The 57,671-nt window shown below is 72.2% G+C and carries 42 protein-coding genes (2 of these 42 only partly in view); 19 read left to right on the top strand and 23 right to left on the bottom strand.

Features of this window, described 5'->3' with window-relative positions:
* The 6 genes from HT134_RS05255 to HT134_RS05230 all read right to left on the bottom strand — a co-directional run.
* Positions 1–447: the 5' end (the start) of a branched-chain amino acid ABC transporter permease gene (locus HT134_RS05255; RefSeq protein ID WP_175599067.1), read on the bottom strand. It extends 531 nt beyond the left edge of the window; only the first 447 of its 978 coding nucleotides appear in the window; its start codon is at positions 445–447; its stop codon lies off the left edge, out of view.
* Entirely contained in the window at positions 444–1,337 is an 894-nt protein-coding gene (locus HT134_RS05250) for a branched-chain amino acid ABC transporter permease (protein WP_175599066.1), read from the bottom strand. Before HT134_RS05250 ends, HT134_RS05255 begins: the two co-directional genes overlap by 4 nt.
* A complete protein-coding gene (locus HT134_RS05245; protein ID WP_175599065.1) occupies positions 1,334–2,476 on the bottom strand; it encodes a branched-chain amino acid ABC transporter substrate-binding protein in 1,143 nt (380 codons plus the stop codon). The genes HT134_RS05250 and HT134_RS05245 overlap by 4 nt, the downstream gene beginning before the upstream one ends.
* A 437-nt stretch (positions 2,477–2,913) precedes the next feature.
* Positions 2,914–4,413, bottom strand: coding sequence for a multicopper oxidase family protein (locus HT134_RS05240; protein WP_175599064.1), 1,500 nt, complete (start codon positions 4,411–4,413; stop codon positions 2,914–2,916).
* Positions 4,410–4,784 carry a hypothetical protein gene (locus HT134_RS05235; protein ID WP_246363543.1) on the bottom strand — a complete coding sequence of 125 codons (375 nt, stop codon included), beginning with the start codon at positions 4,782–4,784 and terminating at the stop codon, positions 4,410–4,412. Before HT134_RS05235 ends, HT134_RS05240 begins: the two co-directional genes overlap by 4 nt.
* Positions 4,785–4,852: 68 nt before the next feature.
* Positions 4,853–6,115 (bottom strand): amidohydrolase family protein, encoded by a 1,263-nt coding sequence (locus tag HT134_RS05230; protein WP_246363542.1) that lies wholly within the window; start codon positions 6,113–6,115, stop codon positions 4,853–4,855.
* A gap of 55 nt (positions 6,116–6,170) precedes the next feature.
* Between HT134_RS05230 and sigJ the strand changes: the two genes are divergently transcribed.
* Positions 6,171–7,085 (top strand): RNA polymerase sigma factor SigJ, encoded by a 915-nt coding sequence (gene sigJ, locus HT134_RS05225; protein ID WP_175599062.1) that lies wholly within the window; start codon positions 6,171–6,173, stop codon positions 7,083–7,085.
* Positions 7,086–7,516: 431 nt separating this feature from the next.
* Here the strand turns inward: sigJ and HT134_RS05220 are convergent, their stop codons facing one another.
* Positions 7,517–8,932, bottom strand: coding sequence for an MFS transporter (locus HT134_RS05220; protein ID WP_175599061.1), 1,416 nt, complete (start codon positions 8,930–8,932; stop codon positions 7,517–7,519).
* 195 nt (positions 8,933–9,127) lie between these two features.
* On the opposite strand from HT134_RS05220, the gene HT134_RS05215 reads away from it, so the two are divergent.
* Positions 9,128–9,409 carry a metal-sensitive transcriptional regulator gene (locus tag HT134_RS05215; RefSeq protein WP_175599060.1) on the top strand — a complete coding sequence of 94 codons (282 nt, stop codon included), beginning with the start codon at positions 9,128–9,130 and terminating at the stop codon, positions 9,407–9,409.
* Between the two features lie 23 nt (positions 9,410–9,432).
* On the opposite strand, the gene HT134_RS05210 is transcribed toward HT134_RS05215, so the two are convergent.
* Together HT134_RS05210 and HT134_RS05205 are read right to left on the bottom strand one after the other, a co-directional pair.
* Positions 9,433–11,820, bottom strand: a complete 2,388-nt coding sequence (locus HT134_RS05210) for a heavy metal translocating P-type ATPase (protein ID WP_175599059.1) — start codon at positions 11,818–11,820, stop codon at positions 9,433–9,435.
* A gap of 78 nt (positions 11,821–11,898) precedes the next feature.
* Positions 11,899–12,102, bottom strand: a complete 204-nt coding sequence (locus HT134_RS05205; RefSeq protein ID WP_175599058.1) for a putative antibiotic biosynthesis monooxygenase — start codon at positions 12,100–12,102, stop codon at positions 11,899–11,901.
* A gap of 108 nt (positions 12,103–12,210) precedes the next feature.
* Between HT134_RS05205 and HT134_RS05200 the strand changes: the two genes are divergently transcribed.
* Complete coding sequence (locus tag HT134_RS05200; RefSeq protein WP_175599057.1) at positions 12,211–13,110, top strand: LysR family transcriptional regulator; 900 nt, start codon at positions 12,211–12,213, stop codon at positions 13,108–13,110.
* A gap of 32 nt (positions 13,111–13,142) precedes the next feature.
* Here the strand turns inward: HT134_RS05200 and HT134_RS05195 are convergent, their stop codons facing one another.
* The 3 genes from HT134_RS05195 to HT134_RS05185 form a co-directional block, all read right to left on the bottom strand.
* Positions 13,143–14,333, bottom strand: coding sequence for a MalY/PatB family protein (locus HT134_RS05195; protein ID WP_246363541.1), 1,191 nt, complete (start codon positions 14,331–14,333; stop codon positions 13,143–13,145).
* A gap of 28 nt (positions 14,334–14,361) precedes the next feature.
* Positions 14,362–15,915 carry an MFS transporter gene (locus HT134_RS05190; RefSeq protein WP_312887980.1) on the bottom strand — a complete coding sequence of 518 codons (1,554 nt, stop codon included), beginning with the start codon at positions 15,913–15,915 and terminating at the stop codon, positions 14,362–14,364.
* A 163-nt stretch (positions 15,916–16,078) separates the two neighbouring features.
* Entirely contained in the window at positions 16,079–18,799 is a 2,721-nt protein-coding gene (locus HT134_RS05185) for a helix-turn-helix transcriptional regulator (protein WP_175599056.1), read from the bottom strand.
* A 505-nt stretch (positions 18,800–19,304) separates the two neighbouring features.
* Here HT134_RS05185 and HT134_RS05180 point away from each other — a divergent pair.
* The 3 genes from HT134_RS05180 to HT134_RS05170 all read left to right on the top strand — a co-directional run bounded on the left by HT134_RS05180 (position 19,305) and on the right by HT134_RS05170 (position 21,442).
* The gene (locus HT134_RS05180) at positions 19,305–19,676 is read left to right on the top strand and encodes a BlaI/MecI/CopY family transcriptional regulator (protein WP_175599055.1); all 372 of its coding nucleotides are present in this window, start codon (positions 19,305–19,307) and stop codon (positions 19,674–19,676) included.
* A complete protein-coding gene (locus HT134_RS05175) occupies positions 19,673–20,623 on the top strand; it encodes a M56 family metallopeptidase (protein ID WP_175599054.1) in 951 nt (316 codons plus the stop codon). The genes HT134_RS05180 and HT134_RS05175 overlap by 4 nt, the downstream gene beginning before the upstream one ends.
* A 420-nt stretch (positions 20,624–21,043) precedes the next feature.
* Complete coding sequence (locus HT134_RS05170) at positions 21,044–21,442, top strand: hypothetical protein (protein WP_175599053.1); 399 nt, start codon at positions 21,044–21,046, stop codon at positions 21,440–21,442.
* A 57-nt stretch (positions 21,443–21,499) separates the two neighbouring features.
* Here the strand turns inward: HT134_RS05170 and HT134_RS05165 are convergent, their stop codons facing one another.
* The gene (locus HT134_RS05165; RefSeq protein WP_175599052.1) at positions 21,500–21,733 is read right to left on the bottom strand and encodes a heavy-metal-associated domain-containing protein; all 234 of its coding nucleotides are present in this window, start codon (positions 21,731–21,733) and stop codon (positions 21,500–21,502) included.
* 176 nt (positions 21,734–21,909) lie between these two features.
* Here HT134_RS05165 and HT134_RS47540 point away from each other — a divergent pair, with 176 nt between their 5' ends.
* Positions 21,910–22,878 carry a helix-turn-helix transcriptional regulator gene (locus tag HT134_RS47540; RefSeq protein WP_175599051.1) on the top strand — a complete coding sequence of 323 codons (969 nt, stop codon included), beginning with the start codon at positions 21,910–21,912 and terminating at the stop codon, positions 22,876–22,878.
* Here the strand turns inward: HT134_RS47540 and HT134_RS47535 are convergent.
* Positions 22,875–25,940: an AfsR/SARP family transcriptional regulator gene (locus HT134_RS47535; RefSeq protein ID WP_175599050.1), complete on the bottom strand. Its 3,066-nt coding sequence runs from the start codon at positions 25,938–25,940 to the stop codon at positions 22,875–22,877. The genes HT134_RS47540 and HT134_RS47535 overlap by 4 nt on opposite strands.
* A 99-nt stretch (positions 25,941–26,039) precedes the next feature.
* Here HT134_RS47535 and HT134_RS05150 point away from each other — a divergent pair, with 99 nt between their 5' ends.
* Complete coding sequence (locus HT134_RS05150; protein ID WP_175599049.1) at positions 26,040–26,894, top strand: hypothetical protein; 855 nt, start codon at positions 26,040–26,042, stop codon at positions 26,892–26,894.
* 71 nt (positions 26,895–26,965) lie between these two features.
* Here HT134_RS05150 and HT134_RS05145 read toward each other — a convergent pair whose 3' ends face one another.
* The 3 genes from HT134_RS05145 to HT134_RS05135 are packed head-to-tail and all read right to left on the bottom strand — an operon-like array spanning position 26,966 to position 37,933.
* A complete protein-coding gene (locus HT134_RS05145) occupies positions 26,966–27,403 on the bottom strand; it encodes a hypothetical protein (RefSeq protein ID WP_175599048.1) in 438 nt (145 codons plus the stop codon).
* A complete protein-coding gene (locus HT134_RS47530) occupies positions 27,400–34,383 on the bottom strand; it encodes a polymorphic toxin-type HINT domain-containing protein (RefSeq protein WP_175599047.1) in 6,984 nt (2,327 codons plus the stop codon). Before HT134_RS47530 ends, HT134_RS05145 begins: the two co-directional genes overlap by 4 nt.
* A gap of 46 nt (positions 34,384–34,429) precedes the next feature.
* Positions 34,430–37,933, bottom strand: a complete 3,504-nt coding sequence (locus HT134_RS05135) for a LamG-like jellyroll fold domain-containing protein (RefSeq protein WP_175599046.1) — start codon at positions 37,931–37,933, stop codon at positions 34,430–34,432.
* A gap of 317 nt (positions 37,934–38,250) precedes the next feature.
* Here HT134_RS05135 and HT134_RS05130 point away from each other — a divergent pair, with 317 nt between their 5' ends.
* The 3 genes from HT134_RS05130 to HT134_RS05120 all read left to right on the top strand — a co-directional run bounded on the left by HT134_RS05130 (position 38,251) and on the right by HT134_RS05120 (position 40,994).
* Positions 38,251–39,513, top strand: a complete 1,263-nt coding sequence (locus tag HT134_RS05130) for a sensor histidine kinase (protein WP_217707185.1) — start codon at positions 38,251–38,253, stop codon at positions 39,511–39,513.
* Positions 39,510–40,202 carry a response regulator gene (locus tag HT134_RS05125; RefSeq protein ID WP_175599045.1) on the top strand — a complete coding sequence of 231 codons (693 nt, stop codon included), beginning with the start codon at positions 39,510–39,512 and terminating at the stop codon, positions 40,200–40,202. The genes HT134_RS05130 and HT134_RS05125 overlap by 4 nt, the downstream gene beginning before the upstream one ends.
* A gap of 144 nt (positions 40,203–40,346) precedes the next feature.
* Positions 40,347–40,994: a DNA alkylation repair protein gene (locus HT134_RS05120; protein ID WP_217707566.1), complete on the top strand. Its 648-nt coding sequence runs from the start codon at positions 40,347–40,349 to the stop codon at positions 40,992–40,994.
* A gap of 1 nt (position 40,995) precedes the next feature.
* Here HT134_RS05120 and HT134_RS05115 read toward each other — a convergent pair whose 3' ends face one another.
* On the bottom strand, positions 40,996–41,679 hold the full coding sequence (locus HT134_RS05115; RefSeq protein ID WP_175599043.1) for a CBS domain-containing protein: 684 nt from the start codon (positions 41,677–41,679) through the stop codon (positions 40,996–40,998).
* A 202-nt stretch (positions 41,680–41,881) separates the two neighbouring features.
* Here HT134_RS05115 and HT134_RS05110 point away from each other — a divergent pair, with 202 nt between their 5' ends.
* The gene (locus HT134_RS05110) at positions 41,882–44,323 is read left to right on the top strand and encodes a cation-translocating P-type ATPase (RefSeq protein ID WP_175599042.1); all 2,442 of its coding nucleotides are present in this window, start codon (positions 41,882–41,884) and stop codon (positions 44,321–44,323) included.
* Between the two features lie 57 nt (positions 44,324–44,380).
* On the opposite strand, the gene HT134_RS05105 is transcribed toward HT134_RS05110, so the two are convergent.
* From HT134_RS05105 to pflB, 3 genes are all read right to left on the bottom strand, one after another.
* Positions 44,381–44,539 (bottom strand): hypothetical protein, encoded by a 159-nt coding sequence (locus tag HT134_RS05105; protein ID WP_175599041.1) that lies wholly within the window; start codon positions 44,537–44,539, stop codon positions 44,381–44,383.
* 136 nt (positions 44,540–44,675) lie between these two features.
* On the bottom strand, positions 44,676–45,443 hold the full coding sequence (pflA, locus tag HT134_RS05100) for a pyruvate formate-lyase-activating protein (RefSeq protein ID WP_312887979.1): 768 nt from the start codon (positions 45,441–45,443) through the stop codon (positions 44,676–44,678).
* Positions 45,440–47,686, bottom strand: a complete 2,247-nt coding sequence (gene pflB, locus HT134_RS05095) for a formate C-acetyltransferase (protein ID WP_175599040.1) — start codon at positions 47,684–47,686, stop codon at positions 45,440–45,442. Before pflB ends, pflA begins: the two co-directional genes overlap by 4 nt.
* A 131-nt stretch (positions 47,687–47,817) precedes the next feature.
* Here pflB and HT134_RS05090 point away from each other — a divergent pair, with 131 nt between their 5' ends.
* Positions 47,818–48,330: a universal stress protein gene (locus HT134_RS05090; protein WP_175599039.1), complete on the top strand. Its 513-nt coding sequence runs from the start codon at positions 47,818–47,820 to the stop codon at positions 48,328–48,330.
* Between the two features lie 37 nt (positions 48,331–48,367).
* Here the strand turns inward: HT134_RS05090 and HT134_RS05085 are convergent, their stop codons facing one another.
* Positions 48,368–49,087 carry a CBS domain-containing protein gene (locus tag HT134_RS05085; protein ID WP_312887978.1) on the bottom strand — a complete coding sequence of 240 codons (720 nt, stop codon included), beginning with the start codon at positions 49,085–49,087 and terminating at the stop codon, positions 48,368–48,370.
* A 154-nt stretch (positions 49,088–49,241) separates the two neighbouring features.
* Here HT134_RS05085 and HT134_RS05080 point away from each other — a divergent pair, with 154 nt between their 5' ends.
* From HT134_RS05080 to HT134_RS44600, 3 genes are all read left to right on the top strand, one after another.
* Complete coding sequence (locus HT134_RS05080; RefSeq protein ID WP_175599038.1) at positions 49,242–51,539, top strand: phosphoketolase family protein; 2,298 nt, start codon at positions 49,242–49,244, stop codon at positions 51,537–51,539.
* Positions 51,540–51,614: 75 nt separating this feature from the next.
* Positions 51,615–51,830, top strand: a complete 216-nt coding sequence (locus tag HT134_RS05075) for a PLD nuclease N-terminal domain-containing protein (protein ID WP_175599037.1) — start codon at positions 51,615–51,617, stop codon at positions 51,828–51,830.
* Complete coding sequence (locus HT134_RS44600; protein WP_217707184.1) at positions 51,821–52,900, top strand: nitroreductase/quinone reductase family protein; 1,080 nt, start codon at positions 51,821–51,823, stop codon at positions 52,898–52,900. The genes HT134_RS05075 and HT134_RS44600 overlap by 10 nt, the downstream gene beginning before the upstream one ends.
* Here HT134_RS44600 and HT134_RS05065 read toward each other — a convergent pair.
* Positions 52,830–53,297 carry a pyridoxamine 5'-phosphate oxidase family protein gene (locus tag HT134_RS05065; RefSeq protein WP_175599036.1) on the bottom strand — a complete coding sequence of 156 codons (468 nt, stop codon included), beginning with the start codon at positions 53,295–53,297 and terminating at the stop codon, positions 52,830–52,832. The two genes, HT134_RS44600 and HT134_RS05065, sit on opposite strands and share 71 nt — an antisense overlap.
* A gap of 327 nt (positions 53,298–53,624) precedes the next feature.
* Between HT134_RS05065 and HT134_RS05060 the strand changes: the two genes are divergently transcribed.
* From HT134_RS05060 to HT134_RS05050, 3 genes are all read left to right on the top strand, one after another.
* Positions 53,625–54,152: a hypothetical protein gene (locus tag HT134_RS05060; RefSeq protein WP_175599035.1), complete on the top strand. Its 528-nt coding sequence runs from the start codon at positions 53,625–53,627 to the stop codon at positions 54,150–54,152.
* Positions 54,149–55,204, top strand: a complete 1,056-nt coding sequence (locus tag HT134_RS05055) for an Acg family FMN-binding oxidoreductase (RefSeq protein WP_217707183.1) — start codon at positions 54,149–54,151, stop codon at positions 55,202–55,204. Before HT134_RS05060 ends, HT134_RS05055 begins: the two co-directional genes overlap by 4 nt.
* A gap of 87 nt (positions 55,205–55,291) precedes the next feature.
* A protein-coding gene (locus HT134_RS05050) for a DUF8744 domain-containing protein (protein WP_246363540.1) crosses the window boundary here: on the top strand, positions 55,292–57,671 show its 5' portion. Its footprint extends 1,328 nt past the window's final position; the window shows 2,380 of its 3,708 coding nt (coding positions 1–2,380); the start codon lies at positions 55,292–55,294; the stop codon falls past the right edge of the window.

The raw sequence follows: 57,671 nt of genomic DNA, 5'->3' as shown, positions 1-57,671 counted from the left end.
GGCGGTGATGCGGATGATCTCGCCGAAGCCCAGCGTCACGATGGCCAGGTAGTCGCTGCGCAGCCGCAGTGTCGGCGCACCGATGATGATCCCGGCGATGACCGTGACCACGATGACGGCGGGCACGGTGACCAGCAGCGGCAGATCGAAGCGGGTCGCCAGGACGCCGCTGGTGTAGGCGCCGACCGCGAAGAAGGCCGCGTAGCCCAGGTCGAGCAGGCCGGTGTAGCCGACCACGATGTTCAGGCCCGAGGCGAGCATCGCGAAGATCGCCGCGCTGGTCATGATGGACAGTGCGTAGTTGCTGGCGTTCACGAACGGTGCGAGCAGCGCGATCAGCAGTCCCGCCAGGCCGGCCCAGCGGTTGTCGAACAGCTTGGACAGCCGGGTCCGAGGAGCTTTGGCGCCGAGCTTGCGAGGGGCTTCGGGGGCTTTGGTCTCGTTCACACCCGCTCCGTCACGCGCTCGCCGAGCAGACCCGTCGGTCTCACGGTCAGGAAGAGGATCAGCACGCCGAAGGCGAACACGTCCCGCCACTCGCCGCCGAGCCAGTAGGTGCCGAACGACTCCAGCAGGCCGAGCACAAGGCCGCCGAGCATGGTGCCGGAGATGTTGCCGATGCCGCCGATGACCGCCGCGGTGAAGGCCTTCAGCCCGATGAGGAAGCCCATCAGGAAGTCGATCTTCCCGTAGTAGGCGCCGGCCATCACGCCCGCGGCGCCGGCCAGCGCGGAGCCGATGAAGAAGGTCCTGGAGATGACGGCGTTGACGTCGATGCCCATCAGCGAGCTGGTGCGCGGGTCCAGGGCGATCGCGCGCATGGCCCTGCCCTCGCGGGTCCTGGTGACCAGGAGGTTGAGACCGACCATGAGGACGACGGCGACGCCGATGAGCACGAGCTGCTGCAGGGTGAACCAGGCGCCGAACACCTCGATCGCGGTGCCGCTGAGCCGTACGGGGTAGACCTGGGGGTCCGGGCCGGCGACGATGCGCATGCCGTACTCGATGGCGAAGGACGCGCCGACGGCCGTGATGAGCAGCGACAGGCGGGGCGCGCCGCGCAGCGGGCGGTAGGCCACCCGCTCCAGGACCACGCCCGCCAGGCCGGTGCTCACCATGGTCATCAGCAGGACGGCCAGCAGCACGGGCAGCGTCATCGCGGTGGCGACCCCGCCCAGCGCCGACAGAACGGCGAAGCCGCTGAAGGCGCCGAGCATGTAGAGATCGCCATGAGCGAAGTTGAGCAGCTTGATGATGCCGTAGACCATGCTGTAGCCCAGCGCCACCAGAGCGTAGAACGAGCCGACGAACAGGCCGTTCCAGACGAGCTGGGTCATGACAGGGCGTCCTGCAGGGCGAACTTGCCGTCCTTCCACACCAGGATCTGGAAGCCTCCGGCGGAAAGCGTGTGCTCGGGGGTGAACTTCAACGGGCCGGAGAACATCGCGAAGCCGTTGATCCCCTCCAGCGCCGAGATGACCTTGGCGCCGTCGGTGGAGCCCGCCTTGGTGATCGCCTCGGCCGCGAGCCGCACGGCATCGTAGGCCTGGTTGGAGTACGGGCCGGGAGCCGAGCCGAACTTCTTGGTGTAGGAGTCGATCCAGCCCTTGGCGTCGGGCAGCGTGTCGGGGATCGGCGTCATGGTGGCGAAGACGCCGTCGACCTCGGGCCCGGCGATCTCACCGAGCTTGGCGGAGACCGAGCCGTCGCCGACCATGATCGAGCCCTTGAACCCTGCCTGGCGCAGCTGCCTGATGATCAGGCCGCCCTCCTGGAAGTAGCCCGTCCAGTAGACGAAGTCGGGCTTCTTCTGCAGGACGTTGTGGATGTTGGCGCTGTAGTCGCTCTCCTTGGGGGTGACGGCCTCGGTGATGACGGCCTTGTCGCCCAGCATCGGCTGGGTGCGGACCGCGATGTCCTTGGAGTAGCTGGTGTTGTCGTGCATGAGCGCGACCCTGGTGGCGCCCTGCTTGGCGATCCACTTGCTGGCCGCCTCGGCCTGCTGGGTGCCGGTGCCGTTGATCAGGAAGACGTGCTTCAGCTTCTGGTCGACCAGTTCCTGCGAGTTGGCCGCAGGGATGATCATCGGAATGTTCGCCTTGCCGAACACCGGCAGCGTGGGCAGCGTGGCGCCGGAGCAGTATCCGCCGATGGACACCTCGACGCCCTCGGTGACCACCTTGTTCGCGGCCGCGACGGCCGTCTGGGCGTCGCAGGCGTCGTCAGCGGCCTTGAGCTGGAGCTGCCTGCCGAGGACGCCGCCCTTGGCGTTGATCTCGTCGATGGCCAGCTGGGCCGCGTTCGTCATGTAGGGGCCGATCGCGGCCTCGCTGCCTGACTGCGGGACGAGCATGCCAAGGCGGATGGGGCCCTTGGCCTCGTCCTGGGCGCCGCCCCCATTGCCAAGGAGACCCTGTCCACAACCCGCCAGCATCATCGCGGTCGCGGCCAGGGAGAGGATGTGCGTCTTACGCATGAAACTCTCCTCGAGTGGGTGATGTGTGATATTTCACATATGCCTTCGGGAGCAGGTCAAGGGTCGAGACCATACCGTTAACGTCCGATCTGTCCGATTCGTAAAGTTTTGGGAAAGTCCGCGACGCTCTTTTGGAGCTGTCCCAATCGAAGGCGGGGATGGTGGCGAGCCCAGGGATGGCGGTGGGATACGTCACACATGCCGGCGCTTGGACCGGTGTGGCTGTGCGGCATGACGCTGGTGAAATTGCACTTGATCGCGCCCGCGCACTCGGCTTGACGGGGTGCTGGGCGGGAGCGTCCGGATCGCCGCAGGCGTGGTCGGCCGGCCGGCCGAGGAAGTGGCAGGACCGCCTTCCCGGGGGAAGGCGGTCCGCGGGGTGCAACTACCGGATCAACTTCGCAAGAGTGGGTCCGGAGACACCCTCCATCACCCACTCAGTGATGTGACGGGTGTTCGCCAGGGAGGGGCGCCGGTGCGGCGGCCTGACCTGGGGCGAGGACGAGGAACTGGCCCATCATTCCCTCGTCCTCGTGGTACAGCATGTGGCAGTGGAACATGTAGGGCCGGTGGGGGTCGGCGTAGTCGGCGAAGCGCATGATGAGCCGCATCCGCGACCCCGGCGGGAGCAGGACGGTGTCCTTCCAGCCCGACAGTTCCGGAGGCGGCCTTCGGTCGTCGACCGCCAGGACCTGGAACTGCACGTCGTGCACGTGGAAGGTGTGCAGGGTGCCGTCGCCGCTGCGCACCTCCCAGATCTCGGTGGTGTCCTTGCCGACCTGCGCGTCGATCCGGCGGAGATCCATCTTCCTGCCGTTGATGTGGTGTTCGGCGAGTTCGAAGGTCCGGGTGCGGACGGCCGTGTGCGCCGGCAGCGGCGGTATGGTCGCCAGGCGGTCGGGCAGTTCGGGCGAGCTGGTCAGGTTCGGCGCCGCGCGCAGCTCCAGGACGTCGAAGCGGTCGTCGCCGCCGTCGCCTTGGACGAGGCCCGCCCCGCGGGCCGGGGAGGCGCTGCGCAGCACGATCCGCTCACCCGGTGTGAGGGTGACCACGATCTCGGCGCGTTCGCCGGGGGCGAGCTGGACGTGGTGGGTGACGTGCGGAGCGCTCAGCAGGCCCCCGTCGGAGGCGATCTGGGCGAACGAGCGTCCGTCGGCGAAGGAGAAGTTGTACACGCGTGCGTTGGAGCCGTTGAGCAGCCGCAGCCGGATCCTCGTCGTGGTGACCACCAGGTAGGGGTCGAGGACCCCGTTGACCAGCAGACGATCGCCGAGGAAGCCGGTGGTGCCGGACATCGGCTCGTCCGGATTCAGCTTTCCGCCGTCCAGTCGCCGGTCCTGCACGATGAGCGGGACGTCATCGATCCCGTACCGGTGCGGCAGACCGGGAACGGTGTCGTCGTCGATCAGGAACATGCCCGCCAGTCCTCGGTAGAGGTGCCGGGCGGTCCGTCCGTGGGGGTGCGGGTGGTACCACAGGGACGCGGCGGGCTGGTCGATCGTCCAGGTGGGGGACCAGGTGGCACCGGGTGCGATCGGTTGGTAGGGGCCGCCGTCCATCTCCGGCGGCAGGTGCATGCCGTGCCAGTGCAGGGTGGTCGTCTCGTCCACCCCGTTGGCGACGTTGACGAGCACGCGTTCACCGCGCCGTGCCCGCAGCGTGGGGCCGAGGTAGTCGCCGTTGACGCCCCAGGTGGGTGACGGACGGCCGGGCACGAACTCACGCCGTCCCGCCCGGATTCCCAGGTCGAACACCCGGCGCCCGGTGGGGTCCAGCCGCGACGGGGCGAGCGGTGGCGCCTGGAGCCGGTTGGTGAAGGCGACCCGGCCGACGGTGTCGACCCGGTCGCGTCCGGCGGCCACCAGCAGTCCTGTGGCCGGCACCGCCACGGCGGACGCCCCGAGCAGCCGCAGCACATGCCTCCGGGTGAGGTTCACGACACGGCTCCGGAGCCGACGGCGGGGCGCGCCGGTTTCGCGGATCTCACCTGCGTCAGCAACAGGACGCTCGCGGCGAACATCAGGACGCCGATGGGCACGTGCAGCTCTCGCACGTGGGCGTAGCCGAGGGCGGTCTGCACCAGGGCGAACACCAGCATGGGCAGACTTCTGAGGATGAACCGCGCGGATTCGCCGCCTGGCCGCCAGGCCAGGACGGCGGCCAGGAGGTTGAGCAGCACGGCGAGGATGACGACTCCAGCCAGGACGCCGTGCGCCGTCCGGCCGGCGGGCACCGAGGCCAGCAGCAGACCGGCCGTCACCGCCTGCGCGAGGAGGGCGGCCGATTGCAGAACTGTGGTGACGCGCATCAGCCGTAGTGGATCACGGGTGTGCCAGTCAAACATGAAGGTCACTCCAGGACGGGTACGGGAGGTGGTCAGCGGGACTGCCTGACGCCGCGCCGCCAGACCTCGGTGATGGCGGCGATGGTGGCGATGTCCTGTGTGGGATCACCTTCGACCAGAATCAGGTCGGCGCGGAGACCGGCGGCGATGCGGCCGCGGTCGGACAGGCCGAAGTGGTGTGCGGGAAGGCTGGTCGCCGCGGCGAGCGCTTCTTGCGGGCTGAGCCCGGCCTCGGTGAGGAGGCGCAGTTCCTGGTGCATGCCGGCGCCGTGGGCGGGTGCGAACGGAGTGGCGTCGGTTCCGGCGAGCAGCGGTGCGCCGGCGTGCCGCAGGGCGCGCACCGCGCCGGCGGCGTTGGCGGAGCTGCCGGGCCGAGCGCAGTCGGCGGTCTGGACGTGCTGGGCGGTGATCGCCTCGAAGTAGGCGAGCGTGGTGACCACGAAGACCCCCTGGGCGCGAACCCTTTCGGCCAGCAGCCGCGAGGCGGGGTCGTCCGGCGCCAGGTCGGTCCACACGTGGGCCAGGCCGTCCACGCCGGCATCGAGCGCGATCGCCGCTTCGGCGGCGGTGATCGCGTGGGCGATCACCTGCAGCCCCGCCTTGTGCGCGGCCGTGGTGAGGGCGGCGGCGATCTTCGGCGTCATCACGGGAAGGTCGGCGCCGTGCACCGCGCCGTCGTCGATGACGATCTTGAGGTAGTCGGCTCCTTCGGCCAGCCTGGCTGCCACGAAGGCCGGCGCCTGCGCCGGATCGGCGACGAAATCGATCGCCGTCGCGTCGAGGCCGTCCAGGACGGTGCCGGCCAGGGCCGCGAGGAGTTGCGTGGGGTGTCCGCCGGGCGCGGTGGCCAGGGTGCCCGCGCTGCGGAAGTCGGCGACGTCGTCGTTCTCGGCGGCCAGTCGCCGCTGCCGCGGCAGCGTCTGCGGAAGGCAGAACATGTCGAGCTCGGTGGTGACCCCGTACCGCAGGGCTTCGGCCAGGCTGCCGTCGAAGACGTGCGTGTGTGCGTCGATCAGCCCCGGAAGCAGCGTCCTGCCGGTCCCGTCGACCTCGACGTCGGCCTGAAGGCCGGCGCCGGCGTCGGCGCCGAACGAGGCGATCCGGTCGTCCTCCAGCACCACGTCGGCCGGCGCGATGGTGCGCTCGCCGTCGAACACGTTGGCGTTACGGATCAAAGTACGCATCGAACATCTCCTGTGGATCGTCATTTCGGACGCCACCAGAGAGGGATGCCGGCCGCCGAGTGTGACATCGCCGCGGCAGATCGTGTCCTGGATCACATGGGGGGCGTCCATGTCACACTCGCGGGGTCAGGGAACTCTTCGGTACGAGAGATGAAGAGGGGACACCATGACACCGGCTCCACAGCACCCGACCGACGAAGCCGTCACCGAGCAGTTCCTCGGCCATCGCGAACTCCTGTTCTCGGTGGTCTACAACATGCTCGGCAGCCTGGCCGACACCGAGGACGCGCTGCAGGAGGTCTGGCTGGCCTGGTCCGCCCGGCACCGGACGCCGGACGCCGCACCGGTCGAGAACCCCCGGGCCTACCTGGTGCGGATCGCCATGAATCAGGCGCTCGCCCGCCGCGCGGAAGTCGTCCGCCGGCAGGAGACCTACGTCGGCCCCTGGCTGCCCGAACCGCTGGTCACCCCTCAGGAGGACGTCGCCGACGCCGCCGAACGCGCCGAATCGCTGTCCATGGCGATGCTGGTGGTGCTGGAGACGCTGTCGCCGCTGGAACGGGCGGTGTTCTTGCTGCACGAGGTGTTCGGCTTCGGTCACCCGGAGACCGCCGACATCCTCGGCCGTTCCCCGGCGGCCGTCCGGCAGCTCGCCGCCCGCGCCCGCCGCCACGTCCAGGCCCGCCGCCCCCGGCATCGGGCCGCGCCCGACGTGCACTCCCAGGTCACCGAACGGTTCGCCGCGGCGGCCCTCGGCGGCGACCTGCGCGCCCTGCTGGAACTGCTCGCCCCCGACGTGACCCTGTGGACCGACGGCGGCGGCAAGGGTCCCGCCACCAGCCTGCGCCCCGTGCACGGCCGCGACCAGGTGGCCGCGCTGTTCATGTCGGTCGCCGCGACGCTGCCGGCCGGTGGGCTGCACATCCGCTACCGGCGCGTCGCCGGCGACCCGTGCGCGCTGGTCTTCTCCGGAGACAGCCCGATGGCCGTGGTCATCGTCGACCTCGCCCCGGACGGCGACCGGATCGCGAGCATCTACTCGATCACCAATCCCGACAAGCTTCCCAAAGCCCAGCGGTGACGTTGTCTCATGCGGCCTACCTGACGCGACGGCTGGACGATCGTTCCCGGGCGGTGGAGACAGGCGACGACCTGGCCGTGGTGGGCGAGGACCGACCCGGCGCCCCAGCCCCAGGGTCGTGGTGCACCGGTCACCGAGGGGCAGGGGCGACTCGACGTTCAGCGGCGTGCCCCCCGCTCCGCGGGAGTACCGGAGCCGGGGGCACGCCGCCTCAGCGATCGGCGCGGCGGGCAGCCGCGAGTGGTGCGGACGGGACGACCGGCGTGGGCCGGTCGGTGGAGTGCGTGACGCGGGTGGACGTGCTGCCGGTCAGCGCCGCCCGCACTCCGTGCCGCCCGCGGGAGCCAAGGGCCGGCCCTCGATGCGGGCTGCCAGGCTCTCCAGCGGCCGGCGGGCGTGGACATGAGGTCCTTCCTTTCACGCGCGGAGCGTCAGTCGCGGGAGGCGGCGACCTCGTCGGCGGGCGCGGGCGAGCGCAGGGTCGCCGCGGCCAGGAGCGCACCCACCAGGGCGACGCCGGCGGCTCCGACGAACGCGGCGGAGAAGCCGCTGGTCATGGCCGGGAGGTCGCCGAGCTGGGCGGCGCCGTTGGCGGCGGCCACGGCGGTCATCGCGGCCAGGCCGAGCGCGGAGCCGACCTGGTAGCTGGTGTTGACGATGCCGGAGGCCAGGCCGCCCTCCTGCGGCGGCGCGGAGGAGATGGCGGTGCCGAGGGAGGGGATGAAGGCGAGCGACATGCCGAGGGCGGCCACCAGGCTGGCGGGCAGCACGTCGGCGGCGAAGCTGCCGTCCGGGCTGATCAGTGACAGCCATCCCATGCCGGCGGCCAGCAGGGCCAGGCCGATGACGGTCGTGGTCTTGGGGCCGAACCGGTTGATGGCGCGAGGCGCCAGGACGATCATGCCGATCATGATGAGGACGGTCATCGGGAGCAGGGCGGCGCCGCTGGGGAAGGCGCTGTAGCCGAGGACCTGCTGCAGGTAGAGGTTGAGGAAGAACCACATCGGGATCCAGGCCCCGCCGAGCAGCAGCTGGGTGACGTTGGCGGCGGCGAGGTTCGGGGTGCGGAAGATGGACAGCCGCATCAGCGGCTCGCGGCGGCGGGCCTGGACGGTGACGAACGCGCCCAGCAGCACCACGGCGGCGGCGAGCACGAGCCAGGTCTGCGCGGAGCCCCAGCCGATCTCCGGCGCGCGGACGACGGCGTAGACGGCGGCGCCGAGGCCGAGGGTGACGGTGAGGGCGCCGGCGACGTCGACGGAGCCGCGCCGGGCCTGGGCGGCGGGCATGAGCGGGCCGGTGGCCAGCAGCGCGACCAGCGCGATGGGGATGTTGATGTAGAACACCCACGGCCAGCTCAGGTACTCGGTGATGACGCCGCCGAGGAACACCCCGGCCGTGCCGCCCGCCGGTGCGGCGGCACCGTACAACGCCAGGGCCTTGGTCAGTTCCTTGGGGTCGTGGCCGAACAGCATCATCAGCAAGGTGAGCGCGGAGGGAGCGATCAGGGCGGCGCCCACTCCTTGCACGGCGCGGCCGGTCAGCTCGACCCACACCTCGGGCGCGACGCCGGCGACGAGCGAGCCGACCAGCAGGATCAGCCAGCCCGCCCCGAACAGGCGACGGGCGCCGAACAGGTCGGACAGGCGGCCACCCAGCAGCAGCAGCCCACCGAAGGCGACGACGTAGGCGTTGAACACCCAGGACAGGCTCTCCTGGGTGAAGCCCAGGTCCTCCTGGATGCGGGGGAGGGCCACGCCGATGATCGACGTGTCCATGATGACGATGAACTGCGCGGCGGCGATCAGGGCGAGGGCGGTCCATCGCCTGGGGGATGGTGCGGACATGAGTACTCTCCACGATGAGCCCTACGGGGGTAGGGTATAGCCCAACTGGTTCCTCGATACCTATGAGGGGTATCGCGGTGACCGGTAATAAATACCACCCAGGGGTATATGTCAAGGCGGATGACGAGCGCCGTCGTCGCAATACGGTAGGGGGGTATAGTGTTTTCTGGGTGAGGAGCCCGAGGGAGGAACGACATGCCCGGACATGCCACCATCAAGCACGACAGCGCGGTGCGACTGCGCCGCGTCGAAGGCCAGATCCGCGGCCTTCAGCGCATGGTGGACGAGGACAAGTACTGCATCGACATCCTGACCCAGGTGTCGGCGGCCACCAGCGCGCTGCGGTCGTTCTCCCTGTCGCTGCTCGAAGAGCACCTGGCCCACTGCGTCGCTGAGGCGACGCTGAAGGGCGGCCCGGAGGCTCAGGCGAAGGTCAAGGAAGCCACCGACGCCATCGCCAGACTCGTCCGTTCCTGACCGCGCCGGACCGGCCCGATGTCTCAGCGGACGTGCGCGCCGGGCAGACGCAGTCGTTTGAGCGCCAAGGCGTTGACGGCGACGATGAGGCTGGAGCCGGACATCGACAGCGCGGCGATCTCCGGCCGGAGGACGAGCCCGAACGCCGGCTGGAACACTCCGGCGGCGACGGGCAGCGCGAGCGCGTTGTAGCCGATCGCCCAGCCGAGGTTCTGCCGCATCTTGCGCAGGGTGCCCCGGCCGATCCGGAGCGCCGTGGGGACGTCCAGCGGATCCGACCGCATCAGCACCACGTCGGCCGTCTCGATGGCCACGTCGGTGCCGGCCCCGATGGCGATGCCCAGATCGGCCCGGGCCAGAGCCGGCGCGTCGTTGACGCCGTCTCCCACCATGGCGACCTTGCGCCCGCCCCCCTGAAGCTCGGCCACCTTGGCCGCCTTGTCTCCCGGCAGCACCTCGGCGATCACGGTGTCGATGCCGAGCTGCCGGGCGATCCGTTCGGCGGTGGCGGCATTGTCCCCCGTGAGCATGACCACCTCGACGCCGAGCTCGTGCAGAGCGGCCACCGCCGCCGGTGAGGTTTCGCGGGCCGCGTCGGCGATGCCGACGACCCCGGCCGCCGTGCCGTCGACGGCGACCATGACGGCCGTACGGCCGCCCTCCGCCAGCTCCTGCCTCCTGCCCGCCAGCTTCCCGAGCGGCACACCCTCGCGCTCCATCAGCCGGCGGTTGCCGACCGCCACCTTCCGGCCGCCGACCTCCGCGACGGCGCCATGGCCCGGGACGTTCTCGAATCGCTCGGCTCTCCTCGGCTCCAGGCCCAGATCGCCGGCGTGCCGGACGATCGCCTCGGCCAGCGGATGCTCCGACTCCCGCTCCACGGCCGCGACCAGGCGCAGCAGCTCCTCCTGCGTCACGGTGTCGCCGACGACGACGTCGGTGACCTCCGGCTCGCCCTTGGTCAAGGTGCCGGTCTTGTCCATGACCACGACCTGGACGCGGGCGGAGGTCTCCAGCGCCATCGCGTTCTTGAACAGCACCCCGCGCCTGGCTCCGAGGCCGGTGCCGACCATGATCGCCGTGGGGGTCGCCAGGCCCAGCGCGTCCGGGCAGGTGATGACCACGACCGTGATGGCGAACAGGATCGCGACGCCGAACGGCTGACCGGCCGGCAGCAGCCAGACCGCGAACGTGAGAGCGCCCCCGGCCAAGGCGACCAGCACCAGCCAGAACGCCGCCCGATCGGCCAGCCGCTGTCCCGGCGCCTTGGAGTTCTGAGCCTGCTGGACCAGCTTGACGATCTGTGCCAGCGCGGTGTCCGCCCCGACCTTGGTGGCACGTACCCGCAGGGTGCCGTTGCGGTTGATGGTCGCGCCGACGACCGCCGAGCCGGCCTCCTTGTGCACCGGCAGGCTCTCACCGGTGACCATCGACTCGTCGACCTCGCTCTGGCCCTCCTCGACCGTTCCGTCGACCGGGATCTTCGCGCCGGGGCGTACCAGGAGCAGGTCGCCGACCGTCACCTCGGCCGTCGGCACCTCGACGGCCTGGCCGCCGCGCATGACGGTCGCCTTCGGGGGCGCCAGGTCGAGCAGGGCGCGGATGGCGTCGTTGGCGCCACCCCGTGCCCGCATCTCGAACCAGTGGCCGAGCAGCACGAAAGCGGCGAGCACGGTCGCGGCCTCGTAGAACACCTCGCCGCCCCCGGTGAGGGTCACGATGAGCGAGTACAGCCAGCCCGCGCCGACCGCGACGGCCACCAGCACCATCATGTCCAGGGTCCGTGCCCGAAGCGCCCGTACCGCTCCGTCGAAGAAGATCCAGCACGAGTAGAAGATCACGGGCAGGCTGAGCAGCAGCGCCCACACGTCTTGGCGAAGCCCGAACGGGACGGGCAGGTCCAGCCCGAACACCTCGGTGCCGATCGGCGACCACAGCACGATCGGGATGGAGAAGAGCGCGGCGACCAGGAAGCGGTTCCGCATGTCGGCCACCATGGAGGCCATCGACATGCCGGCATGCCCGCCGTGCCCCATCCGGTCGTGGGGGGAGGCCTCCTCTTCCGTGTGAGCCGGGTGACCGGCGTGCGGAGCCTCCGCCGGAGCCGTGCCCGGCGGGTCGGGCTCGGCCATCGGATCGCAGATGTGGGAGGGGACCGACTGCCCGGCGCAGTGATACCCGCACTCGATCACCCATGCGCGCAACTCGGCGAGAGAGGTCCGGCGCGGGTCGAAGCTCACCGTCGCCGTCTGGGCGACGGGGTTGGCCTCCACGCGCAGCACACCGGGGCGGCGGCCCAGCCGGGCGGCGACGACGTTCTGCTCGGAGGCCCACTGCAGCCCGCTGACGTCCAGGATCGCGGTGCTGCGTTCCTTTCCTCGGTCATGGTGCCCCCGGGTGTGGTCGCTCATGAACGGTCCCCCCACACGCCTGGCTCTAGCTGTCCCTACCCCTTGAGGGGGTGGATATCGAGGGGGGCGCGCGGCGGTTCAGCGCTTGGTCACCCGGCTGCGCACCCGCTGCAGCAGCGGCAGCAGCACGTAGACGACGATGGGCACCACCACGGTGGCGACGACCGGGGGGCGCAGGAGCGGCGGGACCGCCTCCAAGAGGCCGCTGAGGGCGAGCTGTACGACGGTGAGGGTCGGCAAGACTGCGACCCACACCATCAGGGCCTGGTGATGACGGGACATCGGCCGCCTCCCTGGACGGATCGGGACGGTTGGGTGTGGCTACACCCTGCCGTTCTCCGTCGCACAAGTCCAAGATATGGTTCCTCTGCCCTCTCATAAGGGAGCCTTATGGAACTGCGTCAGTTGCACTATCTGCTGGCCATCGTGGAAGAGGGCAGCTTCACCCGCGCCGCCGCTCGCGTCCACGTCGCCCAGCCCGCGATCAGCCAGCAGATCGCGCAACTCGAACGCGAGCTCGGAGAGCGGCTCTTCGACCGGTCCGGGCGCCGGATCCGGCTGACCCCGGCGGGGGAGGCCTTCCTTCCGCACGCCCGTGCGGCCGTCGATGCGGCAGCCTCTGGACGGGACGCGGTCACCGCGCTGCACGGCGTCCTGGCCGGGCAGCTCATGGTGGGGACCGTTTCTTCGCCGCCGTCGTCGCTGCTGGATCACCTCGCATGCTTCCGGCGCCGTCATCCCGGCGTCCGGCTCACCCTGCGCACCGGCGCTCCGGAGGAGCTGACGGCGCAGGTGGTGGCGGGCGCCTTGGACGCGGCCGTCATCGGTGTTCTCGGCACCCGCCTTCCCGCAGGACCGGCCGGACAGCGTCTGCCGGCCGGCCTGGCGACCCGCGACGTCGCCGAGGAGCCACTCGTGATCGTGGTCGCCCCCGGGCATCCGCTCGCCGCGCAGGCATCAATGAGCCTGTCCGACCTGCGTGGCGAGCCGATGGTCACCCTCACCTGGGGCACCGGGCTGCGCGCCGCACTCGAGGCCGCCTGTGCCGAGGAAGGCTTCCTCCCCGAGGTCAGGGCCGAGAGCGACGAGCTCACCGTGCTGGTCGATCTGGTCCGGCACGGTTTCGGAGTGGCCCTCATGCCCCGGTCGGCCGCAGAGCGGGCCCACCCGCACGTGGTCGCCGTCCCCCTGCGGCCGCCCGCCCCGAGCCGGCGACTGGCGCTGGTCTGGCGCCGCGATCGCCTCTCCCCGCAGGGCCGGGCCTTTGTCGACCTGGCCGGACACGACTAGGGCGATCCGGGTCGGCCGTCCGCCTTCCTCAGTCAGAGGTCACGTGAACGGGGATGGTCACCCACCCGATCGCGGGCGATGGCCATGCGGTGAACGGCCTCGGTGAGCCGGTCCGGCGCGGTGGCGAAGTTGAGGCGGACGAACCCCTGCCCGGGCGGCCCGAACCTGGTGCCGGACGACAGGCCGACCCTGCCGTGACGCAGGAAGATCTGAGCGGGGTCGGCGCCCCAGCCGAGCGCGCGGCAGTCGAGCCAGGCCACGTAGCCCGCCTGGGGCAGGTGATAAGCGATGCCGGGCAGGCGGTCGGCGAGCTGGGCGGCCAGGCTGCGGCGGTTCTCGTCCAGGCCGGCGATCACCTCCTGGAGCCAGGGGCGACCATGGGTGAAGGCCGCCTCGGAGGCGAGCACGCCGAACAGGCCGGCGCCCTCGCTGACCTCCTCGTGGATCGCCGCCACCTCGGCGCGGGCGTCCGGCCCGGGCACCGCGAGCGCGGCCTTGAGCCCGGCGATGTTCCAGGCCTTGGAGGCCGAGACGAGGGCGACGGAGCGGGCCGCGGCCGGGCTGTCCAGGGACGGGAACGGGACGTGCCGGTGGCCGGGGTAGGTGAGAGGGGCGAGGATCTCGTCCACGACGACCCGCACGTCGTGGCGGTCGGCCAGCGCGGCCACCTGCGCCAGCTCCTCGCGGGTGAGGACCAGGCCGGTGGGGTTGTGCGGGTTGCAGAGCAGGTACGCCCGCGCGCCGGCGGCGAAGTCGCGCTCCAGCCGGTCCAGGTCCAGGCGCGGCCCGTCCGGCCCGGCGGCCAGCGGGCTGGGGACCACCTGGCGGCCGATGCGCTCGATCCAGTAGAAGAACGGCGGGTATCCGGGGGTGTTGACGACCACGCGGTCGCCGGGCTCGGAGATGATCCGCAGGATCTCCACGATGCCGGACATGACGTCCGGGACCAGGCGCGCGGCGGACGGCTCGGGGTTCCAGCCGTAGTGTCGTGCGGCGAAGCCGGCGAAGGCCTCGGGGAGCCGGCCGGCGAGCGCGTAACCGGTGTCGCCGCGTCCGACGGCGGCGATCAGCGCCGAGGAGATGGGCTCGGCGAGCGGGGTGTCCATCTCGGCGATGCGCAGGGGCAGGACGTCCGGCGGGAACTCCCGCCACTTGACGCTGCGCCGCTGGAGGAGCTGCTCGGTGCTGCAGGCGGTGAGGACGGTGTTCGGGTCCGTGGTCAACAGGGGACTTCTTTCGCGAATGGATGCGTCACGACTGCTCGGCCTCGGCGGCGGGGCCGGTCGCGGGGATGTGGCGGAGCTTGGCGATCGCCAGGATCGCCGCGCCGGCTGCGATGGCCGCGGCGATCACGGCGGCGGTGTTGAGCCCGCTGGTGAAGGCGTCGCGGGCCGGGGTGAGCAGCGCCGTGGCGGCTTCGGCCGGCAGGCTCCGCGCGGCCGAGACCGCGCCGTCCAGGCTCTCGCGGCCGGCCGCGGAGGCCCCGGGCGGCAGGCCGGTCGGGATCGTGGTGGCGACCTGGGCGCGGTAGACGGCGGCGGCGATGCTGCCGATGATCGCGATGCCGAGCGAGATGCCCAGGTCGCTGCAGGTGGTGGCCAGCCCGGAGGCCGCCCCCGCCTTCTGCGGCGGCACGGAGGCGACCACCAGGTTCGTGGTCAGGGCCATGGACGGCGCGACAGCCGGATACAGCACGACGAAGCCCGCGACCAGCAGCGGAAGCCCGCCGGCGGCGTCGACCTGAGTGAGCGTCAGGTAGCCGATCACCTGCACGGCCAGCCCGGCCGCGATCAGGTGACCGGGACGGACACGCCGTACCAGAGCGGGGGAGAGGGTGGAGACGACCACCAGCAGCGCGGCCCCGGGCAGCACCCACAACCCGGCCCTGAGCGGGGAGAGCCCCTCGACGAGCTGCAGGTACTGGGTGAACAGCAGGTAGACGCCGCCGAGCGCGGTGGCCGCCAGCAGGAAGACGCCCAGCGCGCCGCCGACCGTGCGGTTGGCGAACAGCCGCACGTCCAGCAGCGGCTCGGGCAGGCGCAACTGCCGCAGCACGAACCACGCGCCGAACGCCAGCCCCGCCGCGATGCCGGCCAGCGCGGGCGGCAGCGAGTCGGGCCGGGCCAGCTCCTTGACGCCGTAGACGATCGGCAGCAGCGTCGCCAGCGACAGCAGCACGCTGAACAGGTCCAGGCGACCGGCGGCCGGGTTGCGGGGGTTGGGCAGCAGCAGCGGAGCTCCGATCACGACGACCGCCATGACGGGCACCGCGACGAGGAAGGCCGCGCGCCAGGAGAACGCCTCCAGCAGCGCGCCGCCGATCACCGGGCCGAGCCCGGTGCCGACGGCGATGCCGCCCGACCAGACGCCGACGGCGATGCCGCGCTGCCGCGGGTCGGCGAAGGTGGAGAAGATCAGTCCCAGGGTGGCGGGCATCTGGGTGGCCGCGGCGATACCCAGCAGCGCCCGCCAGACGATCATCAGGGCGGGGTCCGAGGTGTTGGCGGCGACGACCGACACGACGGCGAAGACGGCCGCGCCCGCGATCAGCAGCCGGCGGTGACCGATGCGGTCGCCCAGGGTGCCCATGGTGACCAGGAGCCCGGCCATGAGAAAGCCGTAGATGTCGATGATCCACAACGTCTGGGTGCTGCTCGGCTTCAGGTCCGCGGACATCTGGGGAATGGCCAGGAACAAGACGGTCAGCATCATGAACAACAACATGGCGGGCAGGACCAGCACGGCCAGCCCGAGCCAGGCTCTGGCGCCGGTGCGCGCCCCCGGGATTGTCTCTGCGGACGACACGGACGTCCTCCTTCAGCGGGTTCTGACAGTCCTGACGCGAGGACCATGACGTCGCCAACGGTAGGAAGGCGCCGGCGGTCGCCGAATCAGTGAAGTCGCCGGTCTCAGCCGGTCTCAGCCGATCGCAGTCGGTCTCAGTGGTCTCAGACGGTGTCAGGCGGTGTCAGGCCGGGCGCTCGGCGAGGACCAGCCGCATGAGCTCGGCCCGCGAGGTGATGTCGGTCTTCTGGAAGACCTTGCGCAGGTGGTAGTCCACCGTCCGCGGGCTGAGGAACAGCTGGGCGGCGATCTCCCGGTTGGTCAACCCTTCGCCGACGGCCAGCGCGATGCGCAGCTCCTGCGCGGTGAGCGTGCTCAACGCTCCCGCTTCGGGGGTGCGTACCGACTCCCCTGTCGCGCGTAGCTCGCTCAGCGCACGGCCGGCCCAGGCGAGCGCGCCGATCCGGCGGAAGGTCTCCACCGCGCCGCGCAGGTGATGCTGTGCCTCCGAACGTCGCCGGTCACGCCGCAACCGCTCGCCGAGCAGCAGCTGGGTCCTGGCATGCTCCAGCGGGGCGTCCAGGGCGGCGTGCACCCTCAGGCTCTGCGCGTAGTGGTCGTCGGCGGTGCCGTCGGTGCTGATCAGCGCCCGGCAACGGGCCGCGAGCGCGGCCGGCTCCGGCGAGACCGCGTGCCCGGCCCACCCGACGTAGCGGGCCGTGGCCGTGGCCGCCCGCTCGTGCTCGCCGGCGCGGACCAGCGCTTCGACGAGGTCGGGGACGACTCCCACGACCAGGTCCGGGGGTGTGTCGGTGTCCCAGTCGCCGACCGCCTCCAGGTGCCGCGCGGCCTCCCGATATCTGCCCGCGCCCAGCTCGATGAGGCCGAGCGCGCGCAGGGCATAGGACCTCGCGTCGGCCAGCCCGCGGCTGCTCGCCTCAGCCAGGACGTCCGCGGCGAGTTCGGCGGCGTCGGGACGGCCCTGGAGGGCCGCGCACAAGGCCAGCAGCCCCCGATTACGGCAGGCCGTACTCGGCTGGCCCACCTCCCTGGCGAACTGGTAGCCCTCCTCCGCATACGCCTGGGCCAGGCCGAATCTGCCACGCGCGATCTCGTCGGCGGCCTGATACTCCAGGTTCCAGGCGAGCGCGCCCAGCGATCCGTCGGTACGCGCCCGCCGGCCGGCGTCGCGGTACAGGCGCCTGCTCAGCTCGTGCTCGCCGAGTCCGCGAGCCAGGGCTCCGGCCAGAGTCATCAAGATCGGATCGGTGAGCGACCCGATCGCGGCGCCCTCCTCCGCCGTGGCGGGTGCCGCGTCGCGGCCGGAACGGGCCCGGCAAGCACGGCGCAGGAGCAGCAGCACCGCGTCCTCCGGGTCGTCCGGCGCCAGCGCGAGGTTCTCCAGCCAGCCGGCGAGCTCGGACCATGCGCCGGGCCGGTTGGCGCGGCTGCCCAGGTCGGCGTACATCGCGACGGTGGGCGTGAACCGGCGCCGATCGAGGCGCAGCACGCGGGGCATCCACGGCCTGATGAGGTCCATCGCGTCCTCGGGCGAGCCGGCGAACTCGGCCACGATGGCGCGCATCACGGCCAGCGGGATCCGGTCCTCCTCGTCGAGGTGGGGCTCGCGCTCCGCCCGGTCGAGCAGTTCGGCCGCCTTCCCGGTGAACCCGCCCAGGGCGGCGGCGTGCGCGGCGGACCACAGCCGCCGTCCCCGCCGCGGACCGTCCGCGGTGAGCTCGGCCGCCCGCGCCAACGCGGCCATGGCCGCGGCGGGGCCACCGCGCAGGGCGGCCTGCTCAGCCGAGCGCTCCAGCTCCTCGGCGGCCTGCTCGTCGGGTCCCACGGCGGCCTGGCCGAGATGCCAGGCACGGCGATGCTGGTCGGCCAGGCTGTCGAAGGCCGCGGCGAGGGCCCGATGGATGGCGGCCCGCCGGTCAGGCGTGGCGCTGTGATAGATCGCGGACCGGATCAGCGGGTGCCGGAACACCAGCCGCGTCCCGTCGTAGGTCAGGAGCTCGTCGAGCTCGGCGCGGTGCAGCGGGCCGGTGTCCGCCCGCAGCGTCGCGGCCGCCTTCTCCAGGGTGTCGACGCCGCCCGTGCCATGGGCGGCGATGAGCTGCAGCAGCGGCAGCGACTCGGCGTGCCGCGCCCGGACCCTGGCCAGGAACGACCGCTGCAACGCGTCGGTCATGGCGAGAGGCTCGTGCGTGCCCTCCGGGGGCGGACGTCTTCCGGCGAGCTCGATCAGGGCCAGGGGGTTCCCGCCCGTGGCGGTCAGCAGGTGGTTCTGCTCGCTGTCGGTCAGCCGCCGCTCGCCCAGGCGCTCGGCGAGCAGCGCCTCGGCCGCCGCACGGCCGAGGCCCATGAGCGGGACGCGGCGCACGTCGGGCAGGTCGGCGTCGTGCCCCTCGTCGGCCCGCGCGGCCAGCGCCAGCGCGACGGGCTCGTCGTCCAGGCGGCGGGCGACGAACGCCAGCGTCTTCAGCGTCGGCTGGTCCGCCCAGTGCGCGTCGTCGACGACGCACAGCACGGGGCGGGCGCCGGCCAGCAGCGACAGCAACGACAGCGTCGACAACGCCACCAGGAACGGATCGGGTGGTGCTCCATGCGCGCGTCCGAACAGGATGTTCAGGGCCCGCGCCTGGGGGCCCGGCAGCTCGTCCACCGAGCCGAGCACGGGGAACAGCAACTGGTGCAGGGTCGCGTACGCGAGATCGGACTCGGGCGCGGCGCCGACGGCGCGCAGCACCAGGAAGCCGGCCGCCCGCTCCTCCGCGTGGGACAGCAGGGTGGTCTTGCCGATTCCCGGCTCTCCGAGGAGGATCAGCCCGCCGCCGCGTCCCTCGGCGGCGTGCCGCAGCAACGACTCGAGCAGATCCGTCTCGTCGTCTCTCCCCAGCACACGCCGAGCATAGGAACCCCCTGGTACTCGTGACAAAGCGCCCCGAGACCGGCGACTTCGCCGATGCGCCCGCCGCGGTGCCCCTCCTGACCTCGGACCGCATCACGGGAGAGCCGCGAAGGAGCCCGAGGGCGAGGACGCCATGCGACGTGGGGCGATGAGTGGTCGCATCGCGATGGTGGCGGGGGCCGGCGGTGGTCCAGGTGGCCAGCCGAGAGCGGTCGCCGGCGCGGAGGATTCGTTGCTCCCTTCGACTCGGGCAGGCGGGGACCTGAGGGTTAGATTGGCCTTAGGGGCTTCGCTGGAAGTGCCGTGCGGTCTCCGGGGGTGACCGTGATGTGCGACATGGGGCGTGATGGGAGCAGCCGAGCGGCCGTGCTCCCCTGGACCGCGAGTGCTCTGGCGGTGCTCGTGGAGGAACCGCGCCGCCGGTACGCGGCCGGTCAGATCGCATGCGAAGCGTTCCCGCAGCGCAAGGTGACCTGGAGTCGTGAGGAGAGTCGCGGTGCGCGGATTCGGTGAGCTGGAGGCCGCGATCATGGACGTGATGTGGGCCGCCGAGGCGGCGCTGCCCGTGCGCGAGGTCCTGAACCGGCTGCGCCCCGACCGCGAGCCGGCCTTCACCACGGTCCAGACGGTCATGGACATCCTGTACCGCAAAGGGTGGGTGGACCGCCGGCTCGAGGGGCGTGGCTACCGCTACTGGGCCACGGCCGGCCGGGACGACTACGTGGCCGGTCTGATGTCCAGCGCCCTGAAGTCCAGCCCGGACCGTGCCGCCGCGCTCGCACGATTCGTCGAGCGGATGAACCCGGCCGAGGTCGAGGAGCTGCGCGCCGCCCTGGAGGCCGCTCGGACGGGGGAGCCGCCGCCATGAACACGGCGATGCTGCTGCTGACCTATGCGGTCGTGCTGGGCGCGGTGGCACCGGCGATGCTCCAGCGGGCCTCGTGGGTGGAGCGGGCGCCGCGGCTGGCGATGGCCGCCTGGCGTTCCCTGACGGTCGCGGTGCCCGGCGCGGCGCTGCTGGCCGGGCTGACGATGGTGGTGCCCGCCAGCCCGCTCGGCGCCCCGCTGGCCCGCGCGCTCGACGCCTGCGTGATGATGATGCAGGACTCGTACGCCACCCCCCAAAGGGTGCTGATCATCATGGTGGCCCTGCTGCTGTCCGTCGCGATCATCACGCGGGTGGCGTACGGCGTCGGCGTGGAGCTGGGCCGTGCCTGGTGGGAGCGGCGCCGGCACATGGCCGTGCTGCGCATGGTGGCCCGCCGCGATGTCCGGCTCGACGTCCTGGTCGTTCATCACCGCGCGGCCATCGCCTACTGCCTGCCAGGTCGTGGCGGCTCCATCGTGCTGAGCAGCTCCGCGCTGTCCGCTCTCGGCGACCGGCGGCTGGCGGCGGTGCTCGCCCACGAACGGGCGCACCTACGCGGCCGTCATCATCTGCTCACCGCCACCGCTCGGGGACTCAGGCGGGCCTTTCCGCTCATCACGCTGTTCGCCACGGCCGAACGGGAGATCGACCGACTGGCCGAGCTGGCGGCCGACGACGCCGCCGTCCACGCGTCCGACCGGCTGACCGTCGCCGATGCTCTGCTCACGCTGGCCGACGATCACGTGCTACCGGGGCCCGCCCTGGGGACCACCCCTCATGACACAGGGCAGCGGGTCCGCCGGCTGCTGAAGCGAACGCCACCGCTGCACCCGGTCGTCACCCTCGTCATCGCTCTCCTGGCCTGGACGGCGATGGCGGCCCCTCTGGTGGCCGCGGCCATGCCGGCGGTGGCGACGATCGGCGTCGACTGCTGCCCTACGCGCTGACGCACGGGACATGGAGTCACGGACTCACCGAGGTTCGTCGATTCGCCTAAGAAGCTTAGGTGTGACGAGGGTGCACGGGGGCATACCGCGAGGAGGCGCCTGATGAGCGTGAAGCAGGCCGGCCGGGTTCGGCACAGCCGGACATGGGTGCGCTCACCACACCAGCCACCGCGGCGGCGGCGTCACTGTTCGCACCCCGGGTTGGGAGCCGCCGCCGCGGCGCTCGTCCTGATGGGATGGGTCCACGGCCATGCGCCGGACCCGCGGAGCGCGCAGGCGGCCTCGGCAGGTCACTCCGTGGCGGCCGTCACGGTTGCCGCGACGCGGCCCCCCGATGGCGGGTCGCCTCCGTGGCCGGCCCCGGCCGATCCCGCCGCCGGCGTCAGAGCGGCGGGTCTGAGCCTCGGGCCGGAGGAGGGCATGGCCGAGCATTACCACGCCCATCTCGACGTCTTCGTCGATCGGAAGCCGGTCCCCGTGGCGGCCGGTATCGGGGTGGATCCGAAGACCGGGAACCTGTCCCCGCTGCACACCCATGACACCCGCGGCGTGATCCACATCGAGACCGACGAGCCGGGTGCCACCTACACCCTGGGCCAGCTCTTCAAGGAGTGGGACGTCGCTCTGACCGCCGGCCAGATCGGTGCGCTCAAGACCGGAGGAGGCGAGGTGCTGGCCGCCTACGTCAACGGGAGGAAGACGGGCGGCGACCCGGCCGCCATCGTGTTCAAGCCGCACATGGAGATCGCCCTCGTCCATGGGACACCCGACCCCTCCTTCACTCCTCCGGCCACCTATCGGTTCGCGCCCGACGAATAGCGCCGTGCCGCGGCTCCTGAGCCCGACGCCGTTCTCGCGCTCCGCACGCCCGCCCTCCTACCGCGGGATCACCCCGCAGCCCGCCGCCTCCATCGCCGTACGGATCGCCGCCTCGTCGACAGGGCCGTCGGTGAGGACGCTGATCCGTGAGGTGGCCGGTGTGACATCCACTCCGACGACACCGGGCACCTGGATGAGCTCCGCCTTGATGTCGGCCACACAGTGGTCGCAGGCGTCCGGGAGGAGGCCGGTGACCTGGTACGCGACAAGACTGTAGGCAACAGTGATCATGAGAGGTCTCCTTCGACAACGTGAGTCGCTCGGTCACGATCGTCGTGGAGCGCGCGGCCGGATGGAATGCCGGAGCGGTGTCCACAGTGCGCCATGGCGCGAACCGGAAGCCCCCGTGCCGGGCGGGGGACAGGCGTCTGCCATCGTTCGGAGAGGCCGGAAGAGGTGGGGGACAGGTGCCGTACGCAGCCGATGACGAAGCCGCCAGGACGCTCTACGCCCGCATGCGGGAGCGGAACGAGTCACTGCCCGAAGCGGCCGCGGCCATGGACCTGACGGCGGCCGAGGTGGCCCGGGCCCGGGAGACGCTCGATCGGCTGCACCTCCTGCACACGGAGACCGGCACGTCCGTGGAGGCCGTCGCGGCGCTCGGACGCAGTCTCCAGGAAAGCCACCGCCTGCTGGACCGCCTGGTGGAGCAGCAGGTCAAGGCGGCTGCGCTGGCAGGCGGGTACCTGACCCTGCCCGGCCGGCCGGATGAGAACGCGCACGTCGAGTTCTTCCCCCGCCAGGACACGCGCGGACGGCTCAGCAGGCGGATGCACGAGCTGAGCGAGCTGGCCAGGGACGAGATCGTGGGCATGCACCCGGTGTCCGCCTGGACCCAGGAGTCGCTGGGGGAAGCGCTGGCACGCAACGAGTTCGTGATCGCCAAGGGTGTCCGGGTGCGCAGCCTCCATGCTCAGCGCGCCTTCGGTGATCCGTTGTTGCGGGACTTCGCGCGGAGGTGGGTACGGGCCGGCATGGAGGTGCGAGGGACTCCGGTGATCCCGACGCGGATGCTCGTCTACGACAGGCACACCGCGATCATCCAGGCGGACCCCGACGACCTGGAGGCCGGAGCCGTGCTGATCCGGGGCGGCGCGGTGGTGCGATCCCTGGCGGCGATCTACGACTACTGCTGGATGACCGCCTCGGAGCTCAGCGACGTGCCCCACTCCTCCGACTTCGGCGCGCTCACCGACCAGCAGCGCGCCGTCCTGCGGATGCTGGCGGCCGGGGCCAAGGACTCCGCCATCGCCCGCAGCCTCGGCGTTTCCACCCGTACGGTCACCCGGGTGGTGGGCGAGCTGACCGCGATGCTCGGGGCGACCAGCCGCTTCCACGCCGGTGTACGCGCGGCGCGGCTGGGCTGGCTCGACTAGAGGCTGAGCGGGGCCGGTTCCACGTCGAGCTCCCTCATCGCCTCGGCGTAGAGCCGGTAGCGTCGACGAGCCTCACCATGGCGGCGGGCCCCGGTCAACGTTCGGACCAGGTCCAGGTGGGCCGCCTCGTCGTAGGCGTCCCGTTCGAGCAGCCGGAGCAGGTAGCGAACCGCTCGGTCGGGGTCGTCGTCCTTCTCCGCGCGCGAGGCCAGTTCCCGGAGCAGGGCCTGGTGCACGGCACGGGCCTCTTCACGAAGGGGCTCCAGCCACTCGGCGTACGGGGAGTCCTCGCAGACATCGCCGGTGTAGCGAGCCTCGGCCGCGACAAGGAGCTCCTCGTCCTGGGAGGCGAGCGCCTCAGCGGCGGCGCAGAGGAACTCCTCGACATCGGTACGGAGTCCGACCAGCTGGATGCTGTACTTGTCGGCGCGGACGAACTCCCCAGGGCCGAACTTGCGTTGCGGATCCAGGACCGAGCGCACGGTGGACAGGGCGACCGACAGCCGGTTGGAGCAGGACGCGGGGTCCTCGCCCGGCCAGAGGATCTCCATCGCCGCTTCCCGGGCGACAGCGCGGCCGCGCTGGCACGCCAGCCAGGTCAGCAGGTCGCGCGCCTTACGGGACTGCCATTCGACAGCGCTGCCGCGGCGGCTGAGCCGTACCGCGCCCAGCATGCAGAACCGCGCAGCGCCGTGGTCGAGGAGCGTGATCGCGCGGACCAGGCCGGCGCCGGAGCTGTGCGGCCCGCGGATGCCGACGCGGCGGAGCTCCTGCTCCGCCTCGTGAACGCCGGAGCCGGTGAGCCGCGCCCGGGCGAAGGCGTTCCGCGCGAGGCCCACCGGGCTGCCGATCTGCGCCCAGATCTCCGCTGCGGACGCCAGCAGATCCGCTCGCTCGCCAGCGGATTCGGCCACAGTGAAGGCCGACAGCTCCAAGGCCTCCGCCATCATGGCCCGGTCGCGGCGGCCGACAGCCGCCTCGCGGGCGGATCGGGTGTAGGCGCCGGCCTTGGTCCGGTCGCCGGCCTCCGCCCAGACCCAGCCGGCGGCCAGCAGCGCGTCCACCCGGCTGGAGCCGCCCCCTGCCGCGACCGCGCGTTCGGCCAGTCGTACGGCTGACGCCGGATCGTCGACCGCGTGGACCCGGGCCAGCCCGGCCAGGGCTGTCTGGGTCAGATGGGCGTTCTGGAGCTGTTCGGCGTGCTTCAGGGAGTTCTCGAAGCTGATGCGTGCGTGCATCAGCTCCCCGCGCTCCAGATGGACCTTGCCGAGTCCGGCCAGGGGGTGGCCGAGCTTGTCGCTGCCTACCCGGCTGAAGATGTCGCGTGCCCGTTGGAAGTCGGCCAGGGCCTCGTCGAGCCTGCCCAGGCCCATGAGTGCCTCGGCGCGGTTGTGCAGGGCGATCGCGGCGCTGACGGGGGCTCCGACCAGGTCCGCTCGCCGTACCGAGAGGTCGGAGTCGGCGATGGCCTCTTCGTAGCGGGCCTCCTCCACGCGGCTCGCGGCCCGGTTGGCCAGGACGCGGGCGGACAGCAGCAGGTCTCCCGAGCTCTCCGCGGCGGCGAGGGCGAGGGCGCTGTGCCGTTCGCTGCCGGCCCCGTCGCCGGCGTCGTGGGTGACCATGGCCAGCGCGGTGTGGGCGCAGGCGGCAGCGCGTTCGTCCGTGCAGAGGGTGGCCATCGCCAGGGCCTGTTCCGCCAGCCGGGTCGCCTCCGCGCTCTCGCCGACCAGCCAGCGAGCGCTGGCGGACCAGGCGAGCAACATCGCCCGGTCGGAGGAGCGGGAGGAGGGCGAACGCGAGGCGGGAAGGGGGAACGCCGAGCCGTCGAAGCCGCCGGCCCGCTCAAAGGTCGACAACGCCGTCTTGTAGTCCCCCCGCTGGTAATGGATCATCCCCATCCGCCAGGCCACCGCAGGGTCGGTGGCGTCGGCACGGCCGAGGCACTCCAACGCGCCGGCCCAGTCCCCCTGGACCTGGCGAGCCTGACCCTCGGCCAGATCCACGGCACACGTCCGCGACCCCTCCGGCACGGCGGCGCAAGCCCGGACAAGCTCAGCTGCGTGACCCTCGGCGAGCAGCGACGCGTGCCACCTTTCGATCATCGCCACCCGATGGCCGGGATCCTCGCAGACCGCCAGCGCCTCCCGGACGAACCCCTGCGACTCGTACCAGTGGGCCGCCACCGACGTCCGGCCGACATCGCCCATGAACTCCCGGACCAAGGTCGACACCACATAACCTTGATCGCAGGGCATGATCAGGATGTGCTGAGCGGCCAGCGCGCGGAGCTCCTCGCGGGAGACGGCGACCCCCATCGCCCGGCACAGCTCGTACGTGAACCAGGGCAGCCGAGCGGTGGCGCGGAGGAACTCCTCGTGCTCGTCCTTCACCACCTCCTCGACCAGGTAGTCGAACAGGGGCGTGGCGGCGATCCGCCTGGCACGGTCCGACGAGGGCAGGCCGCTCAGCCAGCTCAGCGTGAGCCGTACGGCGACCGGCCACCCCTCGGTGAGCTCGTGAACCTCCTCCGCCAGGTCGTGCGACCCGAGAACGATCGAGGTGAGTGAGCGGGTCTCGGCAGGGGTGAAGGCCAGGTGTTCCGCCGACACCTGGAAGACGTGCCCCAGGCCGCGCAGGCGTTGGATCGGGAAGGGCACGGCGGAGCGTGAGATCAGCACCAGGTGAAGGTCGTCGCCGCCGTGGTGACAGAGCTCTTCGAGCAGGCGCGCCCCAGGGGTGCCCGGCTCGATCCGCTCCACCTCGTCGATGACGAGGACGGTCGGCCGGGAGACGGCGGCGGCCAGCTCGGCGGCGAGTCCCGCGGAGCGGATCCATCCAGCCGGCGCGCCCAGGGCTTGGCACATCTCTTCGACGAGGGTGGCGTCGTCGGCCCAGGTCAGCCACGCCACCGGACGATCAGGCCTGGCTCGCGTCCAGCCGCGTACGGCCGAGGTCTTGCCGCCACCCGGGCCGGCGGTCACCACGGTGAGCCGGTGCCGCGGGATCTGATCGAAAAAGGCGGTGAGTTGCGCTCGTGCCAGCAGAGGCTCGGTCGCCGTCACAGCCAGAAGTATCCGCCGAGCTGGACTTTAAGGCAACTGAAAGATCCATTTTTACCGTTGTGCTCAGTCCCGAACAAAGAAGAGAAAGAGGGGAAATTCGTGAGACTGATTCCAGCTCTGCTCGCGGCGAGCGCCGGCGCCCTCCTGCTCACCGCCCCAGCCACCGCCACCGCCACGACGACCGCCACGACGGAGGCCACGACGAAGGCCATGACGGAGCCCACAGCGGAGGAGCTGAGGGCGGCGCCGATCGCCGACGAGGCGGAGGTCGAGGTGAAGCTCGCGCTGCTCCGCTACGGCAACGGGCTGACCGTGGAGTTCAACGACAGCCGGCCCTCCGGCGACGTGGGCATCGTCCAGACCGCCCCCATCGGCCGCGCCGGCCTGTTCGCCCGCGACCGTGGCGACAGCTTCCTGGAGACGTACCTGAAGATCACCCCGGCCTCGGTCGCGGTCCCGCAGCGGCTCGTGGAGGCCCATGGCAGCGAGCCCCTGCCGGCTGAGCTGCAGCGCCGGACGGTCACCACGGAACCGGTGGAGGCCGACGGCCTCGCCACTCCCGCGGTCCCGACCATGTCCGGCGAGGTCGACTGCAACAAGACCTACTACCCCTGGTACCACTGGCGCGACGTGGGCCACCCCGGCATGGCGCCCAGGGACTCCTACTCCTCCAACTACGGCGGCAAGTACATCAACGCCGACAGCTGGCTCCACAATTGCCTTCCGGTCGGCAGCCCGTCCCACCTCGCCGCCCGCCATCGGCTCTTCTACTACAGCGGCGCCCTGAACAAGTGGGTGGAGCAGAGCGACACCCTCGTGCGCCCGGGGGAGGAGCAGCACATCGAGAAGGGCATCGCCAACCGCTACCGCAGGATCATCCAGAGCGACACCTGGGACTCCCACCCTGACTGCACCCTCTGCATGTACACGCGTGAGGGCCGCTTCCACGACTAGGAGCAGTTGGTGCTTGCGGCCGGCCCTTCCTCGATCGACCGGGGACGGGCCGGCCGGGAGCCGGAGGCCGGTCAGGCACAGTACGTCTCTCCATTGACCGGCTGATGAATCCGGCGATATTCGAGGTCGTCTGAGACGAGAGGGCTCTGTGCCCCACCGCGGAGATCGAACTCCGCCCACTGGACGCCGTAGCAGACGATGTGATCCTCGAGCGAGCCGTCGCGAAGCAGAAACACCTTCTGGCCGGCTCGAAGGCGGCCGATCCTGGCGACCAGGTCGGCGAGGTCGTCGCCCGACGCCTCGCGAAGGTGAAGGGCGCCTACATCCTTCCAGCAGGACAGCCGGCTCGCTCCGGCGAACGCCACGTCCATGACCCGGAGGGGAGAATCTCCTGGAGCATCGTCGTCGATCTCCGGGTATCCGCGCAGCAGCGCGTACCCGTGACCGTAGCGATAATCCATCAGGCGGAACGTCCGGGAATCCCGGAGTTCGACGGTCTTCTTCGTCACAGTTGCCCCCACGTGCCCAGCCGGCCATTCATCCGGTAGAAATTCACGGTATCCATCAAGCCGTGGTTGGCGACCTGGATCAGTTCCCACTGGGTGGCCAGCAGGCTGCCATCGTCGGCGGCGGCCGCCTCGCGTGCTCTCTGGAGCGCCATCGCGGGGCCGCGGTTGGCCCCCGGAAGACCGTCGAGCAGGAAGGAGATCTCGCCTCCGCCTTCGACCGTGCGGCGAAGGACTTTGTAGACCTCCTGTTTCCAGTCGCCGGTGACGCCCATCAAATGGCGCGCGCCGACGTGCCTCGCGAAGTTCGTGACATCACTGCTCTCCCTTCCGAGAGCGACGTGGTCCTTCGGACCGATGAAGCCGCAGTTATGGACAAGAACAGACTTGTCTCCGGCCTCCACGTAGAACGTATGGGTGTCGGCGACCGTGAGGTCGTGGACCGTGGGGTGGTTCGGCTGCTTCGTGGTGCCGACCACCTGGACGGTGGTGCCGGTCGGGGTGCGGAGGTGGTCGGCACGCGTCAGATGGTCGGCGCGGACCCACGCGCGGTCCTTGGTGTCCCAGAACAGGTGGTGCTCGGTGGCGAGGATGACGCCGGTCTCGTCGCCCCTCTTGCCGTCGGTGTCGACCGTGATCTGGACGAGGTTGAGGTAAGCGGCACCGGAGAAGGCGGCGAGGACCAGTTTCGGCGCGGTCCTGCCGGTCAGCGGGTCGGTGGCCAGGACCTTGTCGCCAGGTCTGATCTGCTCGATCGCCTTGCTGGTGCCGTCCGCCAGCTTGACCATGGTGCCCGCCGCGAAGCTGTTGCACCTGGGTCCTGACCCGGACGTGGCCCGTGCCTTGCCCGCTGCCCGGCCCGCCCCTGCCCTGCCCGCCGCGGCGCCCGCGGATTCGCCGCCTTCCGCCGCCGCGCCGCCGCCGCGGCCCAGGACGTTCCTGGCCTTGCCGGCTGCCTTGCTCGCCGCTCCGGCGACGGTCCTGCCGGTGGCTGTGGTGGCGAGTTTGCCGAGTGCCGCGCTCACGCCCTTGCCGACGACGCCGCCTGCCGCGCCGGTGATGGCGCCGACCGCCGCGGCCTTGAAGGCGCCCCCGGCGCTCCACTCGTCGCGCGGTGTCGAGACCAGGTAGCCCGCCAGGTTGCCGGCGGCTCCGCCGGCGGCGGCGCAGCCGATGCTGCCGGCGCCGGCCGTGGCCGCCTCGCAGCCGACCGTGACGACGACCGCGACGGTGACGTTGACGATGGTGGCCTTGTGCTCGTGCCAGATCTTCTTGGCCTTGCAGCCGAAGCTCCAGCGGCCGCAGTGGGGAGGGCTGGTCGGCGGAGGAGGCGGCGAGTAGGAGCTGCCTCCTCCGCCCCCGCCGCCGCCCCCTCCGCCTCCGGAAGGCGGGTTGCACGGGTTCGACGGGATGATCCCGCACTGGGTGCCGCCGTCGTACATCAGGCCGGTGGGGTCGGAGCCGGTGACCGGGTTGTTGTCGGCGTAGGCGTAGCCGTTCCAGCTCTGCGGGTCGGAGACGTCGAAGACGGGGTCGACGGAGATGAAGCGGCCGGTCTCGGCGTCGTACTCGCGGGCGCCGAGGTGGGTCAGGGCGGTGGCCTCGTCGATGACGCCGCCCACGAACCCCTTCTGGCCGGGCCAGGACACCGGTGCGAGACCGCGCTGCCGGCCGAACGGGGTGAAGCGGCGGCGGCTCGTCGCCTGCGTGGAGGTGTCGTCCACGGAGGTGTCGGCGGTGCCGTGGTGGTCGGCGCCGAGCCAGGTCACGCCCTTGCCGGTACGGGCGGCGATGGTCTGCCCGCCGAAGTCGTAGTACCGGGTCGCGCTCTTGGCGCCGGTCTTGGCGTCGAGCCGGATCTCCATGCCGGCGACGTACAGGGTGGTGGAGGTGGGGTCGCGGCGGATGAGCCGCTCGCCCCCGGCGTCGTAGACGAAGGTGCTGACGCCGGAGGGGTCGGTCGACTTCGCGAGGTGGCCTTCGACGTCCCATTCCAGCAGGCGGCCCGAGCCGCGTTCGGTGGTGTTGCCGGACTTGTCGTAGGTGTAGGTGTCGATCTGGCCGTCGCGCGGGCCGCCGTCGTAGGCGACGGAGGTCAGCGTGTGCGGTTGCGGTCTGCCCGGTCCGGCGTAGGTGTAGGTCTTGGTGATGTCGCCGGTCGCCTGGTGGTCGATCTCCTTGGTGCGGTTGCCGACGCTGTCGTAGGCGAAGGACTGCCAGTACGGTGCGGGCCCGCCGACGATGTCCGGCGAGGGTCCGGTGGCGCAGTCGTCGGTGGAGGTCCAGGCGTCGGTGAGGCGTTGCAGCCAGTCCTGACGGAAGCACTGCACGTCGGGGGTCTGGCCGGAGGGCGTGTCGGCGATCTTGGTGATGTTGCCGGACTGGTCGTAGGTGTAGTGGGTGTCGGCCACCGAGATCGGGGCGGTCTCCCGTTCGAACACCGAGCGGGTGAGCCGGTTGGTGCCCTCCTCGTAGAAGTTGGTCTGCTTGACCCGCTTGAGGCCGGTGCTCAGCGTCATGTCGAGGACCTGGCCGAGCTTGCCGTAGGTCGTCGAGGTGACGTAGTTGGTCAGGCCCCGCATCGTGGTCGGGTTGCCGAGCTGGTCGTAGTCGTACAGCAGGGTCTCGCCGAGCAGGCCGCCGGCGGCGGGCAGCACGGTGCGGTGGACGGTGCCGTCGGGGTTGTAGTCGGTGGTGGTCTTGTACGTGCCGGCCAGGGCGCCCTCGGCGGCGGGGATGACGGTCTGGGCGCCGGTGGGCCGGTAGGCGTTGTCGTAGCCGGTCACCGAGTCGGTGTACGCGTCCATGGCGCCGGTGGCCGCGTTCTTGACGTACCGGGTGGAGCCGGTCGGCTGGCCGTTGACCACGGTGCCGTCGGCCAGCTTGTCGAAGGTCCACTCGGCGAGCTTGGTGCCCGCGGCGGAGGTGCCGGCGTATTCGGCGGTCTTGCGGCCGAGGGCGTCGTAGGTGAGGAACAGGCTGGAGCCGCGGGCGTCGGTGACCGTCGTGAGCAGGTCGTTCTTGTCGTCGTAGGTGAGCTTGGCGGTGCCCTTGTCGGGGTCGTCGACCTGGATCATCCGGCCGCGCAGGTCGTAGTGGTAGGTCCAGACGTTGCCCGCGGTGTCGGTGACGGTGGCCGGCTTCCCGGCGCGGGTGTAGGTGTACGTGGTGGCGTCGTAGTCGCCGCTGGGGGCGTCGCCCTTGTACTGGCGGACCTCGACGGTCTCGCCCTGACCGTTGGTGATGGTGGTGGTGGGGGTCGCGCCGGCGGGCGGGTCGACGCTGACGCGGTCGCCGCCGTACGTCGTGGTGGTGCGCCACTGCTCGGTGCCGCGCCTGCGGAAGATCTGCGCGGTCGGCCACTCCATGCCGTTGTGGACGGTGACGTTCTGGCCGGGGACGTCGTCGTCGCTGGCCGGGACCCACAGCGTGCTGCCGGGATCGCCGTCGGTGTAGTAGTCGGCGTTGGTCTTGTCGACCAGGCCACGGGTGTCGTAGAGGGTGTCGTTGATCAGCCGGCCGCCGCCCGGCGCGGGCTCCTGCTTCTGCCGGGGGCGCAGGAGTCCGTCGTAGAGGGCGTACCCGGTGGTGTAGGTGGCGTTGTCGGCGCGCAGCGTCGAGGTGGAGACGGTGGTCGGGCCGTCGGTGCGGATCTGGTAGCCGAACTTCATGTTCGGGGTCGAGGCGTAGCTGCCCTTGGCGTGGCCGGGCAGCCACACGCCGGTGAGCCGGCCGAGCGGGTCGTAGGCGAGGTCGGCGCGCTTGCCGTTGGCGTCGGTGGTCGCGGTGGCCAGGCCCCAGGCGGGCTCGATCTCGGTGGTGGTGACGTGGCCCAGCGCGTTGGTCTCCCGCTTCGCGGTGACCAGGCCGGTGGCCGGGGTGTAGGAGGTCTTGGTCGTGGTGCCGTTGACGTCGGTGACCACCAGCGGGCGGCCGTAGCCGTCGAAGGTGGTGGAGCCGGCGGTGACGTACTGGGGGCCGCCGTTCCACGAGCCGAGCCTCTCGGTCCTGGTGACGTCGCCCGCGGACGGCGCCACGCCGAACGCCTTGCCGTCGTAGTACTTGCGCACGTCGGAGACCACGTCCGCCGGACGTTCGGGCGTGAGCGTGCACGCCTTGGTGACGGTCTCCACCCGGGTGGCGTAGGAGATCATCCAGCGGGTGTCGTCGCGGGCGTAGGAGGTGCGGACGCACTGGTCGTCATCCGCCGTGGCCTCGTCTCCGAGGTCGTTGATCTGGGCGGGCAGCCCGTCGGCGTTGTAGTCCGTGTCCGTCGTGGTGTACCGCCAGCCGCCCGAGGCCAGCGCGGTACGGGCGCGTTCCTTGTCGGTGCGGACCATGTGCGCCGTGGTGGTGCCCCAGGAGCGGACGCGTCTGGCGGTCTGCCTGGACCAGTAGCCGGTGATGGTGCCGGTCAGAGCGGGGCCGGAGGGGCCGTCGTAGCGGATCTCCTCCCGCAGGCGGCCCTGCAGCGGTTCGGCGTCCGCGACGGCCGTGCCCTGCGAGTCGGTGACCTTGACGTCGCGGGTGCCGCCGCCGGACAGTTCGTCGCCGTCCATGCCGCGGAAGTAGGTGAACTCGGCCTTGGAGCGCTGCTCGCCCGGGGCGCCGCGCAGCACCCGCACCTTGCCGTAGCCGCGCCACTGCGACCAGGTCTTGTACTTCTCCTTGGTCAGCCCGTCGTCGTCGTCATGGTGCCAGGCGCCGCCGCCGAGGTATTCGTACGTCTCCAGCGTGTCGGGGGCGCCGCCGGTGCGGTCGATCTGCTGGATCTGGGTGACGACGTACTTGTGGAACCAGTCGAGCTTGGGCGAGGTGGCGCCCTCGGGCGACCAGTACTGCGGGTAGCAGCGGCGGGTGTTGGAGTCCGGCGCGGGGGTGTTGCCGGCGGCGCAGTCCTCGTCGGAGTACGTGACGGACAGGGCGCCGCCGGTCTCGTTGTCGATCGCGGAGATCCGCCACTTGGTCAGCGGCGGGCGTCCTTCCAGCGCGTCGACCCGGTTGGGCCGCTGCACGCCGGCGAACTTCACCGGCGGCAGGGACGCGGTCCCGCCGACCTTGCCGGTGTGCTGGATGCCGGCCAGCCACAGCGCCGGCGCCGTGCCGTCGCCGGGCGCGCGCATCTGCTGGTCGAGGGTCCAGGTGTCGACGTCCTTGTACGCGCTCCCGGACAGCACCTGCGTGGTGACGGCGGCCAGCCGCTTGCGCGTCCAGAACGTGGGCGAGTACCGGTCGAGGCACTTGTCGCCGGAGTCGCAGTTCTGGTCGTAGGGGACGTCGGGCCAGTACTTGGCGTTGTCCTTGGTGAACTTGCTCTCCGCGCAGTCGAAGCTCGACGTCGCGATGCACCGCTCCTTGACGTCGAAGACCACCCGGGCCGGGGCCGAGGAGGAGAAGATCGCGTTCGAGCGCTGCCCGTAGTCGACGCGCTTGAGGTAGCCGCCCCGGTCGTAGGCGGTGGGGGTGCCGTTCGGGACGCCGTCGGTCAGGGTGGTGACGTCACGGCGGTAGTAGTTCGTCTCACGGCCGTACCAGAAGGTGCTCACCGTGCCGTGCGGGTCCACGACGTGGTCGAGGTTCCACCGCCACGCCTGCCTGCACCAGGAGTCGGAGAAGGAGTCTTTGTGGCAGGGCTCGCCGTCGTCGTCGCCGAACACCGGGACGGTCCACGTCGACTGCGTCTCGGCCCCGCCCTCGGTCCAGCCGGGCAGGTGGTTGCGGCCGAAGTAGTACTGGGTGCCGTCGGGGGTGGTGACCCGCCAGTACTCGCCGTCGTTGTCACCGTTGTCGGCGCCGGTGAGCCGCTCGACCTTGGAGCCGTCGTCGTCCTTGGGTTGCCAGGTGCCGCTCGCGTCGTCCAGCACCAGTTCGGTGGCCTGGCCGTTGAGCGAGAGGGTGGCGTTGTGGTTGCCCCAGCACTGGTCGTTGCGCTTGGGGGTGACGCCGTCGTCGGCGCACGCCTTGTACCGGCGCTCGATGAAACCGGGCCAGTAGTCGAAGCCCTCGCCGATCCAGGACGCCTGGTTGTTGGTGGCGACCGTACGGCCGTCGACGCCGCCCGAGGAGTAGACGAAGCCGATGTTCGGGGTCGGGCCGCCCGGCGTCGGGGGCAGGCGCAGCGGATAGGACCAGGAGAACGCGCCGCTCTGGTTGCTCACGTTCCACGTCGCCGACGGCGACAGCGACGTCGCCTCGTACGTGCCGGCCGAACCGGACGGCGCGGCCTCGGCGGCCAGCGTCATCGTCTCGGCGGTGGCGAAGCCGACGTCGGCGGACAGGCGGCCGGTCTTGACGTCGTTGCGCGTGGGCAGCGGCTTCCGGGCCTGGCACTGAGGCAGGTCGGGCGTGGCGGCCGCGCACGGAGGCAACTGGACCAGGCGCAGCCGGGAGGCCCAGTCGCCGCCGTAGGCGTACCGGAAGCCCGAGTAGTCGACCTCGACCGTCATGCGGGACCCGGCGGCGGGCGCAGCCTGCGGGGTGAGCTGGATGCCGAGGCCGGTGATGCGGGACCTGCCCGCTGTGGCGGCGTCCAGCGCGCGCACCTGGACGCCGGTGACGGCGGAGGTTCGCAGCGCCGGACCGCCGTCGTTCCGCGGTGCGCCCGGGCTCAGCCAGATCGGCAGCGCTCCGGCCCGCACCCTGGCGGTGCCGTCCGCGCGGGCCGCCACGTCCTGCGTGCCGCCGTCGCGCGCCGCCACGTCCGGCGTGCCGCCGGCGGGTGCCGCCGGGAGGGTCACCGTCGCGGTTCCCGGCCGGGGCCAGGTCACGGCGGGCGCGCCCTTGAGGTCGTACGCGGCGCCGGGGTCGGCCGAGGGCCGGCGGGCCTTGACGGCGTGGCCGGGCACCGCGTGCTGTCGCTGAGCCTGGTGCCAGGCCGGGTCGTCGCCGCTGGCCCGGGCGGCGATCGGTGCGGCCAGCGTGGCCGGGACCACGACGGCCAGGACGGCGGCGATCTGGGTCCAGCCTCGCCTTGAACCGGGCACGGCTTCCTCCGAGGGGGCGTCAGTGAACGTGGGGGTGTCGGCGGGTCTAGCCGTCGATGGGCAGGTTCATCGCGATGTTGACGACCTGGCGGTCGGTCAGGGTGCCGGTGTAGGCGCGGACGTCGTCGATGTCACCGCCGAAGTAGTCCACGGCGGCGCTGTTGTACCTGGCGCGGCCGATCTGCAGCGCGCCGGCCGCCCAGCCGCCGGTGACGGGGCGCTGGTCGTTGAGCTGGCCGTTGACGTAGAGGCGGATCTGCTTGGCCTGCTCGTCGTACACGCCGGCCAGGTGCGTCCAGGTGTTGAGCGCCGAGCAGTCGACGCGCTCGGCCGAGACGGCGTGCGTCAGGGTGCCGCTGGCGGCGTTGGGGCTGGTCGAGAACGACCAGTGCGGCACCGCGACGCCGTTCTCGGCGATGAGCCGGTAGCCGAGGTAGAAGGAGCTGTAGGTGGCTCCGTCCTGGGCGAGGACGGTCATCGCGTGGCTCGGCAGCACGCAGGTGTCGTCTCCCGACAGGCGCACCCAGGCCGACACGGCGTAGCTGTGGTCGGTGCGGAGCGGCGCCGACGGGGTGGCCGCGTAGCCGGTGGCGCCGTTCAGGCTGAGCGCGCCGCCGCCGTCGAAGCCGTCACCGGTCCAGGCGGCGCCGCCGCCGAGCGTCGCGGGCCAGCGGCTGTCGGTCGTGTTGACCGCGGTGGTGCCCGCCGTCTCCTCGAACTTCCACCAGCCACGCTGGATGGGCGGCTGCTTGGCCATGGCGGCGATCTCGTTGCCGAGCGCGGGATCGTTGACGGTGCGCGGGTCGTCGGACAGCTCCCGGTTCCAGACCTTCAGCTCGTCGATGTCGCCGGCGAAGTTCTCGATGAACGTGCTGCGCCACTTCATCCGCCCCACCTGCAGCGGGCCGGTCGCGTCCCACGGAGCGTACGGGAAGGCGGCCGGCGCCGACTGGCGGATGCCGTTGACGTACAGGCGCAGCTGCCGGTGCGGCGCGTCCCACACGCCCACCAGATGGGTCCAGATGCCGGTCACCGGTTCGGCGTCGCTCACCGCGCGGACGGCGGTCTCGTTGTCGGTGTCGGCGTCGTACTTGCTGAAGATCCAGCGCTTGGAGCTGGCGGAGTAGTAGAGCTGGAAGCCCGAGGAGCGCGTGGCCGACTGGCTGGCCACGGTGGAGTTCTTGCTCTTGTCGGACAGCAGCACCCAGGCGCCGACGGACATGCTCCTGTCGGTGTGCACCACCGGGCCGTCCGTGCTTCCGTACCCGGTGGCGCCGTCGAAGTGCACGCCGCCGGCCACGCGGCCGCCGCTCCAGCTCGCGCCGCCGGTGAACGTCACCGGGTGCGGCGTCGCCGCGGAGTCGCCGGCCGTGAACCCGCCGCCCTCGTCCATCCGCCAGTGCCCCACCGGGTCGAAGCCCGCCCTGACGTAGAAGCTGTAGACGGCCGGGGTCTTGCCGACGTTGCCGGCCCGGTCGACCGGGTAGACGTACAGGGCGTTGAGCCAGTCGTGGCGGGGCGCGAGCCGCACGTTCACGGAGGGCTGCCCGGCGGGGATCGTCACCTGGGTGGCGGCGGTGGCCAGCGCCGGGTCGTCGAGCGCCCATCGGAAGGCCGTCACGTCGGTCTCACCGTCGCCGGGGGCCAGCGTGAATCCGCCCGCCCAGCCCACGCTGCCCTGCCAGGCGTCCGGAGTGTCGGCCGGGTAGTCGAGGGAGCTGACCTTGGGCAGGGTGGCCGGGTCGATCGTGTCCACGGTGAACTCGCACCACTTGCTCCACGCGCTGGAGTCCGTGCCGTCGTACGCCCTGACCTTGTAGCCGTAGGTGTGGCCGGTGGTGAGCCCGGCCAGCTTGACCGAGTGGTCGGTGGCCGAGGTGGTGTACTTGTAGGCGGTCTTCCCGTCGCCGGGCATGGTCGAGGTGATGTCGTCCCACCCGCCGGTGGCGGCGTTGTAGTGGTGCAGGACGAACTCGGCCCGCACGCCGTCGCCGGCCTTGTCCGGGTCGTAGATCCGGGCCTTGAGCTGGAGCGGGCTGGCGGCGTCGCCGGCGTTGACCGCCGGTCGGGCGGCGCCCGTGACGCAGGGGGTGGCCGGGTAGGTGCCGATGCCCGAGGGAGCGGCCGGCGGGGTGTTGTAGTCGATGACGAGCTTCGGAGAGGCGCTGAAGCCCTTCCACCCCCACACGCCGCTGCTGGTGTCGTTGGAGTCCCGCAACCCGAACGTCGTGTTCGACCAGCCGGCCTTGGCGGCCTTGACGATCGCGCCCGTCACGTTGAACTCGATGCCCTTGTCCGGGCAGGAGGAGCTGTAGCCGGCGTCGGAGGCCACGCTGTCCTGGTGGTCGCTCCAGGACGGCTGATGACTCCAGTTCGTCGAGCTGGAGATGCCGCCGGTGAGCCAGAGCTGCACGGCCTGCGGGCTGGAGGTGCAGCCCCAGGACTTGACCTGCGTGATGCGGAACGTGGCCTTGAGGATGTGCTTGCCGTTGACGTTGTCGGAGTCCATCCGGAAGAACGACCGCTTCAGGCCGCTGCCGTAGTTGCCGGCCTCCGGCATGTGGCTGGAGTTCCAGTACTCCTGGGAGGGGTAGGCCTGGTCCACGTACGTCCAGGCCAGCTTCGAGCCCGACCACTGCGGGTCGATGTAGACGGGGTAGGTCGTGGCGGGGGAGGTCAGCAGGCCCTTGTCCGGTGTGATCGCGATGCGGTCCCGGTCCAGGTCCACGGCCATCACGGCCTGCCGGCCCTGGCGGGAGGGCCCGGCCGTCAGCGAGGCGGGGGCCGCCGCCGTGCCCGACGAGTCCCACATGCGCGGCGCCGGGGCGTGGAACAGCTCGGTTCCCGACTCGGTGACGGCGCTCAGGCCGCCGCTCGCCGTCCTGCGCACCGTCAGCCCGGTCGCGCGCATGCCGAAGCCGATCCTGTCCAGTGCGGGGTCGGCGGCGGCGTCCCGGTTCTTGACCACGAGGACCTCGGAGAAGCCGAGCACCGACGCGGTCACCTTCAGGTCGACGCCCGGCAGCACCTCGCCGTAGGTGGCGGTGTCCCCGTCGAGCACCGGCTTCGGCAGGCTCCCCGGCCAGCTCATCGCGACCGAACGTCCCCCCTCGCCGATCGCCGCCAGCGGGCCTCTTCCGCCGCCCGAGAAGGTCAGGTCGAGCGGCGTCGCCACGGTGCGCACGCTTCCGTCCTCGGCGAAGACCAGGGTCGGATCGACGTCGGCCCAGCCGCCGCCGCGCCGTACCCGCTCGGGCAGCGCCGAGGTCTCGGAGGTGTACGAGCCGTCGGGGTTGGCGAACACCTGGCGGGTCTCCGTGCGCAGCGGCAGCACCTCGACGCGCCGCCCGCTGCCGCGCGCCAGCTCCTGGGCCTCGCGTTCGGACGGTGCGGGCGGCCCGCCCGTCGCCGCCCGCGCGGGGAACCCACCCGGCGAGGCGGCGACGGCGTCCGGACAGCGGACCAGCAGGGACATGACCAGTGACAGGACCAGCGACATGGCCATGGCGAGGACACGGCTGAGGACGCTGCGGGGGGTGCGGCGGCGCATCGAGTCTCCTGGAGGTGCGGCTGAGTGTGCTTGCGTGAGCTGCTCATCGGTTCCACCACGTACGGGACGGTCCGTCCCGTACGGGCGTGCCGCTCGCTGCCAGTGCCGGCGACTCGAACCGGCACCATTTATAGGAAAAAGCGGTCATCCTCGGCGTCAAACTCTGGGGTAGAGATCATTCCGCCATCCGCGGTACGGCCCGGCCTGAGAGGTAAACCTCTGCTGTACATGATGGGCGTCCCTACCGCCGAAGTCGCAGTGGCGGACCAGGCGCTCAGGCGATGAGGAGCGCCGCTCGCGCCGGTTAGCATGCGCTGATGCGCGCGAAGATGCTGTCGTCGCTCCGGTGGCTCGCCGGGATGAACCCCTTCGTCGTCGACCTGATCTTCAGCGTGGTGGTCGCCGTCACCACCGTGGTGTTCGGCTTCGTGCTGGCCGAGGACGCGGTGCCGTCCGGCTACGCGCAGCGCCCCTGGGACGCCGCCGCCGTGGGGCTGACGCTGGCGGCCAACCTCGTCCTGGCCTGGCGGCGGCGCGCTCCGCTGACCGTGCTGGGCGTCGCCCTGCTCCTCGCGATCGTCTTCCACCTGGCCGGCTACGACACCCGGCTCAACGAGGCGGCGCCGGTGCTGGCCCTCTACACGGTCGCCGTGCGCCGGCCCCCGGCCGTGTCCGTCGCCTGCGGCCTCGCCGTGGCGGCCTCCTGGTGGCACGCGGCGTTCCTCGCACCCGACGACTTCACCTGGCCCAACATCGCGCAGGTCAGCCTCATCGTGGTCGTCGTGTGGTCGTTCGGCAACCGGACCCGGACGGTCGTCGAGCGCAACGGGCAGCTCGCCGCCCTCACCGAGCGCTTACGGCGCGACCAGGAGGACAGGGCGCGGCGTGCCGTCACCGAGGAACGCGTGCGCATCGCCCGGGAACTGCATGACGTGGTCGCCCACCACATGTCGGTCATCGTGATCCAGGCGGGGCTGGCCCGCTACGTCTTCGGCTCCGACCCCGCCACCGCGCGCGGCGCCCTCGCCACCATCGCCGACACGGGCAGCGAGGTCATGGGCGAGATGCGGCGGCTGCTGGCCGTCCTGCGCATCGACGCCGGCGACGACGCCGGCGACGGCGCCGACGAGTGCGCCGACAGCTACGACCCGGCGCCGGGCCTGGGCCGGCTCGATCAGCTGACGGAACGGGTGCGCTCCGCCGGCGTCCCGGTGGAGGTGTCGATCACCGGCACCGTACGCCCGCTGCCGCCCGGGATCGACCTGTGCGCCTACCGCATCGTCCAGGAATGCCTCACCAACGTGCTCAAACACGCCGGCCCCGCCACGGCGCGGGTCTCCCTCGACTACGGCGCCGACCTCGAACTGCGCGTCAGCGACGACGGACGCGGGGCCCCGCCCTCCCCGGAGGGGGACGGCCACGGCTTGATCGGCATGCGCGAACGCGTCAAGCTCTACAAGGGAACGGTCAGAAGCGGGTCGAAGCCGTCAGGAGGATTCGAGGTCGTGGTCACTCTGCCGCTGCCCTCCCCGGGCACGGACACCCCGCCCCTCGCCCCGGCCGGTGAACCGAGCGGATGATCAAAGTACTCGTCGTCGACGACCAGGTCCTCGTCCGCGCCGGCCTGGCGGCGCTGATCCGCGCCGCCCCCGGCCTCGACGTCGTCGGCGAAGCGGCGAGCGGCCAGGAGGCCATCGCCCTGACGGCCGCCGCCCGGCCCGACGTGATCCTCATGGACGTCAGGATGCCGGGCATGAACGGGGTCACCGCCACCGAGCGCATCCTGTCCGCGCACCGCGACCAGCCACCCCGCGTGGTCATCCTGACCACCTTCGACCTGGACGAATACGTCTACAACGCGCTGCGCGCCGGCGCCTCGGGATTCCTGCTCAAGGACACCCCGCCCGAACGGCTCATCGCCGCCATCCACACCGTCGCCTCCGGCGACATGCTCTTCGCGCCCACCGTCATCCAGCGCCTCGTCAAGGCCTACACCCACCGGCCGGACCCCGCCGCCCCCCGGCCCGCGCCCCAGCTCGACGTCCTGACCGCCCGCGAAGCCGAGGTCCTCAAGCTCGTGGGCCACGCCCTGCCGAACGCCGAGATCGCGGCGCGCCTGAACGTCAGCGAGGCCACCGTCAAGACGCACCTCAACCGCGCCATGGCCAAACTCGACCTCGGCAGCCGGGCGCAGGCAGTGGCGCTGGCGTACGAGACCGGGCTCGTCACTCCCGGCACGGAGACCACCCCCGACGGCGTGCGTCATTAGCCGCGCGGCGGCGGCGAACGACGCGCGTCCGCCGCGGCAATGCGCGTACCTCCTGAGTCCGGCCGTACGGTCGGAGTGGCATGTGAAGGAGAGGAGGCCGAGGTGGCGGAGACGGCGCCGACGGAGAGCGAGGTGGCCGAGGTGATGGCCGAGCTGGCCGCACTCCAGGACCCGAGGACCCGCGAGGTGAACGAGAGACACGGCGACGATCACGGGGTGAACCTCGGCGAGCTGCGCGCGCTGGCGAAGCGGCTGAAGACGCGGCAGGAGCTGGCGTGCCGGCTCTGGGAGACGGGCGACACCGCGGCGCGGCTGCTGGCGATCCTGATCTGCCGCCCGAAGGCGTTCGAGCGCGACGAGCTGGACGTCATGGTGCGCGAGGCGCGCACCCCCAAGGTGCACGACTGGCTCGTGAACTACGTGGTGAAGAAGAGCCCGCACTCCGAAGAGCTGCGCCTGGCCTGGTCCGCCGACCCGGACCCCGTGGTCGCCGGCGCCGGCTGGGCGCTGACCACCGAACGCGTGGCCAGGAAGCCCGCAGGGCTCGACCTCGCCGGACTGCTCGACGTCATCGAGGCGGAGATGAAGGACGCCCCGGACCGCCTGCAGTGGGCGATGAACCACTGCCTGGCGCAGATCGGGATCGAGCACGCCGAGCACCGCGCCCGTGCGATCGACATCGGTGAACGGCTGGGGGTGCTCAAGGACTACCCGACTCCGCCGGGCTGCACGTCCCCGTTCGCGCCGGTCTGGATCACCGAGATGGTACGCCGCAGCACGACAGGACGGTGACTCAGGCTCCGCCCCACATGGGCATCTCCACGATGTCGTCGTGCTTCCAGCTGAGCTCGTCGTGCACGGCCACGACGCCGTCGACGTTCTCGGCCAGGCGGACCGCCCTGATGGCGTGGCTGTGCTCGTCGAGCACCCCGGACAAGGTCACCACCCCTTCGGACACCGCGATGCCCGGCTCACCCGGCAGGGCGTCGCGGATCCGGCGCTCGATGTCGCCGTCCGAACGGAGGAAGACCTTGATCAGGTCGCGGCGGCTGACGATGCCGACCAGGCGGCCGCCGTCGTCGACCACGGGCAGGCGCTTGACGCCGTACCGGTCCATCCGCCGGGCGGCGAGCACGACCGAGGCGTCCGGGGTGGTGGTGCGGGCCGGGGAGGTCATCAGCGCGCCGGCGGTCTCGCCCTGCGCCTTGCGGTAGCCGCTGCCCTCGCTGCCGGCCGTGTGGCGCAGGCGGGCGCGCAGCGGCGGCCGGTAGGCGTCACCGTAGTAGCGCTCCTTGAACTCCTCCTTGGCCAGCAGGTCGGTCTCGGACACGACACCGAGCACCCGGTTGTCGTCGTCCACCACGGGCACGCCGCTGACGCCCCGCTCGATGAGCAGGTCGGCCACGGTGTGGAAGGAGGCCTTCTCGTTGACGGCGGCCACGTCGGTGGTCATCACGTCCTGGACGGTGGTTCTCATGGTCATCTCCTGCAGGGGAGACCCGGACGACGCCGGGCACGGGACGGAGGAGCAGGCCGGCGAGGTGGCCGGCGTGGACCTGGAACGGCTTACACCACCGAGGGTTTCCCAGAAACCGGCGCGCCGGCAGTGCCGGACGGCCCCGCCCTTGAGGCCCAAGGTCCCTGCCGGGCCGCCCGCGCGGACCGGGAGGGTGGGGGACATGACAAGCGTGTCACGGGCCGGGTCCGGGCTCACCGCCGCCGAAGCCGCGGCCCGGCTGGCCGCCGACGGGCCGAACACGCTGCCCGCCGCCCGCCGCACCCGTCCCGTGGTGCTGCTGCTGCGTCAGATGGTGCACTTCTTCGCCCTGCTGCTGTGGGGCGCGTCCGGGCTGGCCCTGCTGGCCGGGATGCCGCAGCTCGCCGTCGCCATCGTCGTCGTGGTGCTGCTGAACGGGGTGTTCGCCTTCGCCCAGGAGTACCGCGCCGACAGGGCCGCCCAGCGGCTGGGCGAGCTGATCCCGGCCAACGCGGTGGTCCGCCGGGACGGCAGACGGCTGCAGATCAGCGCGGCCGAACTCGTGACAGGCGACGTGGTGCTGCTGGAGGCGGGCGACCGCGTGTCGGCCGACCTCGAACTGGCGGACGTGCACGCGCTCGCCGTCAACGAGTCAATGCTCACCGGGGAGAGCCGCCCGGTCCGGCCCCAGCACGGCGACCACGCGTACGCGGGCACGTTCGTGGTGGAGGGCCAGGCGGAGGCCGTCGTGCTGGTCACCGGACCGCGTACCCGGCTGGCCGCGATCGCCGAGCTGACGCGGGAGGCGAGCCGGCCGCCGAGCCCGCTGGCCGTCCAGCTCGGCAAGGTGGTCAGGATCGTCGCCGGGATCGCCCTGGTCGTCGGCGCCGCCTTCTTCGGACTGGCCCTGCTGCTGGGCATGGACCCCGGGCAGGGCTTCCTGTTCGCCATCGGCGTCACCGTGGCCCTGGTCCCCGAGGGCCTGCTGCCGACCGTGACCCTGTCGCTGGCCCGCGCCGCGCAGCGCATGGCGGCCAAGAACGCGCTGGTCCGCCACCTGGAGGCGGTCGAGACGCTCGGCTCGGCCACGTTCATCTGCACCGACAAGACCGGCACGCTGACCCGCAACGAGATGGCCGTCGCCGACGTGTGGGCTCCGGGCCGTTCACCGGCCGAGGTCATGCGCTCGGCCGTGCTGAGCTCCACCGGCCGGATGAGCGACGGCAAGCCGGTCGGCGACCCGATGGAGGTCGCCTTACACGTGGAGGCGCTGAGGCTCGGCGCCGACCTGTCCGGGGAGATCACCCGCCGCTTCCCCTTCGACCCGGTACGGCGCCGCGCCTCCGTCGTGGCCGACGGTCACCTGCACCTCAAGGGCGCCCCCGACACCGTGCTCCCGCTCTGCGGCGATGTGCCCGGGGTGGAGGAGGCGCTGACCCGGATGAGCGCGCAAGGGTTGCGCGTGCTGGCGGTCGCCGGTGCGGACGCGGCGGAGGAACGCGATCTCGACTTCCTCGGCCTGGTCGGCCTGCACGACCCTCCTCGGGACGACGTCGCCGAGGCCATCGGGAAGTGCCGGATCGCCGGCATCAAGCTGGCCATGATCACCGGCGATCACCCCGGCACCGCCCGCGCCGTCGCCGAGGAGGTGGGCCTGCTCGGTGCGGAGGAACTCGTGGTCACGGGCGCCGACCTGCCCGCCGACGACGCGGCGCTGGGCGAACTGCTCGACCGCGACGGCGTCGTCGTGGCCCGCGTGACCCCCGAGGACAAGCTGCGCATCGCCCGCGCTCTGCGCTCACGCGGCCACGTCGTCGCCATGACGGGCGACGGCGTCAACGACGGTCCCGCCCTGCGCGAGGCCGACATCGGCATCGCCATGGGCGCGTCCGGCACCGACGTCGCCCGCGAGGCCGCCGACCTGGTGCTGCTCGACGACCACTTCGCCACCATCGTCACCGCCGTGGAGCTGGGCCGCGCCACCTACGCCAACGTGCGCCGCTTCCTCACCTACCACCTGACCGACAACGTCGCGGAGCTCACGCCGTTCGCCGTCTGGGCGCTGTCCGGCGGCACCGTCCCGCTCGCGCTGAGCGTGCTGCAGGTGCTCGCCCTCGACATCGGCACCGACCTGCTGCCCGCGCTCGCCCTCGGCGCCGAGCCCGCCAACCCCCGCACCATGCACGGCCCCGCTCGCACCGGCAACCTCGTGGACCGCCGGCTGATCGGCCGCGTCTTCGCCGTGCTCGGTCCCGCCCAGGCGTCGGCGGAGATGGGCGCCTTCATCGCCGTCCTCCTGCTGGGCGGCTGGCACCTCGGCGCCGCCCCGTCCCCCGCTCTGCTCGCCGCCGCCTCCGGGACCGCCTTCGCCGCCGTCGTGCTCGGCCAGTTCGCCAACGCCGTCGCCTGCCGCAGCGAAACGCGCTGGGTCGGCCGGCTGCGCTGGCGCACCAACCCGCTGCTGCTCGGCGCGCTCGCCTTCGAGGCCGTCATGCTGGTGCTCTTCCTCGGCCTGCCGCCGGTCGCCGGCGTGCTCGGGGGCTCCTTCCCGCCGCCGGCGGGCTGGGCGCTGGCCGCGCTCGCGATCCCGGCCATGGTGCTGGCCGACGCCGCGCACAAAGCCTGGCGAGCCCGGCGCGCGTGACGCGGGGGGAGCCGCCGGAGCCGTCGACCGCCTCGGCGGTACGGGACGGCACATCCTTCAGACGCCGGGGGAGAGGCTCTCAACCGCTCGTACGAGTGCCATGTTCGCGGCGATCAGCGTGCGGACCTCCTCTTCCAGGGCGCCTACCCGCTTCTTCAAGGCCAGCAGTTCGGCGTCGAGGGCCGGCGACGCCATGATCTGTTGCCCACCGATCATGATTTCTTCACCTCCACGGAGCGGACAAGTCCATGGTCGTCCAGGGACACCATGGTCCGGCAGCGGCGAATGTCCTCGGACGCGCGGACCAACGGCACTGCCTGCCCCGGTCCGTGATGCGGCGCTGGTCTCGCGGTCATGTGCTCGTCACGCCGTGCGCCTGGAACCGGGCGTGGACCCGGTCCAGCGACGCCTGGTCGGGGGGCGCGACATGAGCCAGGGGGAAGCGCAGGCCGAGGCGCTCGTATTTGGCGGCGGCCATGCGATGGAAGGGCAGGACGTCGACCCGTTCGACGTTGCCCAGCCCGGCCACGAAGCGGGCCAGGCCGTCCACGTTCTCGGGGGCGTCCGTCAGCCCGGGGACCAGGACGAAACGCACCCAGGTGGGCCGGCCCAGCTCCGCGAGCCGGCGGGCGAAGCGCAGCGTCGGCTCGACCGGTCCGCCGGTGACCCGGCGATAGGTGGCCGGGTCGTAGGACTTGATGTCGAGCAGCACCAGGTCGGTGTCGGCCAACATGGCGTCGGTCGCGCGCACGCCGAGCAGGCCGGAGGTGTCCAGGGCGGTGTGCAGGCCGCTGCCGTGGCAGCGGCTCAGCAGCTCGGCGGTGAAGCGGGGTTGCAGCAGCGGCTCGCCGCCGCTGATGGTCACCCCGCCGCCGGCGACGGAGATGAAGCGCCGGTACCCGGCGATCCTGTCCATGATCTCGTCGGCGGTGGACGCGCGGCCGTCGCGCATCCGCCAGGTCTCCGGGTTCTGGCAGTACCGGCAGCGCAGGGGGCACCCCGCGGTGAAGACGACGAAGCGGGTGCCGGGGCCGTCCACGCCGACCGACAGGTCCCAGGAGCTGATGACGCCGGTGCCGGGCGCCTGGGTCAGGGGCCCGGCCGGGGTGGCGGCGTTCACAGCGAACCGTGGAAGGTGCGGTTGACGACGTCGCGCTGCTGTTCGGGGGTGAGGCGGACGAAGTTGACCGCGTAGCCGGAGACGCGGATGGTCAGGTGCGGGTAGCGGTCGGGATGCTCCATGGCGTCCAGGAGGACGGCGCGGGTGAGCACGTTGACGTTCATGTGGAAGCCGCCGGCGTCGAAGTAGCCGTCCAGCACGCCGACCAGGTTGGCGACGCGTTCGTCCGGGGTGCGGCCGAGCCCGTCGGGGGTGGCGGTGCTGGTCAGGGAGACGCCGTCGAGGGCCTGGTCGTAGGGGATCCTGGCGACCGACAGGGCGGAGGCGATCATGCCGTGGCGGTCGCGGCCGTTCATCGGATTGGCGCCGGGGGCGAAGGGCTCGCCGGCGCGGCGGCCGTCGGGGGTGTTGCCGGTGTGCTTGCCGTAGACGACGTTGGAGGTGATCGTCAGGACCGACTGGGTGGGCTCGGCGTCGCGGTACGCGCGCTGCCGGCGGATCTTGGCCATGAAGGAACGGACGAGCTCGACGGCGATGGCGTCGGCGCGCTCGTCGTTGTTGCCGTAGGCCGGGTAGTCACCCTCGATCCGGTAGTCGACGGCCAGACCGGTGGCGTCGCGCACGACGTGGACGCGGGCGTGCTTGATGGCCGACAGGCTGTCGGCGGTGACGGACAGCCCGGCGATGCCGCAGGCCAGGGTGCGCTTGACCGGGTAGTCGTGCAGGGCCATCTCGAGACGCTCGTAGGCGTACTTGTCGTGCATGTAGTGGATGATGTTGAGCGCGTTGACGTAGGTCCGGGCCAGCCAGTCCATCATCCGGTCCAGCGCCTCGGTGACCTGCCCGTAGTCGAGCACGTCGCCCGTGACGGGTGGGTGGGCGGGGCCGACCTGGACGCCGGTGAGCTCGTCGCGGCCGCCGTTGATGGCGTACAGCAGGGTCTTGGCCAGGTTGACGCGGGCGCCGAAGAACTGCATCTGCCGGCCGACCGGGGCGGCCGACACGCAACAGGCGATGGCGGTGTCGTCGCCGGTGCGGGGGCGCATCAGCTCGTCGCTTTCGTACTGCAGGGCGCTGGTCTCGATCGACAGGGCGGCGCAGAAGCGTTTGAACGGCTCGGGCAGCCGCGGCGACCAGAACACGGTCAGGTTCGGCTCGGGCGCGGGGCCGAGGTTGCGCAGCGTCTGCAGGTAGCGGTAGCTGGTGCGGGTGACCAGGGGGCGGCCGTCGGCGCCGAGGCCGCCGATCGACTCGGTCACCCAGGTCGGGTCGCCGGAGAACAGCTCGTCGTACTCGGGTGTGCGCAGGAAGCGCACGATGCGCAGCTTGATGACGAAGTCGTCGACGAGCTCCTGCGCCCGTTCCTCGGTGATGCGGCCCTCGGCGAGGTCGCGCTCCAGGTAGACGTCGAGGAAGGTGGAGGTGCGGCCCAGCGACATGGCGGCGCCGTTCTGCTCCTTGACCGCGGCCAGGTAGGCGAAGTACAGCCATTGGACCGCCTCCTGCGCGGTGCCGGCCGGACCGGACACGTCGTGACCGTAGGCGGCGGCCATCGCCTTCAGCTCGCCGAGCGCGCGGATCTGCTCGGCCAGCTCCTCCCGGTCGCGGATCACCGGCTCGGTGGCGTCGGCGTCGTCCAGCGAGCGCAGCTCGGCCCGCTTGGCCTCGACGAGCCGGTCCACGCCGTAGAGCGCGACGCGGCGGTAGTCGCCGATGATGCGCCCGCGGCCGTAGGCGTCCGGCAGCCCGGTGATGACGCCCGAACGGCGGGCGGCGAGGATCTCCGGGGTGTAGGCGTCGAACACGCCGTCGTTGTGGGTCTTGCGGTACTTGCTGAAGATGTCCTTCACCGTCGGGTCGAGCTTGTAGCCGTAGGCGGCCAGGCCGCTCTCCACCATGCGCAGCCCGCCCGCGGGCATGATCGCCCGCTTCAGCGGCGCGTCGGTCTGCAGGCCCACGATCAGCTCATGGTCCCGGTCGATGTAGCCGGGCGCGTGTGCGGTGATCGACGAGGGGGTCGCCGGGTCCACGTCGTGGACACCGCGCCGTCGTTCCTCCGGGAACAGCGCCGTCACCTTCGCCCACACGGCCCGCGTCCGTTCCGTCGGGCCGGACAGGAAGCCCTCGTCGCCCGTGTACGGCGTGACGTTGTCCTGGATGAAGGCGCGGACGTCCACGTCGGTCCGCCAGGTCGTGCCGTGGAATCCGTGCCATGCCGCGCGCTGCACCGCCGTGACCGTCATCGTTACCCCTTCGCGTCGGATGTCCGTCCTCAATCTCGCCGAAAGGATGCGCGGCCACCGCGGCCGAAGGACGGCGACAGGCGGGACGAAGGTCCCTGTCGCGCTGAGCCCCTCCACTCGATCATCGAGGCATGGGATCTCATCGCATAGTGGCCGGCGCCGACGGCACCAGGGACTGCGAGGACGCCCTGCTGTGGGCGGCGGAACAGGCGGTCGGCAGCCGGGGGCGACTGCTCATCGTGCACGCCTGGGAACCGCGTCTCGCGCACCGGGCGCCGTACGCGCGGCAGCCGGCGAACGACGGTCCGGCGCACGGGCGGGTGTCCGGCGATGCCGCCCTCGATCGTGCGCTGACCCTGGTGGGGGACCGGTTCCCCGGGATTCGCGTCGAGGGACGGGTCGTCCGCGGCAGGCCCGAGTCCGTGCTCGCCGAGCAGGCGCGCGGGGCCGATCTGCTGGTGCTCGGCTCGGCCGCCCAGCTCGCCGGGGACGGCAGGCTGGGCTCCGTCGTGCTGTCGTGTCTGCGCCGGCCGCCCTGCCCGGTGGTCGTGGTCCCGCCGACGGGACCCGGCGCTCGCCGGCCGGCCGCCACGGAGCTGGCCGCCGCGGAGCCGCCCGCCGCGGAACTGGCCGAGGCGCGGTGACGGCGACCACCGTGAACACGCCGGGCGGGCGGCATGGCTAGCCGAAGTCCCACGCGCTGTCGTCGATCTTCCAGGTCAGGCCGTCGACGACGTCGACCACGCCGTTGACGCGGCCGGTCATGCCGACCGCGATGCCCGCCTCGCTGCGGCGGTCCATCCGCCCCGACAGCGTGACCACGCCGTGGTCCACCGCCACGGTGACGTCGGCGGTGTCCACCCACAGGGAGCGGCCGAGGACGTCGTCGCGGATCTCGGCGGCGATCTCCGCGTCGCTGCGGACGAACAGCTTGACCAGGTCACGGCGGCTGACAATGCCGACCAGTCGGCCGTTGGGGGCGACCACCGCCAGCCGCTTGACCTCGTGGACGTCCATCAGGCGGGCGGCGGTGACCGCTGACGCCGTGGGGGAGACGGTGATCGCAGGGCTGGTCATGAGCTCGGCGGCGGTGTCGCCGTCGGCCTTCCGCCGGCCCTTGGGGTGGCGCAGCCGGGCGCGCAGCGGCGGCCGGTAGCCCTCGCGGTAGAACTCCTCGCGGAACTCCTCCTTACGCAGCAGGTCGGCCTCGGAGACCATGCCGATCACCCGCCCGTCGTCGTCGACGACCGGGACGGCGCTGATGCCGCCGGCGACCAGCCTGCGGGCGATGTCCTTGAAGGGGGTGGCGGCGGTGACGGAGATGACCTTGCCGGTCATCACGTCGGCGACGGTCATGCGCATGGCGGCCAGCTCTCTGGAGAACGAGGTTCTTCGGGGCACCTCCATCACACCTCGCGCGTCGGAGGTGGATCAGGGACGGAAGTCCCCAGCGGGGTGGTCGTTGGTCAGCGCGCCCCGTCATGAAGTCCGCCGGCCCACGAGAAGAGGACCAAGGTCCCTGGGGGGCGGGGGCGGATCCAGACATGATCGGCGCATGACGACGACGCAGCACATCGACGCCTACTGGCGGGCCGCGAACTATCTGTCCGTGGGACAGATCTACCTGCTCGACAATCCGCTGCTGACCGAGCCGCTGCGGCCGGAGCACGTCAAGCCGCGCCTGCTCGGCCACTGGGGCACCACACCGGGCCTGAACTTCTGCTTCGCCCACCTCAACCGGGTCATCGCCGAACGCGGCCAGGACATGATCTACATCGCCGGCCCCGGGCACGGCGGCCCGGCGGCGGTCGCGCACGCCTGGCTGGAGGGCACCTATTCGGAGAGATACCCGGAGGTCTCCCAGGACGCCGCGGGCATGCGCAGGCTGTTCCGCCAGTTCTCCTTCCCCGGCGGCATCCCGAGCCACGTCGCGCCCGAGACGCCCGGCTCCGTCCACGAGGGCGGCGAGCTCGGCTATTCGCTGGCCCACGCCTTCGGCGCGGCCTTCGACAACCCCCGTCTGGTCGTGGCGTGCGTCGTCGGCGACGGTGAGGCGGAGACCGGGCCGCTGGCCGCCAGCTGGCACTCCAACAAGCTGCTCGACCCGTACCGCGACGGGGTGGTGCTGCCGATCCTGCACCTGAACGGCTACAAGATCGCCAACCCCACCGTGCTGGCCCGCATCCCGGAGGAGGAGCTGCTCAAGCTCATGGAGGGGTACGGCTACCGGCCGCACGTCGTCGGCCCCGACCACGAGCAGATGGCCAAGACACTGGATGTGGTCTTCGACCAGATCGCCGCCTACAAGGACGGCCGCGCCGACCGGCTGCCGATGATCGTTCTGCGGACGCCGAAGGGCTGGACGGGGCCGCGGGAGGTCGACGGGGTGCCGGTGGAGGGCACCTGGCGGGCCCACCAGGTGCCGCTGTCGGGGGTGCGCGACAACCCGGAGCATCTGGCGATGCTGGAAGCCTGGATGCGCTCCTACCGGCCGGAGGAGCTGTTCGACACGGACGGCCGCCCGGTGCCCGCCGTCCTGCGGACGGTGCCCGAAGGGCCGCTGCGGATGAGCGCCAGCCCGCACGCCAACGGTGGTGAGCTGCTCTGCCCGCTGGCCTTGCCGGACTTCCGCGACTACGCGGTGGAGGTCGAGGAACCCGCGCGGCAGTCCACCGAGCCCACCCGGAGGCTGGGCGCGTTCCTGCGCGACGTGATCGCCGCCAACCCGCACAGCTTCCGGTTGATGGGGCCGGACGAGACCGCGTCCAACCGGCTGCAGGCCGTCTTCGAGACCACCACCCGGGCCTGGCACGCCGGGCTGGAGCCGACCGACGAGCACCTGGCCGCCGGCGGGCGGGTGATGGAGGTGCTCAGCGAGCACCTGTGCCAGGGCTGGCTGGAGGGCTACCTGCTGACCGGCCGGCACGGGCTGTTCAACTGCTACGAGGCGTTCATCCACATCATCGACGCGATGTTCAACCAGCACGCCAAGTGGCTGGAGTCGTCGAAGAAGATCCCGTGGCGGCGGCCGGTGGCCTCTCTCAACTACCTGCTGTCGTCGCACGTGTGGCGGCAGGACCACAACGGCTTCAGCCACCAGGACCCGGGCTTCCTCGACGTCGTGATGAACAAGAAGGCCGAGGTCGTCCGGGTCTACCTGCCGCCGGACGCGAACACCCTGCTCTCGGTCGGCGACCACTGCCTGCGCTCCCGTGACTACGTCAACGTGATCGTGGCGGGCAAGCAGCCGGTGCTGGACCTGTTCACCATGGACGAGGCGATCGCGCACTGCACCCGTGGCCTCGGGATCCTGCCCTGGGCCTCCACCGACCAGGGCGCCGAGCCGGACGTGGTGCTGGCCTGCGCGGGCGACGTGCCCACGCTGGAGACGCTGGCCGCCGCCGCCATCCTGCGCGAGCACCTGCCCTCGTTGCGGGTGCGCGTCGTCAACGTGGTGGATCTGATGCGGCTGCAGCCGCGCTCGGAGCACCCGCACGGCATGCCGGACGCCGAGTTCGACGCGCTGTTCACCACCGACAAGCCGGTCATCTTCAACTTCCACGGCTACCCCTGGCTGATCCACCGGCTCACCTACCGGCGCACCGGCCACGCGAACCTGCACGTGCGCGGCTACAAGGAGGAAGGCACCACCACGACCCCCTTCGACATGGCGATGCTCAACGACATCGACCGCTACCACCTGGTCATGGACGTCATCGACCGCGTCCCCGGGCTCGGCACCACCGCCGCGCACCTGCGCCAGCGCATGAGCGACGCCCGCCTGCGCGCCCGCGCCCACACCCGCGAGCACGGTGAGGACGCCCCCGAGATCAGCGGCTGGACCTGGCCCTGAGCGAGCTGGACCTGGCCCCAGGAGACCGGCCCCAGGAGACCCAAGAGACCGGCCCGAGGAGAAAGGACTGCGCCGATGCGCTGGAACGAGATGTCGAACAGACAGCAGGCCACGCTGCTGACGCTGGCGTCGGTGGAGCTCGCGCTGACCGCGACCGCCGTGGTGGACCTCGCCTGCCGCCACCGGGACGACGTGCGCGGGCGGAAGGGGCTGTGGTGGGTGGGGATCTTCATCCAGCCGGTCGGGCCCGTCGCCTACCTGCTGTGGGGACGGCGGCGGCCATGCTCGTGACCACGCCCCTGAAGGCGCCGGCCTGGAAGGCGCTGGACCGTCTCCAGACCCGCCTGGTCAACCCGGTCGTCGCCTGGGCGCTCCGGACGCCGCTGCACGACCTGCTGTCCCAGAGGATCGTGCTGCTGACCGTCACCGGCCGCAGGAGCGGCGCCCCCATCCGGCTGCCCGTCCAGTACGAACGGCGCGGCGACACCTTGACGGTGACCAGCAGACCGGCGCGGCTGTGGTGGCGCAACCTCCAGGGCGGCGCGCCCGTGCGCCTGGTCCTGGAGGGTGTGACGTGGACCGGTCACGCGGTCGTCAGAGACGAACCGGCTCCGGCCGACGCGGGCGGGCGCCGAGGCCGCGGCGGCGGGCCGCCCGGCGGCGCCGTCGTGGTGGACATCCGCCTGGGTACGCGCGAGCCCGGGCCGGCCACGGGCGCGGAGCACGTGTGGTGGCGGTGGACGAGAGCGGTCACGCTGGGGGAGCTCGCCGGTTTCACCGTGCCCGCCCTGACCGGGGCACTGGTGGCCGGCCCCGGCTCGGACATGCCGGGCGTCGGGCCGCTCCTGCAGGGCGCGGCGATGGTCATGGCGGGGGCCGTGGAGGGGACGGTCCTCGGCCTGGCGCAGGCGTACGCGCTGCGGGCCGCGCTTCCCGCCGTCGCGACCCGCGACTGGGTGCGGGCGACCGTGGCCGGGGCCGTCGTCGCGTGGCTCGTCGGCGCGCTGCCGATCGTCCTCGGCGCGGGCGTGCTGCGCTGGCCTCCCGCGATGCTCGCCCTGCTGGGGGTGACCCTGCTGGGCGGCATGGGTCTGCTGCAGTGGAGGGTGCTGCGCCGGCACGTGCGGGGCGCGTTCCGGTGGGTGATCGCGACCGCGGGCTCCTGGACGGTGGCGCTGGGCGCGTTCACGCTGGTGACCACGCCGTTGTGGCAGGAGGGCCAGCCCGGCTGGCTGGTCGTCGCCATCGGCCTGCTCGGCGGGGCGGTCATGGCGGCCACGGTCGCGGCTCTCACCGGGTCCGCGCTGGTGCGCCTTCTTCGTTCCGCCGGGCCGCGGCTCCGTCGGGAGGTGTCCCCGTGATGCGGCGGCCGGAGACGTGCTCCGCCTCGACCACGATGTAGTGGTCCCGGCTGCCCGGCGCCCACGTCGTCAGCGGCAGCGCCGCCAGCCGGTCGAGCTCGTCGGGATCGGTGACCTCCCGGGCCTGTCCCACCGCGGTCACCGACCAGCCGACGCGCAGCTCACGATCGAACTCGTCGGCTTCGAACGCCACCACGGCCCGCCGGGTGGCGGCCGCCAGCTTCGACCCGATCGAGGTGCGGATCACGATGGTCCGGCCGTCGAGGTGGAAGTTCACCGGCTGGACGGCCGGCAGGGCGTGATCGGTGAACACGATCCGCCCGATCGGTGCCGCGGACAGCAGGCCGAAGCACTCCTCATCGGAGAGCACCTGTAGTCCGGAGGAATCGAGCTGCATAACCTTCGAGATTTCTGGTCGACGACACACGGGCGAGATCTCGACGGTATCCGGCGCGCGGCCGGCCGGGTAGGGACCAAAGACCCGAGAAGGTCTCATGCAGGGTCAGGACTTTCGGCCCCGCACGTGCGGACGTTCGCCTCGATGACCGGCCTGAGCCGGGCTCCTAGCCTGGTTCGGGCGCCGCGATCGCGGACCTGGCCCGCCATCGGCGCTTCCGCCCCTTGGCGTGGCGGTCCCGCGGGCCCTGCGTCCGCCACCGGCGGCGCACCCCGCTCGGCGCGCGCCGATGACCGGCATCCATCGTTTCACGGCAAGGAGCAAGACATGAGGGTGGTCCGAGTGGCGGCGGTGCTGCTGCTGGCCGGTGCGGGCGCCGCGATGACGGTCGCGGGCCCGGTCATGGCCGTCCAGGGCAGGAAGGCCCGCGCCGAGATCCGGGCGGAGCTGCGCGGGCAGTCGATCACCTTCCCCGGCGCGGGGCTGCCCGCCGAACTCGCCGCCCACGCGGGCCGGCCGGTCCTGACCGGCCCGCAGGCGCGGGCGTACGCCCAGGTGATCGGGGACAACGTGCTGACGGCCACGGGCGGCCGGACGTACGCCGAGGTCAGCGCCGAGCTGTTCGCCGCGGGCGGCGACGACGACAAGCTGCGGGAGCTGCGGCAGACCGCTTTCACCGGCCAGATGCTGCGGGCCTCGCTGCTGAACGCCTACCAGGCCTGGCAGCTCAGCACCCTCGTCATCGGCCTGGGCGCCCTGCTGACCGCCACCGGCGCCGCCCTGCTGGCGACGAGCACCGCGCTGGATCTCGATGGCGTGCCCGCTGCCGCCCCCGCGCCCGGAACGTCCCGATGACCGGACCCGGCGCCGTCCCCGAGACCGGTGCTCCCGCGGCCCGGCCGGGGGAGAGACCCTTCGCCACGCAGGCCGGCGTCCACCGGGTGATCGCCGCCGCCGTCGCGGCGCCCTCGGTGCACAACACCCAGCCGTGGCGCTTCCACCGCGTCGACGACGCCACCATGGACCTGTACGCCGACCTGGACCGGCTGCTCGCCGTCACCGACCCTTCGGGCCGCGGGCTGGGCGTCAGCTGCGGGGCCGCGCTGTTCAACCTGCGGCTGGCGATCCGGATGACCGGCCACGACCCTCGCGTCCTGCCGCTGCCCGACCCGGGCGGCCGGCCGGACCTGCTGGCCACCGTCCACGCCGCGCCCGGCGGCCCGCCCGGCGCCGACGAGCGGCTGCTGCACGACATGATCCCGCACCGGCGCACCAACCGTTCCCCCTTCGACGGCCGCCCGCTGCCGAGGGACGTCCTGGTCGCGCTGGTCGCCGCCGCCCACGGCGAGGGGGCCACGCTCGTCCCAGTCACGGGGCGGTCGGCGCGGCGCGTCCTGGACAGGGTGGCCGAGGCCGAGGCGACCCTCGCGGCGGAGCCGGCCTACCGCGCCGAGCTGGCCCACTGGACCCGGGCGGGGACGGGCGACGACGGCGTGCCCGGCCATGCCTTCGGCCCGCGCCCGAGGCATGGCGGGCCGCCCCTGCGCGACTTCGGCCTCGGCGGCGCGCCGAGCCCGCACGACGGGGGTGCGGAGCCTGCGGACTTCGAGCCGGATCCGCAGCTCGCCGCCCTGTTCACGGCCGGTGACGGGCCGCGCGACTGGCTGCGCGCCGGGCAGGCGCTGCAGCGGGTCCTGCTCACCGCGACCGCGCACGGCGTGGCGGCGTCGCTGTTCAGCCAGCCGCTCGACCTGCGCCCGCCCCAGCACCGGGGCGACCGGGTCGGCCCGCTCGGGCACGTGCAGATGCTGATCAGGCTCGGCTACGGCCCGCCGGTCCGGCCGGTCGCCCGTCGTCCCGTGGCCGAGGTCGTCGACAGCCGAGAAGCACGCCGCGTGAGGGCGTGACCGAGGGTGGCGACACAGCGGATCCCCGGCGCGCGACCGCGGACACCACAGCGCGGGCGATCGGGCCGGCCGGTGGCCTGGCGGCGGATGCCGCTGCTGGCAGGGGCCGGCGTCGCGCTCGTCGCCGGCATCGTGGGCGGGCTCACGCCGCTGGTCGCCGGGATCCCGGCGCCGGTGTCGTTCACCGAGCAGCACGGGCCGCTGATGGTGCTCGGCTTCCTCGGCACGCTGATCGCGCTCGAACGCGCTGTCGCGCTGCGCCGCCCCTGGGGGTACGCGGCGCCGGCGCTGGCCGCGGCGGGCGCGGCAGCCCTGGCCGCGGGCGCCGAGCGGGCGGGTCAGGTGCTGGTGACCGCCGCCGGGGGCTGGCTGGTGGGCGTCTACCTGGCGCTGCTCGGCCGGCGGCTGTCGCGGGAGACGTCGCTGCAGCTCGGCGGGGCACTGGCGTGGCCGGTGGCCGGGCTGCTGTGGCTGGCCGGCCGGCCGGTGCCGGAGCTGGTCGTCTGGTTCGCCGCCTTCCTCGTGCTGACGATCGCCGCCGAACGGCTGGAGCTCGCGCACGTCGTGCTCCTGCGCCCCGCGGCCTGGGCCGGCCTGCTGTTCGCCGCCGCCGTGGTCGGCGCGGGAGCCGTCGCGTCGTCCGCCTGGCCGGTGGCGGGCGCGCGCACGGCCGGGTGCGGGATGCTGGCGGTGGCCGGGTGGCTGGCCGTCCACGACGTGGCCCGCCGCACCGTGCGCGGCTCCGGCCTCCCTCGGTACACGGCCACCTGCCTGCTGGCCGGGTACGGCTGGCTGGCGGTGGCCGGGGCGCTGTGGGTGGCCACCGGGACGGCGTCCGGACGCCACCTGTACGACGCCGCGCTGCACGCGCTGTTCCTCGGGTTCGTCATGTCCATGGTGTTCGGGCACGCGCCGGTGATCCTGCCCGCCGTGCTGCGGGTGCGGCTGCCGTACCGGCCCGTCCTGTACGTACCGCTGGCCGTCCTGCACGCGGCGGTGACGGTGCGCGTGGCCGGTGACCTGGCCGCCGCGGAAACCGTGCGCGCGCTCGGCGGCGTGCTCGCCGCGCTCGCTCTGCTGATGTTCGCCGGATGCGCGATCGCTCTGACGCGCCCCGGCCGCGATAGGGAGGTGTCCGGCGTGGGTCCGGTCGACATCCGCATCGAGAAGGGCAGGCCCGAGGCCGCGCCCCCGCCGCCGCCGGCGCATCCCCGCGCGTCGTGGCACCTGAGGGCGAACGCGATCGTCGTCGCCTGGCTGGGCCTGACCGTCGCGGTGGCCCTGGCGGGCGACGTGCTGCCGGCGCCGCGCTGGCTGCTCGTCCACGTGTTCCTGCTGGGCGCGGTCAGCACCGCGATCCTCGTCTGGAGCGAGCACTTCACCGTGGCGCTGCTGCGTGTCCGCACGCCGCCGCAGCGCGGCAGCCTGACCAGGCTCGCCCTGCTCAACGCGGCGACGGTGGCGGTGCTGGCCGGAGTGTCGGCGGGGCCGTGGCCGCTCGCCGCCGCCGGCGCGGGCCTGGTGGCGGGCGTGGTGCTGTGGCACGGCACGGTCCTCGTCCTGCTGGTGAGGCGGGCGCTGCCGGGCCGGTTCGGGCACGTCGTCGGCTGGTACGTCGCCGCCGCCGGAGCGCTCGCCACCGGCGGCGTCCTGGGCGGGCTGCTGACGGCCCACCTGGGGCACGGCGCGGCGCACGAGCGGCTGCACGCCGCCCACGCCGAGGTGAACGTGTTCGGCTGGGTGGGCCTGACCGTGCTCGGCACCCTGTTCACGCTGTGGCCGACGGTCCTGCGGACCCGCATGTCGGAGGGGACCCGCCGGGCGTCGCGCGTGGGCTTGGGACTGGTCGCGCCCGGTCTGGCGGTGGCCGTCGCCGGGCTGCTGGCGGGCTGGCGGTGGGTCGCCTTCGCCGGGCTGGTGGCGTACGCGGCCGGCGGGCTCGCGGTGCTCGCCCCGCTGGCGGAGGCCCTGCGGCGCAAGCGGCCGCACACCGGGGCCTCGTGGACGCTGGCGGCGGCGATCGTCTGGTTCGAGGTGGCGCTGGCCGCCGATCTGGTGGTCGTGGCCACGCATCCGGCCCACGAGGTCGCCGCGGCGCTGGACCCGCTGCTGCCGCTGGTGGTCGTCGGGTTCGTCGCCCAGACGCTGCTGGGCTCCCTGCTGCACCTGCTGCCGGCGGTGCTGGGCGGCGGGCCGGCCCGGTTCAAGGAGAACGCGGCGCTGCTGGAGCGCGGCTGGGCGGTCCGGCTCGCGGCGCTCAATCTGGGGGTGCCGCTGCTGGCGCTTCCGGTGCCGCGGCCGGTGACGGTGCTGGGCTGGGCGCTGGTGCTGGGCTCGGTGCTGGCCTTCGTCGTCCTGGCGGTGACGGCGCTGACGCGAGCCCGGCTGGTCGGCGCTCGCCCGCCGGGCGCCGAGGACGCGAGGCGCGGCGGGAGGTGGCGGAGCTCCCTGCCGGCCATCGCCGGGG

This window comes from Nonomuraea rhodomycinica, from assembly GCF_013363995.1.
In the GTDB taxonomy this organism is placed as follows: domain Bacteria; phylum Actinomycetota; class Actinomycetes; order Streptosporangiales; family Streptosporangiaceae; genus Nonomuraea; species Nonomuraea rhodomycinica.
Note: the sequence above shows the minus strand (reverse complement) of the source record. Positions and strands in the feature narration are given on the sequence as shown.

What these genes read in the sequence shown, in the direction of transcription:
- HT134_RS05235 (WP_246363543.1), bottom strand. Translation starts at nt 4,784, where the DNA reads ATGCGCGTCACCACAGTTCTGCAATCGGCCGCCCTCCTCGCGCAGGCG.
- HT134_RS05165 (WP_175599052.1), bottom strand. Translation starts at nt 21,733, where the DNA reads ATGATCACTGTTGCCTACAGTCTTGTCGCGTACCAGGTCACCGGCCTC.
- HT134_RS05105 (WP_175599041.1), bottom strand. Translation starts at nt 44,539, where the DNA reads ATGATCGGTGGGCAACAGATCATGGCGTCGCCGGCCCTCGACGCCGAA.
- HT134_RS05200 (WP_175599057.1), top strand. Translation starts at nt 12,211, where the DNA reads ATGGAACTGCGTCAGTTGCACTATCTGCTGGCCATCGTGGAAGAGGGC.
- HT134_RS05175 (WP_175599054.1), top strand. Translation starts at nt 19,673, where the DNA reads ATGAACACGGCGATGCTGCTGCTGACCTATGCGGTCGTGCTGGGCGCG.
- HT134_RS05215 (WP_175599060.1), top strand. Translation starts at nt 9,128, where the DNA reads ATGCCCGGACATGCCACCATCAAGCACGACAGCGCGGTGCGACTGCGC.
- HT134_RS05115 (WP_175599043.1), bottom strand. Translation starts at nt 41,679, where the DNA reads ATGAGAACCACCGTCCAGGACGTGATGACCACCGACGTGGCCGCCGTC.
- HT134_RS05110 (WP_175599042.1), top strand. Translation starts at nt 41,882, where the DNA reads ATGACAAGCGTGTCACGGGCCGGGTCCGGGCTCACCGCCGCCGAAGCC.
- HT134_RS05135 (WP_175599046.1), bottom strand. Translation starts at nt 37,933, where the DNA reads ATGCGCCGCCGCACCCCCCGCAGCGTCCTCAGCCGTGTCCTCGCCATG.
- pflB (WP_175599040.1), bottom strand. Translation starts at nt 47,686, where the DNA reads ATGACGGTCACGGCGGTGCAGCGCGCGGCATGGCACGGATTCCACGGC.
- HT134_RS05210 (WP_175599059.1), bottom strand. Translation starts at nt 11,820, where the DNA reads ATGAGCGACCACACCCGGGGGCACCATGACCGAGGAAAGGAACGCAGC.
- HT134_RS05065 (WP_175599036.1), bottom strand. Translation starts at nt 53,297, where the DNA reads ATGCAGCTCGATTCCTCCGGACTACAGGTGCTCTCCGATGAGGAGTGC.
- HT134_RS05120 (WP_217707566.1), top strand. Translation starts at nt 40,347, where the DNA reads ATGGCCGAGCTGGCCGCACTCCAGGACCCGAGGACCCGCGAGGTGAAC.
- HT134_RS05245 (WP_175599065.1), bottom strand. Translation starts at nt 2,476, where the DNA reads ATGCGTAAGACGCACATCCTCTCCCTGGCCGCGACCGCGATGATGCTG.
- HT134_RS05205 (WP_175599058.1), bottom strand. Translation starts at nt 12,102, where the DNA reads ATGTCCCGTCATCACCAGGCCCTGATGGTGTGGGTCGCAGTCTTGCCG.
- sigJ (WP_175599062.1), top strand. Translation starts at nt 6,171, where the DNA reads ATGACACCGGCTCCACAGCACCCGACCGACGAAGCCGTCACCGAGCAG.
- HT134_RS05055 (WP_217707183.1), top strand. Translation starts at nt 54,149, where the DNA reads ATGACCGGACCCGGCGCCGTCCCCGAGACCGGTGCTCCCGCGGCCCGG.
- HT134_RS05090 (WP_175599039.1), top strand. Translation starts at nt 47,818, where the DNA reads ATGGGATCTCATCGCATAGTGGCCGGCGCCGACGGCACCAGGGACTGC.
- HT134_RS44600 (WP_217707184.1), top strand. Translation starts at nt 51,821, where the DNA reads ATGCTCGTGACCACGCCCCTGAAGGCGCCGGCCTGGAAGGCGCTGGAC.
- HT134_RS05170 (WP_175599053.1), top strand. Translation starts at nt 21,044, where the DNA reads ATGGCCGAGCATTACCACGCCCATCTCGACGTCTTCGTCGATCGGAAG.
- HT134_RS05250 (WP_175599066.1), bottom strand. Translation starts at nt 1,337, where the DNA reads ATGACCCAGCTCGTCTGGAACGGCCTGTTCGTCGGCTCGTTCTACGCT.
- HT134_RS05080 (WP_175599038.1), top strand. Translation starts at nt 49,242, where the DNA reads ATGACGACGACGCAGCACATCGACGCCTACTGGCGGGCCGCGAACTAT.
- HT134_RS05060 (WP_175599035.1), top strand. Translation starts at nt 53,625, where the DNA reads ATGAGGGTGGTCCGAGTGGCGGCGGTGCTGCTGCTGGCCGGTGCGGGC.
- HT134_RS05220 (WP_175599061.1), bottom strand. Translation starts at nt 8,932, where the DNA reads ATGTCCGCACCATCCCCCAGGCGATGGACCGCCCTCGCCCTGATCGCC.
- HT134_RS05075 (WP_175599037.1), top strand. Translation starts at nt 51,615, where the DNA reads ATGCGCTGGAACGAGATGTCGAACAGACAGCAGGCCACGCTGCTGACG.
- HT134_RS05125 (WP_175599045.1), top strand. Translation starts at nt 39,510, where the DNA reads ATGATCAAAGTACTCGTCGTCGACGACCAGGTCCTCGTCCGCGCCGGC.
- HT134_RS05130 (WP_217707185.1), top strand. Translation starts at nt 38,251, where the DNA reads ATGCGCGCGAAGATGCTGTCGTCGCTCCGGTGGCTCGCCGGGATGAAC.
- HT134_RS05230 (WP_246363542.1), bottom strand. Translation starts at nt 6,115, where the DNA reads ATGGACGCCCCCCATGTGATCCAGGACACGATCTGCCGCGGCGATGTC.